Below are 41,679 nucleotides of genomic sequence, written 5' to 3' on the forward strand. Positions count from 1 at the left end.
CAACATCGTGCTGGGTTCGATCGCGGCGATCTCCCTGCTGGTGGGCGGGATCGGAATCATGAACATCATGCTCGCCTCGGTGCTTGAGCGGACGCGCGAAATCGGTATCCGGCGGGCGCTGGGGGCCAAGCGGCATGATATCCAGATCCAGTTTCTGCTCGAATCGGTGGGTCTGAGCCTGGTGGGCGGACTGATCGGGATCGCCCTGGGGATTATCCTCTCGGTGATCGTGGGCAATATCGGGGATTTCAGCTCGATTGTCTCTCCTCTCCACGTCCTGCTGGCCTTCGTGGTCTCCGGCGGCGTGGGCGTGGCCTCGGGCACCGTGCCGGCCAGGCGGGCGGCGAGTATCGACCCCATCGAGGCCTTGCGCTACGAGTAGTTCAGTCTCTCCAGACCATCAGTCGCTTAATGAGTTACCCATAATCAGCTATAGTATTGAGAGGTTAGCATGAACCTGAAAATGCGTATCGCCGGGCTGATTCTCTGCTTAACGCCAGCGACCGCTCAGTTGGCTGCCCAGCTGGAACCGGTGGACCTGACAGTTGACGATGCAATCGAGCTGGCCCTGGAGCGAGGTTACCGCGCCAGGGTGGAGCGGCTGAACCTGATCCGGGCCGAGCAGCTGGTTAAAGCGTCCAAAGGACGGTTCCGCACCCAGATCACGATGCAGCTCAACGCACCCGATTTTCAGGAGAGCGTCCAGCCGTTCCGGATCCCGAACGAGGTCCCCTATTACAACACCACCGGCAGGCTGAGATGGCAGAGCAGACTGACGATCACCCAGCCGCTGCCCACCGACGGCAGGATCAGTCTCAACTCCAATCTCTACCAAACCCGCGAATCGGTCTTCCGCGACCAGTTGAACACCACCGATAAGGACAAGCGCTTCTATACCTCGCTCCGTCTCGAACTGCGCCAGCCCCTGTTCGTACCCAACACGCTCAAACTGGGTCTCGAGCGGGCGAATCTTCAGCACGAGCTGGCCCAACGGGATTTTACCCGCACCGAGCTGGACGTTGTCTACCAGGTGACCGAATCCTTCTTCAACCTTTACCGCACCAAACGCGAACTGGAGATCGCCAGGGAGGAAGTGGAGCAGCAGCAGGAGTCATATAACCTGGCCCAGCGCAAGTTTGAAGCCGGCCTGATCCCCGAGGTCGATGCCCTGCAGATGGAGGTCGACCTGGCCCAGAGCCGCAACAATATGCTGAGCGCCGAGGGGAGTCTTTCGCAGCAGGAGGACCTGTTCAAGCTCACTGTCGGGCTGCCGCTGGAGGAGCGTGTCGACGTAACCACCGAGTTGCGGATCAGGCGGTTCGAGGTGGATCAACGCCAAGCGGTCGAGCATGGCCTGGCTTACCGCTCCGAGATCCGCGAACGGGAAATCAACCGCCGGCTGGCCGAAATCACCCTGGAGCAAACCGACGCACAATCGGCGATCAGCGGCGTAATCAGCGCCTACTACGACCTGACCGGCGTCAGCGACCCGCTGCTGGACTACGGCAGCAGCGTATCGCGTCTGTTCCGCTCCAGTATCGAGGACCTCAAGCAGCGGCCGAAAAACAGGGGGGTCACGTTCACGCTCTCCCTGCCGATCTGGGATTCCGGGGTCAACAGGGCCGAGGTGGCCGAGGCCCGCGCCACCCTGCAGGTGACTGGCTTGAGCGAAGAGGAGGAGCGACGCAGGGTAACCCGCGAGATCAGGGCGGTAATCACCCGGCTGAAAGAAACTCTCGGCCGCCTGGACGTACTCAGGCAGAGCGAGGAGGTGGCGCTGCGGGGCTACGAGATCAGCCAGGCGCGGTTCGTCAACGGAGATATCACCAGCCAGGACCTGGCGCTCAACCGCGTAAGGCTGACCAATGCCCGCCAGAACTACCTGTCGGCGTTTATCGCCTACCAGCTGGCTGTCGCCGACCTGAAACGCAACACGCTCTACGACTGGGAGAACGGCAGGAGCCTAGTCGAGGACGCGAGTTGACCGGCCGGAGCGGGAACAACGGAATGCTGATCGAATTGAATGAAATAGCCAAGATCTACCGGGTGGGCAACTACGACGTGCACGCTCTTCGCGGGGTGGACCTGCGGATAGATGAGAACGAGTACGTGGCGATCATGGGCCCCTCGGGCTCCGGCAAATCCACGCTGATGAATATCCTGGGATGCCTGGACACGCCGAGTTCGGGGACCCACTATTTCGCCGGAGAGCTGGTGAGTTCGCTCAGCGACGACGCCCTGGCCGGTATCCGTAACCGCCGGATCGGCTTCGTGTTCCAGACCTTCAACCTTCTTCCCCGCACCGACGCGCTGACCAACGTGGCGCTGCCGCTGGTATACAGCGGAGCCAGCCCCGAGCAGCGGGTCGAGGCGGCCGGACGGGCGCTGGCCCGGGTCGGGCTGGCCGACAGGATGGAGCACAGGCCCAACGAGCTTTCCGGCGGACAGCGCCAGCGGGTGGCGATCGCCCGGGCCCTGGTCAACAACCCGTCGATTATCCTCGCCGATGAGCCGACCGGCAACCTGGATTCAAAGACCGGCGAGGAGATCATGAGGATATTCAATGCGCTTCACCAGCAGGGTAACACGATTATCCTGGTGACCCACGAAGAGTATCTCGCGGCCAACGCCAGCCGGATTGTCCGCCTGATGGACGGCCATATCGAAAGCGATCGGGTTGTGTCCAGAGATTGAACGCGCTGAAATTGCGGAAACAAGTCAGGGTGCGGACTGTCGGCTATCCATCTCGAGAAAATCCAATCCTGGAGGAGGCACTATAATGTTAGCCGGCCTCACATGGCCCTGAACCACCTGACTCCCCGGCAATACCGGGCATCTGAGCCAAACTTAACCTCCAATCCCAACTTTATGACTGGTACATGAATGGGGGCAAGCTCACCCAAAAACATAATAGAGTTGATTCAGGCGTTGGCGGTTTGACTGCTCTACTATTCAATGAAATCTTTTTTCGGGAGGCAGGTCACTCTGAGGGGGAAGTATCTTTTTTCCTGCTCAGGCCCAGAAAATAATTGATACTCCTGATGAAAACGGATAATTTTTCGTAGAGATGATGGGAATCTCTCGATGCAAGCTTAAAAGGACGAAAGATTTCGCTCAAAATCAAAAAATTAAACCATCTTTGGCAGTTTTAATTTTGATATGGGGAATGTCGAATTAACTGCTTTCAGCCCTGTTCTCCCGGTGAGAACCGTTGTCCGGCCGTCCCCCAGCCGACCCGGAGCACCCCATGAGCAAGAGCAGGCCAGCAAGCCAATCAATTTATCTGCCGGACATTTTTACCATCGGATCGGTGTCGGAGCTGTCTCCCACGGAAAAGCTGTTCCGGCTGGAATTTCCCGCCGGCAAAAGTTTCATGCACAAGCCGGGCCAGTTTATCCAGCTTTCTCTGGCCGGCTACGGCGAAGCACCGATTTCTATCTCCAATTCGCCCACACGGGGCGGTTACCTTGAACTGGGTATCCGACAGGCAGGCACCCTGACCGGGGCCATGCATCGGCTGAAACCCGGCGACAATGTGGGAGTGCGCGGCCCGTTCGGCAGTTGTTTCGAAGTCGGCGGCCTGCGGAGCAACGACCTGCTGCTGATTGCCGGTGGCTGCGGGATGGCCCCCCTTCGCTCGCTGATCCAGTACTGCGAGGACCGCCGGAAGGAGTTTGGCCGGGTGACGATCCTCTACGGGGCCAAAACTCCGGCAGACCTGCTCTACAAGGACGAACTGAGCGCCTGGGAAAATTCGGACAGCCTGGATTGCCTGACCACGGTGGACAGCGACGGAGGTGATGCCAGCTACAGGGGCCACACGGGTTTTGTCCCGGCGTTGATCGAGCCGCTCGCTGTTGATCCTGACAATACCCGGGCCGTGATCGTCGGGCCGCCGCTGATGTACAGGCCGGTTATCGGGGAACTGCGAAAAAAAGGCCTGGAGGAAAGCCGGATTACGGTTTCCCTGGAGCGCCATATGAAATGCGGTATTGGTAAATGCGGCCATTGCGCGATCGAGCACCTCTACTGCTGCCTGGACGGGCCCGTATTCCCACTCCAGGATGTAAGCGAATTGTGGGGAGCGCTATGAGTAAGACCCTGACGACATGCCCCTACTGCGGGACCGGCTGCACTTTTTATCTGGTGGGCGACGGCTATGGGGAACTCATCGGGGTGGAACCCGCCACCGGCCATCCCTCGACCCGGGGCCAGCTTTGCGTCAAGGGCTGGAATGCTTTCAATTTCGTCAACCATCCCGACCGCCTGAAGACCCCCCTGATCAAAACCAATGGGAAATTCAGGGAGGCCGGCTGGGACGAGGCCCTGGGACTGGTCAGCGATAAATTACAGGAACTGGCGGCCAAATACGGCAGCGATTCGCTGATGTTCCAATCCTCGGCCAAGACGACCAATGAGGAAAATTACCTGTTGATGAAACTGGCCCGGGCTGTCTTCAAAACCAACAACATAGATCATTGCGCCCGTCTCTGCCATTCCTCAACGGTTGTGGGCCTCTCGGCGGCTTTCGGTTCCGGGGCCATGACCAATTCCATCGGCTGTTTCGAGGAGACCGAGCTGATATTCGTCACCGGCTCGAACACCACCGAGCAGCACCCGGTTATCGGCTCCAGGATCCTGCAGGCGGTCGGCAGGGGCACCAAACTGATCGTGGCCGACAGCCGGACTATCAGGCTGGCACGCTCGGCCCACCTGCACCTGAAACACAGGAACGGCACCGATGTGGCCCTGCTCAACGGGCTGATGCACGTTATCATCGCCGAGGGCCTAGAGGATAAGCAGTTCATCGACAGCCGTACGGAGAACTATGCCGAGCTGATCAAAACCCTAAAGAATTATACACCGCAGGCAGTTGCCGAAATTACCGGGCTCGAAGCTCAGCAGATAGTCGAAGCCGCGAGAATGTACGCCACCGCCGGCAAGGCCATGTTGGTCTATTCAATAGGAATCACCCAGCACACCCATGGAGTGGACAACGTAAAATCCTGTGCCAACCTGGCGATGCTTACCGGCAACCTGGGCTCACCCGGCACCGGGGTCAATCCGCTCAGGGGGCAGAACAACGTGCAGGGGGCCTGCGACATGGGCGCCCTGCCAAACGTCTATAGCGGCTACCAGAAAGTGGACGATGCGGCCATTCGCGGCCGGTTCGAGCGGGCCTGGGGCGTGCAGGGGCTGCCTTCAAGCCCCGGGCTGACCGAGACCCAGGCTATCGAAGCCGCCGCCGGGGGTACGCTCAAAGGCCTCTTCATCGTGGGAGAAAACCCGGTAATGTCCGGCCCGAACCAGGGCCACGTGAAAAAAGCTCTGGAAAAGCTGGAATTCATCGCTGTCCAGGACATATTCCCCACACCCACAACCGAATTTGCCGACGTTATCCTGCCGGCGGCCTGCTATGCAGAAAAAGACGGCACCTTCACATCCACTGAACGCAGGGTGCAGTTGGTCAACAAGGCGGCGCAACCAGTGGCCCACAGCCGGGCCGACTGGGAAATAATCTGTGAGCTGGCTCGCCGGTGCGGCTATGGGGGCATGGACTACGCCTCACCCTCGGAAGTGATGGACGAGATTTCAAGCCTGACGCCGATCTACGGCGGGATCAGTTACAAACGGATAGACCCGGTGGGCCTGCAGTGGCCCTGCCCGGATAAAGACCACCCGGGCACCGCGATCCTGCATACCGGCAAGTTCACCAGGGGGCTCGGGCGGTTCTCTCCGGTAGAATACAGGCCTCCGGCCGAAACCCCCGACCGGGATTACCCGTTTATTCTTTCGACCGGCGGCAGCTACTTCCACTGGCTCACCGGCACCATGACCCGCAGGACCCAGGTCCTGCAGCGCGAGGAACGGGACCCCTACGTCGAGATAAACCTCACCGACGCCGCACGGCTGGGAATCGGCGACCGCCAGCCGGTAGAGGTGGCCACGCGCCGCGGCAGCGTACGGGTGTTGGCCAGGGTAACCGATAAAATAATTCCCGGGGTGATATTCATGCCGATCCATTTCGAAGAGAGCCCGGCCAACGCGCTGACCAACAACGCTCTCGACCCGGAGTCGAAAATCCCCGAATACAAGGTCTGCGCGGCCCGAATCAGGGGGTCTGAATGAAGGCGGCCAGTTTGGGACAGTTGGAGGATTTTCTCGGTTCGGTGCGGCAGGAGTACGAGGTGGTTGTGCCGGTGGCTCTCAGCGACGGCACCGTTTCCATGGGCAGCCCGGATGAAGGCAAGCTCAGCCTGACCGGCAGGCGGACCGCAGCCAGGCCGGCCAGCGTCTTCTTTCCCCACTGCGACCGGGTGCTGATTATTTCCTCCAGCGATGAGATGAGCCTGCCCGCCGCACCGGCCAAGCCTTTGCTGGTCGTGGGCCTCAGGGCTCCGGACTTGGATTGCCTGGAGTTCACGGACAACTTTTTCAACTGCGGCTACAGGGATGATCTCTATTTCAGCCGGCGCCAGTCTGCGGTTGTGGTGGGGCTTTCCGGCAGGTGCACCGAAGACGGCGGGTTTTCCAGAATCTGCGGCGGGAAATGTGACCTGGAACTGGTTTGCGATGGCGAGGTGTTCTATTGCGTTGCCTACTCCGGGCGGGGCCGGAAACTGGAAGAGAAGATAGAAGGCAGCCTCCGGCAGGGCCTGCCCGTGGAATTGACCGAAGAATCAGAGTCGCTCTCGGTCGAAGGAGAGGAACTGCTCAGAAAAACCGCCGAGCTGCTGGCCGGCCGAAAGGTGCCGGACCACTACTGGGCCGAACTGGCGGAGCGCTGTATCGAGTGCACCGGCTGTAACCTTGTTTGCCCGACCTGCACGTGTTTCGAGGTCTACGACAGGGATTACAACGGGCAAACCGTGCGCAGCCGGCTCTGGGATTCCTGCCAACTGAGTGGTTATGCCCGCGAAGCCAGCGGATTCAACCCGATGGGAGCGCAGATGAGCAGGACCCGCCGACGGCTCCACCACAAGCTGGTGGACGATCCGCGAAGGTGGGGAGTGATCAGTTGTTTCCTCTGCGGAAGATGCGATGAAATCTGCCCCACGGGGATCGGCATCATGGCGGTCTCAAGAGAAATCGTCGACCGGTTCGGCTAATGCGCTCACCTGCCTGGGCGCACCCCATAACTCCTCCATACCGGATTCAATCCACCACAGATGCACTTACCGGTAGCGTTGACCATCAGGAGTACCGATGATCTATCAACCCGAAATGCTGATGATCGGCTCGGCCGGCAGAAACTCCGGCAAAACCCTGCTCGCCTGCAGGCTGATAGAAAAGTACACACCCGGCGGCAAGATAACCGGCCTCAAGGTCACCACGGTAAAACATACCGCGGAACAGTGCCCTCACGGCCAGTCCGGGTGCAGTCTGTGCGCGGAGTTCGAGGGCAATTTCAGCATAGTCGAGCAAGCAGCTGGCGCCGACACTGCCAAGGATACCGGCAGGATGCTCGCCGCGGGTGCTGACCGGGTATTCTGGCTGCGCACCCGGGTGGGATATCTGGCACAGTGCTATGAGGCGCTCAGAAAAATGATCGACCCGGAGGCGAGCATCATCTGTGAGTCCAGCAGCCTGCGGCAGGTGGTGGAGCCGGGAGTATTTTTGGCCACCATGCCAGCCGGGGAGCCGGGCAATATCAAACCTTCCCTGAAAAAAGCGCTCTGCCATGTGGACAGGTTGCTTTATCCGGGCAGCAACGGGCCTGATATCGATCTGGATGACATAACGCTGCTGGACCGGCAGTGGCATCTGCGCTTGCCGGCGGCAGGGATAATCCTGGCGGGTGGAAAAAGCCGGCGGATGGGCAAAGACAAAAGCCAGCTTCCGGTCCGGGGAAAACCGCTGATCGAACACGTTTACAATCAGCTCAAACCATTGTTCGGCCAGATATTGATAAGCTCCGGCCTGCCCGGGCAGCACTGTATTAACGGCGCCCTGACGGTGCCGGATAAATTCCCCGGGGCAGGGCCGGTGATGGGTATCATGAGTTGCCTCGAAGCCTCCGCCTGCCAGTTGAATTTCGTGGCGGCCTGCGATATTCCCGGCATCGACTATAGGTTGATCCGAATGATGTACAACCAGGCCGGGGACTACGATGCAGTTATCCCGCGATGGGGTGAGGCTGAATACGAACCATTATTCGGCTTTTACAGAAAATCGCTTTGTGGTCCATTCCGGTTGTTTATTGACTCGGGGGGAAGAAAAGTTCGCGAGGCCCTTGCTCCGCACCGGGTAAAATATATCAGGATCGAAAATGAACGCCGGCTGCGTAATCTTAACACGCCCAAAGATTATGCTGAGTTTATCAACGCGGTGCGGCTGGGCCCGGCGCACTGAATTTCAGGCAGTTTCCAATCAGGTACTTCTCCCGCTACTGCCCTGGAGTAAAGCCAACCAGCCGGCTCTCCAGAATGTTTCTGATATTTTGCGGTGTCGCACCACCGCGTGCATAGTGCATGAAATCGTAATAAATTACATCGAATCCCACGGAAGGTGTGAACTTAAGCATGGTGTCGCCTCCGTGACTAGAGCTTAAGGCATCACTATAAACATAGCGAATTATTTCTGAGAATTTAACGGATGCCAGGTAGTCATCCCTTTCGATGGATTCAGTCCAGGGCGGGACAATAAACATAAACAATTCGGCGTGTATGGAAACGCCGGGACTGACCTTCGTGGAGGCGAAAAAGGCTCTACCGCCCGGGGTATCGTACCAGAGGGTATCGCTCTCCAGGACAATCTCGTATTGGTTCGATTCAACCCGGTTCAGGCTGCTGTCGGCCCAGGTGGTATCGGTCAAAACCTGAATGGGGTCGGTGTACAGGGTGTGGAGGTATCGTCCCCGCTCTTCGGTCGTGGTGAACGTGACGGTCAGGCTCAGGCTTCCGCTGCCGGCTGCTATGCTGCTGGCGGTAACTTCGACCTCCATCCGCCCGCTGAATCTCAAAGTGCTGTCTACGGTTACCCGGGGCAAAGCGGTGGTGGAATCCACTTCGTAAATCTGGTCGTACGAAAAATCGTAATCCCATCTGGCTCCTGGCTTAAACCCGCCGCTGTCGAAAATGTCCAACCACTTGGCGACTGTCTCGAACTCGCCCTCCAATCTGCCGAAGCGGTCCTGGAGATCGACTTTGCCATCGACGAGTATCACGTCCATCGCATACTGCTGCAGCTTCTGGTAGTACAAAATCTTGTAATTCATCCCGCTCCTGAGCAGAAGTCTGTTGGCGGTCCGGTTGGTCTGGACCGAATCCAGAAGCCAGACGTCCCCGTCAATTTCCACGTTGTTCAAGGTTATCTCTAGTTCCAGGTTACCGTCGGCGACATGCCAGTTGCCGAACAGACGGGAGGAGATCGCCGAGGCCGGTATCCACGGGTTGGTCGAAGTGAGGGTACGCCAGCTCCCTGATACCGGACTGGTTTCCACGGCCTGGGCGTCAGAAGATGAACTGTCGGTATAGGCGACCTGCACCGAGGTATCCGTCAGATTATTGAAATAGGCCGCCCGGAATGCGCCGCCCAATTTATATATCAATCTAAAGAAGTTTTCGGCCCTGGCGATGGAATGGAAATCGGCCCTGATACCGTGCATTCGGACTGAATCCTCGGTTACTGAGACTTCCAAGTCGCCAGCAGTGTACCAGTCCCCAATCAGGGCAGCCGGCAGGGAAGTTTCCTCCCACTTCACGTTGCGCGGGTCGAACTTTTCATCCGATGTCGGGCCAGTGGATTCCGAAGGAAGGTCGTGGCAAGCCAGGAACATAATCGCGCTTAAGCAAATGGAACCGGATAAGCGGAGCAGACCTCGGCTTTGCATGGTGACCTCCTTAGATCGATTGTTGAAAACCTGAAGCGATTACACGAGCCGCCCGATCAGTTGCAGTTGAATTTAGCCTCGTTCTTGTAGGGATTGCGGCTTAACCAGCCGGCCCAGATTCCCACGTCGTATGCACCGTGGAAATACATGACTTTATAAAAGCCCTTGCCGATCTCGAAGAATGCATATTTTGAGACGGCAAAACCTTTCATCACGGTAATCGTTTCACCGAGACCGAGCGTATACGAATGACTGATGGCACCACTGCGCTCGAGCCCCGGGTTTTCACTCATCGTACCGGAAAACGCTATCTTGAAGGTTGCGTTGGGGCCGTTGGGGAAGCCGTCCCGGGGGAATTCGAAGGGATAGACAAAGGGCCGCAGATTGACCTCGCGGCCCTGCTGGAGCTTGTTCGAGGCGAACAGGACCTTGCCGCCTGCCGTCTGAAACCAGAGGGAATCGTTTTCGAGGGTGATTTCGTGGTCGGCCCTTGCCAACACGAAAGTGTTCGACCAGGCGGAATCAGTCACCAGTTCAGTTGTTCCCTCTTTGTGGAAATGCAGGTACTTCCCTTGTTCTTCATCGATCGAGAATGTAGATTGCACAGTCGCCTGGCCGGTATATTCTCCCCAGGCGGCGCTGAGCACCTGGATTTCAAGCCTGCCCTTGAGGCTGTTTTTTAAATAGGAGCTGTCCGGCGGGATCGAATCCCAGTTGGCCTGGATGTAAGATTCGTCCAGCTCGTATTCGTAGCTCCAGCGCATGCCCTCCTCCAGTGGCAGGCTTTCGGCGAAGTTCCACCACCTGGAGAGCTTTTTCCAGTCTCCCTGCAGCGCTTCCTCCTCCGCCAGAAAGTCTTTTTTACCAGCGGCAAGAAGAACTTCCATTGTATACCGGTCGAAATCCCGGTAGAACAAAGTCTGGTAATTCTGGCTGGAATTGAGCACCAGCCTGTCGATGATTTGATTCGTTGTTACCGAATCCACTTTCCAGACCAGGCCGTCGATTGAGACCTCTTCGGCCGATATGGCCAGTTCCAGTTCACCGTCGGCGACATGCCAGTTGCCGGCCAGTTCGCCGGGCATGATCCTGGCCGCCCAGTGGTTATAAGTGTTCAAAGTCAGCCAGAAGGAATTTACACTCAGAGCGGCTGCGCCCTGCAAGTCAGAGGCGGTACTATCGGTGTAGGCTGTCTGTATCTGGGTGCTGGTCAGGTTACGGAGGTAGAGTGCCCTGTAACTTGATTCTACATGGTAGATGATTCGGTAGATGGAGTCGGATTGCGACACCGTTGCGATCGAGAAGAGAAAAGTCCGCACCCACATCGTGTCTCCCGCAAAGGACAGTTCGGGTTTACCATCGGCATACCAGTCCCCAATCAGGGCAGCCGGCAGGGAAGTTTCCTCCCACTTCACGTTGCGCGGGTCGAACTTTTCATCCGGCGGCGAGCCAGTGGATTCCGAAGGAAGGTCGTGGCAAGCCAAAAAAATAATCGCGCTTAAGCAAATGGAAGCGGATAAGTGGAGCAGACTTCGGCTTTGCATGGCGACCTCTTTAGATCGATTGTTGAAAACCTAAAGCGATTACACGAGCCACCCAATCAGTCCGTCTCTCAGCTTGATCAACTCATTTATTTCTGCTTGCAGCCAGTCTGAAATGGCCTTATCTATCGCCAGAAGACCAGTGGTAGAGCCAACAAGGATGGTAAACCCGCAGGCTGAGGAAAAGCCGGGAAGCCGCCAGTTATAAACAGCCGGGATAACCGCCTGCCGCAATCGCTGGATAACGGCTTATATTAATCCATACTCTGAGTGTTTGAAAATGTTTCATCAATAAGCAGAACCGAATCCTCGCCTGACTGAGATTGGTTTTATCCCGGATTCCCCATCTGGAGACTGAAAGTGGTTTTCCCAAAACCGACCTAAGGTGTTAAATTACAAGGAAAACCACGTATTCAAGAGGCGCTGAATGGCTCAACGGCGAGGGTGAAGGTTTAAAAGTCGGTTTTAACACAGCAGTCTCAGGCTGGAATTTCATGATTTAAAAGTAACATTGGTGGATTGAACTCTGAGGGAGAATTGTCTCTTTTTTTCCGCTCAGACCCAGAAACTCATTGATACTTCAGGTGAGAACGATAAATTTAGCATGAAAGTCAATAAAGACACTCTTGGTTCGAGACGGAAAAAGCGAAACCTCGGCTCCAGAATCGAAAAAGCAGATTTAAATAACCACTATCAACTTTGATATGGCGAATGTCGGTTAAGAGGTTGGGTTGAAAAAATCTGCAATTGCCCTGCTGATGGTTTTTCTCATTCTGCCCGGCATCAATGGAATCTGTGCCGCGGAGCAAGGCGAGAATTCCGGCGTATTTTCCCGCGACAGCATTGTCTCGCTGATGTACCGGGCCAACGCCTACGCCATGGCTCACCCCTGGCAGCCGGACGACCACAACTGGATTCGGGCCACCTGGTACACCGGGGTGATGGCACTCCACCGTACTACCGGCGACCCGGCAATCCTGCGCCAGGCCATGGATTGGGCAGCCAAGCACGGCTGGCGCGAGGGCGATGAGTATGACGTGGCCAACCGGAAAACCTGCGGCCAAACCTATCTGGAACTCTATTTCCTGAAACGGGACCCGGAGATGATCGCCCACATCCGCGCCTTCGTGGACGGTCGCATGGCACTGAACGAGTCCCCGCGAAAACGCTGGTACTACTGCGATTGCCTGTATGTGGGACCGCCGGCTATCGCCATGCTGGGCCGGGCCACTGGTGAGCGGAAATACTACGACTATCTCCACCGGGTTTATTGGGACGTAGTGGACTACCTGTTCGATGACGAGGCAGGGCTTTTCTACCGCGACAGCAGTTTTTTCGATACCCGGACCGCGCTTGGCCACAAAGTGCTCTGGTCCAGGGGCAACGGCTGGGTGATTGCCGGTATCCCGCGGGTGCTGGAGTATCTTGAACCAGACGACCCGCAACGCAGCCGCTACGTTGTTCTTTTCCGGAGAATGGCCGCCTCGATTGCCGCGGTCCAGGGCGACGACGGACTCTGGCGGACCAACTTGGCCGACCCGGCCCAGTTCCCGGAGCCTGAATCCAGCGGAACGGCGTTTTTCTGCTATGCAATGGCCTGGGGCATCAACAACGGCATCCTGGAGCGCGAGACCTACCTGCCGGTTGTGCAAAGAGCCTGGCGGGGCCTGGCCGCCGCGGTGGATAGCCAGGGCAAACTCTGCCGGGTGCAGCCGGTGGGCGACCGGCCGGCCCGGGTGGAACGGGAAAGCACCCACGAATATGCGGTGGGTGCGTTTCTGCTGGCAGGCAGCGAGATGGTTAAGGTTTCTCAGGGCCGCTAAGCCGTGCCAGCGGCTAATATCCTGGATTAATGTTAAGCCTGCGAGAGACGTACCGGCACGCCTCAGACATCCTCGGCCAGGATCAGCCGGACCGACTGGCCGCCCCTGATAACGCACTTTTGCCGGGCTTCCTCACCGGCGGGAATGATCAGGACGTCACTTTTTTTTCTACCAATCGCAAAATTCGCGCACCGTATCGGCGAGATATTTCCCCGTGCGCCCGTAGTGACTGTGATAAAGTGATTCTATTCTGTCCCGAACAACCTCGTTAAAAGCATGGGATTCTGAACCACACATCGCATCTTCGAGAGGCACTGAATTGGACATCTCATATCCACCTTCAAACCCTGTAATCCATTAATTATCAACAATATATAATATACGGAAAAGCATACAGGGTTTGCGAGGTATACAATTCCGTTGAACTAAAATGATTTTGCAAGGGACAATTATCGCAAGTGCCCTTTAGGCAGTGAGTGTTGCAGGATTCCCGCTCTTAAAAAAATAGAAAAAAGCAATCTCTTCCGGAGAAGCGAAATCGTCTAAAACGGCTGGTATAAAAGAAATTATTGACAAAGCAGTATCAATATTTTAAAAACTAAATAAATGATACGGTACTTTTTTATTCAAGCCCAAAGGAAGAAAAACTACGGCTGAAACTTAAGAAGCCGGCTAAATTATCTCTCTCGTTTTTCCAATAGGGATTTTAAGATTACGCATAGAGCTTAGGATGGACCGGATGCGTAAGAGAATCGGTCATCTACTGGCGGCGATGATGTTTTTCTCGGTATCGTCGTACGCTGCGACCCCGGAGATAGTGATTCTGTTCGACCAGTCCGGATCAATGAGTCTCTATGATCCTAAAATGTTGTCCGGAATTTGGTTGTCCACTGCCGTTCTTACCTTCGAAGCCCCGATTAGGATATCCCTGAATGGATTCGACTATGAACTCCATCAATACTTGAGCGTTGTTATCCGTGGAGAGGCAGAGCGTTCCGCCCTGTCCGACACCCTCAACAAAATAGAAACTAACGGCCCGGCCACGGATCTCGAAGTCCCGTTCCGGTACGTTCTGGATAGGGGCGCGGATGATTCACTGAAGATGGTGCTTATCATCACCGACGGTAAACCTGAAGTCTGGGACAAGGAGCTGGGTTTCCTGAGCCTCCGCGTGCTTACTGATGATCGGTATGGAGACCTGAATGCGCAGTACCGTAACCTGAAAGCTTCGGGGCTGTCTGAACCGGAACTCTACAGTCGCTTGAGCGCCGAATACAGCGCCAGGAACCTGGCGTTGATTGAAAAGACAATTGCGCAACTGGGCGGTGAAAAAGGAAAGAAGTTGGTTATTTGGGACATTTCGGGGACATCTGAGTTCTTGAGCAGATGGGCCGGCCTTACCAATGCAGTCTACATGCCGCTTGATACGTTATCCACCTCGGAACCGCCGATAAAAGCTCTTCGGGAACTTTTAACAGCTACACAGCAAACCGCCAGCACCCTGCTCGAAAAGCCGCTGCCGGCAGACTACAGTGACCGAGCGAATGACGCGCTCGAGGATGTGGCCGAAGCTCCATCCACCGAACAGACCGCTGATCCGGGCGCCACAAGAACTCCGGCGCAGAGAGCCGAGATACAGAAGGAGAGGACACAGGCTGCTCCATTGCCTGATTCGAGCGGGAACTTTGCCATTGTGTTCATTGTGTTATTAATGTTCGCCCTGCTGGTTTTCATCCTCGGACTGATTCTTTACCGCAGACACAAGTCCCTTAGCCTGTCGAAAATTGAGCGCAACGGCTCAACCCCTGGTATGGTTTCAAGTGAATCCGAAGAAGGGTCGGTTCGCGAACCCACGCCCGATCTCCGGGAAAAAACCGGCGAAGAGTCCTGCGAAGGACCTGAACTCGACTTATCGAGTGAGCACCCGGTTACTGATATCAAGTTTGACAACGATGAGATTCTAAACTACATTGACCGGCGCATTGAATCGGCACTGGGGAACGTCGAGGAGTTTATCGGTGGAACCTTCAGAGACGTCTCCATTAACCTGGCGCCGGAAAAACGGCTGTCGTTGCGCGTGAAGACCCCTCCGGGATCGATAGTAGTCCACTGGACCGACCGGGAAGGGGTCGATAAATCTGCTAATGCCATTGATATCTCGATGCACGGTGTCCTGTTCGAAACAGACCTTTGCGAAACTAACTCGATCGACTACATTGAAGTGCCGAGAAGCGGTCTCCGCATCGATGTGGCCCTCTCGACTATAAAGCGAAGAACCGCCGGAAAATACGTTGTTCATCTGGTGGCATTCGAGCGAGAAATTGAAGACAGAAAAACGTGGGTCGAACTCCAAACGCGTATCGGAGGGGAGGATTAAATGGAGATATTGCTCGGAGTGGGCTTGATTGCGGTTCTGGTGTATATAATTCTCTATGTGATAGGAATGCTTCAAACACTCTTTAGGTCCCGAAAGATGGTCCTCGGTTACGAGCCCTCCGTTGTTCCGCGTGCTGAATCAGTGGTCTCCGCTCCGGATAGTGTCGCTTCTGAAACGGTGGAGCAAAATCTTGATTCCATTACTGAGCGCATGTTGAACCAAAAGCTAGCCGAGGTTGATGCAGATGTTGCAGCCCGTAAGGAAGAGGCTAAGGTGGAAGTCTCCGCATGGATCGAGCACGAAAAAGAACGCCTGCAAAAGCAGTTAGAGGACGAATACGGTGAAAAAACCGAACAGCTTCGGAATAAACTGACCAAGGAGGCCGAGAATATCAGGACGCGCATGGAATCTGACATATCCGGCCCGAAGGCGCGGGAAGATGAGCTCCGCGGTGTTATCGCTGATCTCGAAGAGGAAATCTTAAAACTTCGCAATACCAGGCTGGCCGAACTTGATTCCGAAACATCTGAAAAGCGCTTGGCTGCAACGGCAGAAATCGAGTCATGGTCCGCGGATGAAAAGGAGAGGCTGAGAACTCTATTCACAAAGGAGTATGAAGGCGAAGTGGCCAAACTCAGACAAGAGTTGGATGCCAGGATGAACACCGAACTAGACAAAATCAGAAAACTTTTCGCCGAAGTCTCCGCTGAAGAGAAAGAGCTGGCCAAGGAGGACATCAAACGCTTCATCACAAAAAAGCTCTCACCGAGCGACAAAGAGTAAACAGGACTTTTGCCCTTAATAAATGCCTTGAAGAGAACAAGCTGTACGTCGTCAGAACAAGTAGGACAACTTCAGCCCAATAGCTAAGAGAGAGAGTTTATCAGGATTCAAACGCTCTAAGCCGCCACCACCTGAATCCGCCTGATTAACTCCTCCGGCATCTCCCGCAGAAAAGTTTTAAACTAGTCTCGTCGATTCCGCCATTCCTTTTTTAGGTTTCCTCATTGACATAGGTTCCATTTCAGATGGCAGGTCCGTTAATCGCGGCCTGGATAATGGTGAACCAGGTGTCGCTTACACTCGGGCCGTTCCCGAGCCGAATTCAATGGTCAACTGGAAATGACGCCAGCCAGGCTGTTAGGTTGAGGACAGCTGCATCACCGATCCACGCTCAGTGAGCTGCCGGTTCCCGCAGGATTAAATTTCCGGCCGGGCTGGACTTCAGCTTGCCGCCCCGATTAGGGATCAGGCTGAAGCCCGCGGAAAGCGAGCCGCTGTTTTCGAGCCTGAAAGCCGTTTCGGGCTGCAAACCCGTTGCAACCACCAGCCCACGCTCTGGCAGGCCCGCAGGGACCCGCACCGTATCCGCCGAGGCGAACACCACACTACGCGGAGCTTTACCCTTGGGGCCGCTGCTAATCACGAAATAGGGTCCGTCCGGGACAACCAGAGTCGTGGATCCGCTACCGCGCAGGCAGGTGGTACGGTGCAGCCAGCCGATGTCCTCGTCGGCGGCGGGAACGTGCAGCATGGCCGCGATCTCGATCCGAGAGGGCATCCGGCCGATAATGGTCACCGACATAGCGCGGTTCAGAGGGGTTCCATCCGGGCGGTCCAGACTCTGGGTCTCGAAATAGTAACGGTATGAGGGAAACACCCGTCCGATCAGCCACGGGCTGCCGTCTGAGATACCGAGCGCCTTGATCGTGTCATCACGGTAGGTCCAGCGGGCGGAGTCGGGATCGGTGTGCAGCAACCACTCGTATCGCCTGAGGTAGTTGTCGCCGCCTCCGCGCAGACGGTCAACCAGTAACAGGGTGCGGGGCTTGAGATAGATAATGGTCCGGGTGAATCCGCCGAGCTTCACGTCCGGCGGGTAAGCGCCCTTTAAATCCATAGTGACCGTTGTCCAGTCACCTGCGGACTCGTAGGCTGTTACTCTTCCGGTGTATTGAGGATCGAACAACTGGCCGTGCCCGTTGACCATCACAGTGCTATGGAACCGACCGTCGCGACCTCCGAACGACGGGGGACGAAGCGGAAACCTGCCGTCAGCCCACAGATACACCGCCCCTGCATTCTGATGGGTGTGGGCCAGCCCCCCCGGTAAAGCACTCATCCCGTCTTTCCACGCCCTGGTTCCCTCACGGCCCAACAAGTGGCCGCCGCAGAAAGCCAGTACCGGACTGTCGTCGCTCCAACCGGCCCTGAGAACGGCGGTATCCCAGTTGGGGTATAGCTTGTCGCAGGGCAGGGTGTCGGGCGGCAGCGGTTTCACCGAGCTGTCAAACCACAGGAACTGCCAGGCCAGCCCATGCCGTTCCCGGTCGTAAACAGGGGCCCGTGTACCATAAGAGTAAGGGTTTTCCAGTGAATGAATCAGCGGGGCCGTGGAGTCCACGTGCGCCTCTCGAAATGCCAGCCATTGGGCGTGTTGATCGAGGTTGCGGGAGGCCAGCAGCATACTCAGGTGGGCGCTGACCGAACCCAGTACACCGTAGCGTCCCGAGGGGAAGCTGTCACCGATGTACATGTAACTGTCATCCGGCAGCCAGTGCTGGATGCGGGCAGCGGCGGTATTTTTCATCCAGGGTTCGTTGAAAAAGTCTTTCCCGCCGTTGCGTCTCAGTGCCTCGAAAAACATGAATGCCGGCGCCATCCCGTAGACCCAGTCCGCTACGCCCTCCGGCCAGTAACCTTCCTCTCCCAGTAATCCCATCGCCTGCTGGATTTCGCTTTGGGCCAACTGCAGGATATCCGCTGCGTTTTCATACTCATCCAGCAGGACGATCGCAGCCACGCCCATGAACGCCACCGGGATCCAGAAATCGTGGTGAGTGTATATTCCCGCCCACCAGGAGTCCTTCGCCCCCTGCTTCGTCTTTTCCAGCACAGAGATCAGTTTCCGCTTCAGCTGCTCCCTGAACTCTCTTTCCATCGAGTTGTAAAACAGGTCGTAACCGTGAGCCAGACCGGCGGCGAAAGTACCGTGGATAAACTCCCCTGGCCCACCGGTTTCCGTTGCAATCAGAGCAGAGAGCCAAAGCAATCCAGCATCAAGATAGCGCTTCTCACCTGTGAGATTATACAGCAAACCGAAATTTGTGATTGCCGAGAAACACGATTCGTGGTGGCGCTCCTCCAGGCCGATTTCTGCCGGCGGCTGCTCCGACAGGTGCCGGTCTGCCCAGTCCTGCAGACGTTGGAACTGGATCGCCTTGTCAGAACGTGCCTGCTGGCGAAGGTTCTCAACCTCGGAGAGAGAGAAATACAGACGGGGGTGGTCTGCGGTCCAGGCCACGTTGATCAGCGACAGTGAAAGGATAAAAACCAGTACACGGGTTTGAGCGCTGGCAATCATCATTGACCTCCTACCAGTAAGGAACCGAAACGAGACAGCCCTTCCCGACCGTCACCATGGCAGCGGAACCGTATATTCCATCCCTTCGAATTCGATCCTCAAAGCCCCGGTGTCCTGCTTGATGACTATACTCGGAACAACTGCCCGGCGGTCACGGCTGCCGGCAACATAGGCCGCAACGACGGTGTTTGATTTGATTGGTGCAGCGCTTTTCCAATAGGGGTACGCTCCATTGCCGTCGAACAGGTGGGCGTGGCTCCACCCGTCGCGTGGAGTGAGAAAATCGCTGGCCAGTATCCCTGGCGGGCCGTCCAGGATCTTGATCAACGAGTTGTAGCGCCCGGCGCTTATCGAGATAGCTTCCTTTGTGTGAGTGACCTGCGGTTGCTCTCCGTCGGGCACGCTGATTCCGTAGCCCCCCAGCCACAGAAAAAGCGGTCGGCCGCTGTTGTGCCAGAAAATGTGCAGCTCTCCGTCCTCCCCGATCAGAGTATGGGTGATCACCTGGCCGAAATCCTCAAGTTCGTTTTCCGGGGTGTCGAGGAAGAAATCGTAACGACTGACCGAGTGATGGGAGTCCACCGATACCGCCTCGGGGTTGGTGCGGAAAAACCACTGCTTGTTGTCGTGGGAAACACCGGTCCTGCCGGCGCCCAGGTCCGGCCCTCCCTCGCCCAGCGCGCACCAGCCGAGATAGCTGGAGTAGGAATGCTGGAAGTACTTGATTCCTCGCTGCCACTGGCCCCGGTGTCCCACCGGTTCACCCAGCACGTAAGCTTTCGCTTCACCGTCCACCGGACTGACTTTCAGCACCATCTCTGCGCCGGGCAATTCCAGTCTTCCCCCTGCGCCGTCGGCCGGCATCGGCTCTTCCTCTTCGGTCCAGAACGGGTGATCGGCAGGCACTGCCAGGCAGATCATTCCCTGCGCTGCCCAGTAGGGCGATCCACGGTCAATATAGCTTTCGGCCACCACGCTGTTCGGGCCATGGAATCCTGGTTCCAGCAGACCGTTTTCGCTCAGGCAGTCGTTGTCCCAGAAATATTTCAGGCAGCCTGAGGCTATCCGCCGCGCCTGGCCGGGCGGCAGTGTACTGGTGCCGTTGAGCACGGCCCAGCCCAGCGCGGAGATGCTGGCGAAGCGGTAGGAAAGCGAGCGTCCGAACGGGATCGGCCCGCCGTCACGCCCGTAGAGATACTTGAAACTCTCCAGGAACCGGGCGGTGGTGTGGGCCACCCGCTTGCCGAACCGCTCGTTCCAGTTTCCGTCGAAATAGCAGAGGGCATTGTTGTAAAGTTGGAAACCCCACAAGTTGTAGTAGTCGAATGTGAAGTTGCCCCCGTCGATAAACCACCCGTCACCGCGGTACCAGTTCAGCATCCTGTCGAATATCATGGTCAGGTATTCGCGGTTGGACGTTACGCCGTTGGCATCGAGCAACGGCACCGCGATCAGGTGGAAATACCAGTGATTGCAATCATAGGCCACGGTATGGGCCAGTACGCGAAGGAACTCCAGCAGGTTATTTTTCTGCCCGTCGGTCAGCGGGTCCCAGAAGAACTTGGGGCTAAGCAATACGGCCAGGGCGATATTGGTGCCGAAAGCGTCGTAAATTTCCCGTTCTCCCCAGTAAGCCGGGTCGTGGGGATCCGTCCCCCGGATAATTCCTGTCAGGTAGGGCTCTGTTATCGAGCCGTCATACCCGGGTACTCTGTCGTTTCCCGTGGCTGCCGAATAGCAGGCGACCAGCATCAGGCTTCGCTCGAACGTCTCTTTCTGGCCGCCGACGAAATGCCTCTCTCGCCGGAAATGGCCGGTTTCCCCCGCTGTCCCTGTCAGCGTGGGCATCCCGGTTTTTTCGTCGAAATACGGCAGTACCCCGGCTATCAGTTTCTCGCAAATTTCCAGCCAGTGCTCTCTGGTATAACCCGTATAGGGACTGAGCTCGAAATCATCTCCTGCTTGCAACTGTGCCTGCGGCCGGTTTCTGTCTCCTGCTTCCGCGCTCAGCAAGATTTGATCACAGTAGAAGCAGGATGCGATCAACAACGCCAGGCAAACCAATTTCGGTTCTTGCAGCGGACAGCGATCCAGTAGAGTCAGCATCGGGTCCCCCGGTTGTAATTCGTAACAATTTGAAGAATCACCTGCAAAAAGATATGGACTTGGAATGAGCCAGTCAAACGGCTTATTAGAACTCTCAGGGTGCTGCACTTTTAGAACGCCGTTTTATCTCCGCCTAATGCTGCACTTTTCAACCGCCGTTTACACAATATCACCATGTTGCAGGCACGGCTCACCAGGATCAAGCAGCAGATCGACTATAACGATAAAACCAAGTAGCCGGATATCTTCAGTTTGTTCTCAAGATTGGGCCGTATCCCGTTACGAGGTGCGGCCCCTTTTGTTGCAAATGCACCTATTGGAGAGAAACTCTTGCTTCGCACCGCTATTTTTATCCTGCTGACAGGTTCAGTAAACGCTCAGGAAAGGATAGCCCGTACGGACCTGGAGAAACTGAGCGCCAGGCATTTCAATGAGGCGATCGAGGCATTCGGCGCCGGTGATTACGAAAAGAGTATTCCGTTGCTGCTTTCGGGAAGCAAATCATATTCATATTAGCCTGATTATCTTGACAGCATATAATTATTGGTGCATTATGAACATATTAATATATCTGACTTCAAGCCTGTTTCAAATTTCCGGTATTTTATTTTTCCTACATGCTTTAAGCTATAATGCCCATTCGGATGGCCTGCCTTCCATGGCCAACTTTGAGTCCTGAACAGGATTCCTCTGATAATTGCTTGTTTGGGGGGAGGGAAGGAAGCTCCGGGCGGTTGCCTCTAACAACATTTTAATGTATTCACGTCCCACTCCGGAGGTCTGATCATGCGCGTTTTGGTCCTGTTCGGCCTGTTTATCCTTTGCCTGTTAACCCTTTCATCTCCGGTTTCCGGCGAATTCAAAACACCCCCCGGCAGCAGAAGAGTAGCCGCTTTTACACTTGATGGCGGCAGGGTCTTCTTTAGTTGGCGCTATAAAGAGTCCGATGGCGAGATGGCGAAATATGAGGTCAAGCGCTCGGATTACAAGACCGGACCATACACCATGGCTGGCATCTTCAGGCAGGGTGACGGCACCAATTTCATTGACAGTACCAGAATCACTGGAAAGACTTATTATTACTATGTCACGACACCCACAGGGACCAGCTGGAATATGGATATTAAAACCTCGAAAACCGGCGATACCTGCCTGGTGATTCCCATCCGGGACGGCTCCTCGTTCTCAAAGCTCGCCGTGGGGGACCTGAACGGGGACGGTCTTTTCGAGTTCATCATCTGCCGGACCGAGGGAAGCAGGGTCTCCAGCGGAAACAGCGGCGCTCCCCCGGAACGCGGAAATACTCGGGAGGCAGCCCGTCGGGAGAATTTTACGCTCGAATTGGAAGCGTACACCCTGGAGGGCGAAATGCTCTGGAGCAGCTGTCTGGACACTGGGCCCGGGGGCGGGGGACGGGATGCACTGATAGTGGTCTGGGACATTGATGGCGACGGAAGAGACGAGGTGATTGTCAAAGATGTGGAAGGCGTCGCCGGAAGCCACCGGCCCACTAATAGCCTCGAACGAATAGTTGTGCTCGACCCGGCAACCGGCAAACCGAGCTCACGCACGGCCTGGCCCGACATGCTCCCGGAGATCCTCAATAGCACTAGTGTTGACTGTCAGGCACAGGACGCTCTTTCACTATTCTGGGACGGAAGAGACCAGCGGGAGCTCGCCGCCAGTGGCAAAATAATCCGCCGAGACAGCCGCGAGGTGCTGGCAACCTACCAGGGTGAGCCGGTCGGCATCGCCGATGTGCTTGGCGACTGGCGCGAGGAGTTGATCACCATCGACGCTAACTCTATCCGGATTTACACCACCAATATCCCCACCCGCTTCCGGCGGCCGAGCCTGATGGAGGATATCCGGTACCGGCTCTGTGTTGCGCGCACAGCCATGGGATGCTGCATTGAGCACACAGAAAGCCATGACTAGTGGGGCCGTAATTGAAGCCCGCCCTTCAGCCGTTGGTATGTCTGCAACCAAACGAGTTTTAACCAGGGGAACATACGCCATGCCCACCACAAAAGTTCTTCCTTTCTTATTGGTGCTTCTGGCTGCCGGGCTATTCTGTTTACCCGCCCGCGGCGAGATTGTTTTCAGCGAGGATTTCGAGTCCGGCACGCTGGGAGACCGCTGGGAGAAGTATAAAGATGACCCTGCGCTAAGTGATTTCGAGACGCGCTCTATCAATGTAAATTCGGGAAAAAGGTCCTATCGGATCAGCGCGCCTGCCAGTACGGGAGAAGGAAGGATAATCAGGGGCATGCAATACAATGAGTCCGACAGTTGGATTCGGACCTGGTTCCTGCCCGGTTATGATGTAGTTTATATTCGATGGTATGCTAAGTTTGCCGAAGATATAAAAGAGGGAGGAATGCACTGGTGCCAGTTCTGGGGCAGCCGGCCGGATAATGCAAGATCCGTTCTGGGCGGGGCGGGCCGCAGACCCGATGGTACTGATCGATTTATCGCCAATGTAGAGCCGAGACCCGTTGACGGTGTGGATTCCCCCGGGCAGATCGTTTTTTATACTTACTGGCCTGACATGTTGCAATCCTCTGACGGCAGATACTGGGGAAACTACTTTTTCCCGGATCAACCTTTTTTCATCGAGCGGGGCCGGTGGTACTGTTTCGAGATGATGATAAAATGCAACGAGCCGGGCAAAAAGGACGGTGAGCAGGCGCTCTGGATCGATGGGAAGGAGATTTTGCGTGTGCGAGAAATGCGCTGGCGGGACATCGATGCACTCAGGTTGAATATGGTTATGTTCGGTAATTACAGGGGCAGGGCCGAACACGATCTTACCTACTGGATGGATGATCTGGTGATCAGCACGGAATACGTGGGGCCGATGGATAAATAAACCGCAGGCCGGTCTGGCCGGGTCAAGGAGAGGCTTTCATTTATTGTGAAAGGAACATTTGATGAAATCCGTGAAAATAATTCTTCAATTAACCGCTGCGGCGCTTATCACCCTGTTAATGCCCAATGCATACGGCGAGGTTGTTTTCAGCGAGGATTTTGAATCCGGCACGCTGGGAGACCGCTGGGAAAGGTATAAAGAGGACCCGGCGCGGGGCGACTTCGAGACCAGGCCGGAACACGTTCATTCTGGCCAAAAATCCTATCGCTTAACCGCTCTTGCCTTCGAGGGTGAAGAAGAGATACTCAAAGGCCACGCCTTCAAGCAGTCCGACGCCTGGCTGCGGACCTGGTTCCTGCCTGGCTATGAGACAGTCCATATCCGCTGGTATGCTAAGTTCGCCGATGATTTCGACCAGGGCAAGAACATGCACTGGTTCCAGGTCTGGGCCTGCCGGCAGGATGATCCCCGCTCCGTACTGGGGGGAGCGGGCCGGAAACCCGATGGCACGGACCGCTTTATCGCCAATGTAGAGCCTTACCGCGTGGAGGGAGTGTCTCCGCCGGGACAGATACGCTTTTATACCTACTGGCCGGACATGAAACAGTCGCCCAGCGGTTATTACTGGGGCAACCATTTTTACCCTGAAAAACCTTTCACAATCGAGCGGGACCGCTGGTACTGTTTCGAGATGATGGTGAAATGCAACGAGCCTGGGAAAAAAGACGGCGAGCAGGCGCTCTGGGTCGACGGGAAAGAGGTCATGCGCGTGGAGGGACTCCGCTGGCGGGACACCGAGAATCTCAAGCTGAACATGTTGATCGCCGGCCTTTATGTCCATTACTGCGAGCGTGACTGCACCTACTGGCTGGATGATCTGGTGATCAGCACGGAATACGTGGGACCGCTAAAAACCCAACTGCAATGACTTAAGTTAATGAGAAATAATGTATTCGCTACCAGTTCAGTTTTCATAGTTTAGTAAAGGACTAAACCATGAGGAATTTGCATATTTGCACTATTCTCGGCCTGTGTTTACTTGGCGCCGTTTCTCAGCTTCTGGCTCAGAACGATAATTTCACGGCCCTTCAATCTCATTTTGAGCGCGTGATAACCGCCCGTTTCGACACTCTTTTCAGCCGGGTGGGAAATATCGATCAATGGGAGGCGCGTAAAGTGCGGACCAGAGAGGCGCTTTACAGGATGCTATGGCACGACCGCCGCTGGCCCGACAGTCCGCCACTCGCCAGGATAACCCGGATGGTGGAGAGACCGGATTACACGCTCGAGTGCATTGTCCTGGAAACATCCCCCAACCTCTACGCTACTGCCAACCTTTACCTGCCGCGCAATGGCAGTAAGCCCTTTCCCGTCATACTCTATCAATGCGGCCACGCAAACAAAAGCCGGTACAAGCACCACGGCGCCTGGTTCGCCGCCAGGGGGATCGCTGTATTAATGATGGACAATATCGAAATGGGAGAAACCGAAATCACCCACCACGGGGTCTACTCCCACGCCTGGTTTCACTGGTACAGTCGGGGATTTTCACCATTGGCCGTTGAACTATTTAATGCACGCCGAGTGCTGGACTATTTGTGTACCAGAGAAGATCTTGACAGCAGCCGTATAGGGGCCACCGGGCGCTCCGGAGGTGGAATGACCACTTTCTACCTGTCGGCTATCGATGACAGGATCAAGGCTGCCGCGCCAGTGTCAGGAGCCGTTTCCACGGTAGGCTGGATCAGGAAGCAGCTCTCCTCGGCTCATTGCGACTGCCAGTACCAGATAAACAGTTACGGGCTGCTCTACTCCGAGATAGGGGCCTTGACCGCTCCCCGGCCTCAGCTCATTTGCAATGCCGATTCCGAACGGGGCTTTCCCACGGACGCACTATATGAGATGACCGGCAAGATGCAGGAAATCTACCGGCTGTATAACGCCGAGAACTCCTTGCGCACCGCGGTAGTTCCAGGCAGACACGCGGATACGGAAGTGATCCGGCTACCGGTTTATTCCTTCTTCCTGAAAGAGCTTCTGGGGATAGACACCTCTTTTACACATGAAGGCGCGATTGATACACTGCCATCTGATAAACTGGCCTGCTGGCGTGAAGGCTTTCCGCTCGAAGATCGGCTTTCCAGGATCGACGAGGAGCTGGTTCCGGCGTATTCATTTTCCCTTGAAGCGCCTTCCGGGCCAGCCAGGGAAAACAGGCTCAGGGAGTTGACCGAACATTTGCGCAGTGAGGTGTTCCGTTTTTTCCCGGCTGAAGAGGCTCCATTCGAACCTGACTGGGGCGAAGAGAAAATTGTTCAAGGCCGGATTGTCAGAAAAGTTAGTTTTAATTCCTTTGAGGACCTTCGTGTCCGGGGCGTTTATTCTATTCCCGAAGGTTCGAAACCGGAAACCCGGCTGCCCGCAGTACTGGTTATCGATCACCGCAGGGGGATTCCGGTTTGGGGAAATGAACAGCTTCTGGAGGGTAGCCGCTGGGGTGAGCGCGCGGTGCTGATTGTCGAAACCCTTGACCGGGGCAGCCGCGCCCTGGAAGAAAACCTGAGGAGTTTCAGGGACGATGACCCGTTGCACCACATGAAGCGCCAAGCCATGGTGGCCGGCACCACGATCGAATCCATGCAGCTCTACGAGGTCCTCCGCTCGGTGGAATTCCTGAAGAGCTTGCCGGAAGTCGACCCGGCCGGAATCACAGTTACCGGCAAGGGTGAAAGCGGAATTAACGGCCTGTACGCGGCGCTACTGGACAGAACAGTGGGAAAGGCTATTCTCTGTTCACCTCCGGCCTCACACCGTCAGGGACCCTGTTATCTGAATATACTGAGATTTACGGATATCCCCGAAGTGGTCCAGTTGATGGGCGACAGGGTTGGCATTTATGGAGAAATTCCTCTGGCTCTCCAGATATTATTGGCAAAGAACGGTCTGGAAAAGACAGTTATCGCCAAGTCACTGAAAGACTTTTTGCATTAGGGGTTTAAAAGAATGAAAGGCATCAATCGTTTTGCTGCGCGTGCTCCCAGACTAAGGATATAAGATTTAATGAATATTAATCAAGTCACTATCTTGAGGGGATCGCCAGATGGCAGAGCCGATGAATCGCCGCAATTTTATGAGCAAAGCTTTTAGAATATCTTCCGCCGCCGCCGGGTTGAGTCTGGAAGAGAAAATCCTGTTGGCCAATATGAATGAAAAGCCGTCTCCGAAAGGAGTTGGTCAGGAGCATGGAGGACTCAAAAGGGGCAAGATCGGCAAAGTGGAAATCAGCAGGCTTATTTGCGGAGGCAACCTTTTTGACGGTTTCGCGCACAGCCGCAAGCTGACATATGTATCTTCGCTGATGAAGCACTATTTCAATCCCGAAAAGATTATGGATACATTGGAAATATGTGAGAGTAACGGTGTCAACACTGCGATCATGCTCTGCTGGGACCATAGCATCGACGTGCTGAACAGGTATCGCAAGGAAAGAGGAGGGAAGATCCAGTGGATCGCCCAGAGTTTTGATCAGATTGGCCAGTTGGAATGTGTGAAAATGGCGGTGGACAATGGAGCGTCAGGCTTTTTTGTCCAGGGCGCCAACGGAGATACTTTTGTCAGGGAAGGCCGTATCGATTATATCGCTGAAATACTTTCCCTGGCAAAAGCTAACGGTTTAATCGCTGGCGTGGGGTCTCATACTCTCAACGTGCCAAAGACCCTGGAGAAGGAAGGACTGGAGTTCGATTTCTATTTCAAGACCATTAACAATGTGGATTACTGGTCGGAGTCTCCCGAAGAGGTCGCCGCTTTTATGAAAACAGCAGATAAGCCCTGGATAGCATTCAAAGTTCTGGGAGCTGGTTTAATCAAACCGAGGGAGGGTTTCGAGCTTGCTTACAGGATGGGGGCTGATTTTCTCAACGTGGGGATGTTCGACTTTCAGGTGAGCGAAGATGTTGAGGTGGCAAGCGAGATTTTAACCCGTGATCTCCAGCGGGAGCGTCCCTGGAAATCCTGACCTATGGAATGAGTGGGATGGTTTTCGTGGAAAATCAAGGTGTAAATTGAAGTTAATGCAACTGATTTCTGTATACACTTGTTACTAAATAAAATACTTCATTTATCCGTAAAGAGACCCTTGCACTGATAAACCCTGTCCAGGAGAAGAGATCGATGAAAGCCATACGCCTGGTCTGCCATTTTTCCGGTCTCATTCTGCCTCTGATATTTCTTGCCGGCTGTGGTCAGCAGCAGACCAGTGTCGATGCTGCAATATACAATTCCCTCAAAAGCTACATTGATTCGATAAAAGTTATCGACACCCACCAGCACCAAAAGCTAAGCTCGATCCTGCGTGGAGGGGAAGTCAATTTCTACACCATTTTGAGCACGACGGGCCTCGGGACGGACCTTGTCTCTGCTGGGTCACCCGGCCTGGACGCCGATATGATCGAAAGGGGAGACCTGGACAGCCTCTGGAAGACTTACGGCGTTTTTCTCGACCGCTGCCGGAACACCAGTGTTTATGGACATCTGGTGCAAAGTTTCCGAATTCTGTACGATATGGATGAACCTTATTTCACCAGGGATAATATCGAAAAACTATCAGCACAACTGGCCCATAACTACAATAATCCCGAAAGCTGGTACCGTGAAGCTTTAGAAAAAGCACCTATCGAGCTGATGCTAAACGACCAGTGGTGGGACCAGTTTAAGGTCCGCACTGATTTCGAGAGCCATGCACTGGTTATGCGAATTGACATGTACATGGTATCAATCGCCCATCGTGCCGAACTGGAGCGAGCTGACGCTGATACGATGAGTAATCCCTTCTACCAAGCCCGGCGAGAAGACTTTGAAATTCGCGACCTCGATGATTACCTGGCCTTTGCCGACCGCTGGTTTGCGAAGTTTGTGGAGCGTGGCGCTCTCTGCGCCAAGACCGCCAATGCCTACCACAGAAGCATCGACTACCGGAATGTATCAAAAGAAGAAGCCTATCGGCTGTTTGCCCGTCCTCCCGAGACTCTCACTCCCGGGCAAAGAAAACGGTTGGAAGACTATATGTTTTTCTGGTGCGTGGGCAAGTGTGCCGAATACGACCTACCGCTCCAGATACACACGGGATATCTTGCCGGCAACAGCCGCAGCCTGGAAAACGGCAGACCGATGAAGCTGCTCGATGTATTCCAGGCTTTTCCACAAGTGAAATTCAGCCTCTTTCACGGCGGCTTTCCCTGGTATCAGGAAATCGGCGCCTTAGCCAAGTCCTATCCGAACGTTTACGTGGACCTCTGCTGGTTACCTGTGATTTCGCGCGAAACAGCTGTCAGTGCCCTCCACCAATGGCTTGACTGCGTTCCGTACACCAAGTTCTTCTGGGGTGGAGACTGTTACACAGTGGAAGATGCTGTAGGTTCACTGGAATACGGGCGGGACGTGGTGGCGCAGGTACTTGCGGAAAGGGTTTCCGCCGGACGGATGAGCATGGAACTGGCCCGGGAAGTAGCCCGCGGCATATTCCGGAACAACGCGATCCGTTTCTTTAAACTGAAGGAAAAGTTCGGAAAAGATTTCAACTGATACTTGGTGGTGCTCCCAAAGGTGGTGAACGAGCGCTACGGCCTAGTAGAATTGTCTTGAAAGAACTACCATTGGGAAAACTCATCACAATGATGATTGTGAGGACCATAATGTACAGGATATTTATTTCCATCAGAACAGCCATTTATCCGCTTTTAATTACTTTGGCAATCGCACAAACAATCAATGCCGAAATTTCACCTTCAAATTTTTATGAGAGCGGGAAAAATAAATCAACACTGACAACAACTGATATCAGGGGATATCATATATTACGCGCTCACAGGGACGTAGATCCTGTTATGTCGGAGACGGGAAGCAATGCGGAAAAAATATTGGAACTCCTGAAAGAACAAAACAAACACCGCGTTACGGTGAGCATAATGAGTATTGGATTGAATCTGGCACATCAGGCGGCAATGCTTGCAGACCAGAACCAAGGGGAAGAATACAGTGAATTCGCCGTGTCTCTGGCTGATTACATCTGTAAACACTATTTCAATCCAGCCGGGACAATTATTGAGTACGACCGGAATACCTGGGTCCCACCTGACGATCTTTGGCGGACAATACCCTGGGGGGTGAATTTCCGCGGAAACGAGATGTTTGAGGTTTACAAGCTCATAAAAAACGATCTGTCCCCGGAACAACTGAAGTGGTGGCAGGAATCCCTGCAAAAGTTGGGAGGCTGGATTTATCAGAATCCCTTAGTTGGTTCTTTTGTTTTCAATTGTTCCCTGGATCTTTCAAGATTACTATGGCGCCTGGGGCAGGAATTCGGCAACAGCGCATGGATACAGTGGGCGCTATGGGCGGCGGAGGAACGAATCCGTCGCGATGTTGACGAAGAAGGTTGGATACAAGGAGAAAATGGAGGTTGCTCAGGGCATTACCAATTGTCAGGCGCATGGATTCTCGCGGAATTCGCCTTCGAATCTAAAATACCATTTCTGCAAAATACACTCAAACAGATATTTCCCTCGCTTGTGGGATTTTCCACCCCCACACTGAATTGGGCCGGAAACTTCGGCACCCGTTCAAGTGGATTGATTTCTATAATTCCCAATAGATATCCTGTTAAATTCCCCTTCTTTTCCACCATCATACTTGTTATGGGAGCACTGCAAGATCCTGTTGCCGGCTATTTTATTCAAAAATACGGCGAGCCATCCTGGGGTGATAATATCGAGCTTTGGGAAGCAGCCCTCAAAGCCTCTTCTGAAAAACCTGTTTATCCTCAAATTAAGAATTTTAAGGGGATTGAAAGCACTGTTCTGCGTGAAGGGCAGTATGTTGCCTACATGTGCAATTATTCCCGAAGCATCTGGGCCAGAGGGTTCATTAACCTTTGGCACGAGGGCCACGGCGACTGGCTCTTCTCTACCTTGAAATCACTTCCTTCAGAAATGGAAAGCACGAAAAAGAAACTCCGCCTCGGGGATACAAGCGACTGGGCGGCATTTCCGCATGTTCGTGTCCTGACAGATAATAACCGGTTCGATTCACAGCAGCAGATTATCGATCTGAAAACTCGCAGTGAAAACGGCCTGCAGATGAACTGGAAGGAGAATCTTACAGATCCTCAAGGCAATTATGGCGGTACAATGCAGTCGTTTTACAGCTTTAACGGCGATACGTTGAATATGAGCATTGAATTGAGTGACCTATCTGGCAGAAGCCAGATAGACTTTCATCTGTTCAAGCGAATCAATAGCTTTCTAGGTTTTTGGTTCAACGAGGAAGTGGAAGCAATAGAGAAAGGCGCGTTGCCACTATCAGGGGGGCAGTACGGCGGACGGTCTTTCAAATCAGATGAAATCGATCTGTTGGGCATCCAAATTGACAAGTCGATATTTGTTTTTGAATTTCTGGAACTGCCTGCCAATTCAAAAGTCACTTGTTTCTTTCCCAAAACATCTGAATTGCATACTGGCAATTTCGGCGGCACTCGAGTTCGTATTGAACCGCCACCTGAAATTAAACATTGTACTCTCAAGCTAATATTTAGAACGTTGTAATTTAATAGAACTGGCCTGATCCACTTTCACTGCCTTCCGGGCTGGAGGTTAGCATGATCTCTGGCGATAAAAAAAGTCGCTTTCGCTTGGATATTTATTCTCTTTTAACTTGCCTGCTACTTATGGGTCCGGTCGCTGCGGCGGAGGCCGGATCCAAAAAACCAGGCACAGGGGAAAATTCGTCTCCCATTTCTGAACATCTTTGCCAAATCGCTGAGATTGACCGTGGGCTTTTTTCTGTTCTGGGTGGGGAGAATCTGGCACTAGCCTTGGAACTGGCTGCCGGGGGCCGAATTTTTGTCCACCTGCTTGACCCGGAGAATTCAGTTGTCGAGCAGGCCAGGATAAAAGCCGATCAAAAAGGACTGTTCGGCCGCTCGATCAACATCGAGAAGTCGCAGCTTGATGAACTCCCTTACGCGGACAATACGATTGACCTTGTTCTCGCAGCCCATCTTTCAGAACAAGGCCTTTCCAAATTATCGCTTTCAGAAATATTGCGTGTGCTGCGTCCCCGTGGAAAGGCGCTGTTAGGAACTCTCGGGGAGCCTGGAACCCAAGGGGGCACACTGAGCGAGAATCAGATTCGGAGTTGGCTGAGTTCGTCAGGGGAAGCTGAGTGGACGACAGTGGAAGATAGGCTGGGTGTCTGGGCAGTGTTGACAAAAGCTCCCATGAAAGGGGCGGACGACTGGAGCCATTGGGAGCACGGCCCGGACAACAATCCGGTCTCCGGGGACACTGCGATTCAGGCGCCCTACATGACTCAGTTCATGAGCCTCCCCTTTTATATCGCAATGCCCGCGATCACTACTGTAGCTAAGGGCAGGATATTCACTGCCATGGGGCATATCGCTCACCACCGGCGCGAAGAACCGTGGCTCAATACGCTTGTCGCCCAGAATGGTTATAACGGCATGGAACTCTGGAGGCGGACGCTGCCTGACGGCTACCTGGTGCATCGCTCGGCTTTTGTGGCTACCGGCGACAACTTCTATATGATCAATCCCGATGGTGACGGCTGTTTGGTTCTTGACCCGGAGACCGGCAAAGAGAAGGATAGGGTTCGTATCCCGGAACTTACGGGAGAATGGAAGTGGATGGCTATCCAGAACGGAATACTCTATTCGCTTTTGGGCGAGGAACGGGACCCCTCTCAGACTACTATCGTGAGAAGCCCGGGAATAGCCTGGAGCTGGGATGATATTAGCTCAGGTTATTACGATGAGCGGATACCATGGGGCTTCGGCAATACCATCATGGCTTGGGACCTGAAAATGCGAAAGTTGCTCTGGACCCACCGTGAGGAAGCCAAGATCGATTCAAGGGCTCTTTCCATAGGAGATGACAAGATTTTTTTCTACTGTCCGGATTCCCATCTGGGCAGCCTGAATGCAATCACCGGTAAAGTAATCTGGACTAATGATAATCCTAAAACCAGGGAACTGATCGAGGAGCCGGGCAGAGGCCTGAAATCCACACCTGGATGGCGCACCAGTTGTTTTTGTCTTTATACTCCCCATGCGCTGTTCTATCAGGCTCAAACCAGATTGAACATAGTCGCCGTCTCCAACAGGGACGGCAGCCTGCTCTGGCACAGGAAAAAAATCACTAATAATTCTAACATGCTCTACACTGACGAAAAGTTGGTAGTGGGTATCGGCCCTCAGGGAAGCATCCAGGAGATTGATCCACTGACCGGGATAACCCTGGCGGATCTGGGATTCAGAAAGACTGGCTGTGCAAGGCTAACCGCCTGCCGGGATTCCTATTTCGCTCGAGGCGGGGGCGATGGAATAGTCCGCTATGACCGTCTTGCGGGGAAAGTGCTTTACAACGGCGCAGTCAGACCCGCCTGCAACGATGGAGTGATCCCGGCCAACGGCTTGCTCTACGTCGGGCCCTGGGCCTGCGACTGTAACCTTTCGCTGATCGGCAGAGTGGCAATGTGCCCCGCGGGAAACTTCGACTTCCCCCTTCGGGATGCCAAGCTTACCAGGCTTGAACTGCTAGCTGAAAATCCCTCGAAAATAACTCCGTTCGAAATAACGGAGAAAGACTGGCCGACATACAGGGCTAACAATGCCCGCACTGCCTGTTCCCGTGCAACAGTGCCTGCCGAAGTGACGCAGTCTTGGCGTTTCACTTCCAGAAAATCATTCAAGCCAACGGCTCCGACAGCTGCGGGAGGACTCGTTTTTATCGGTGGTGACGACTGCAAGGTACGCGCAATCGATGCAAAAACAGGCCGGTTGAAATGGGTGTTTCTGGCGGGCGGGCCGGTTATACAGCCGCCCACTTTGTGGCAGGGAAGAGCCTATTTCGGCTGTGGTGACGGTTATGTCCATGTGCTGGAGGCGGCTACGGGTGAGCCGCTCTGGCGCTTCAGGAGCGCACCGGTGGAGAGAAAGATTATGGTCTACGGCTCGCTCTGCTCGACCTGGCCGGTCAACAGCGGAGTGCTTGTTAATGAGGGTGTAGCCTATGCAGCGGCAGGTATCATTGACTACGACGGGACCTGCGTATATGCACTGGACGCGGTCACCGGTAAACTGAAGTGGCAGAACACAAGTTCAGGCCATCTGGATAAGGAACTCAGGAAGGGAGTTTCGGCCCAGGGTGTGCTGACTGTCTCCGGCGGCCGCTTGTGGATGCCCGGCGGCAACGTGGTTCCGCCTGCTTCATACGATGTGGCCACAGGTAAACATTATGGACAACTGGTTGCAGGCGGCAGGCCCAGATACTTTATCAACCGCGGCGAGGAGATAGGCGTGCTGAATGAGCGCTACCTGATCCAGGGCGGCAGGCTTCGATTCTCAGCCACGGAGAACGTGGTCAATCCGGGCAAATTTACGGTACTCGACCTGTCGGGAGACTGGCAGACCGGTGAAGGAATTAAGTTATGCAACGGGAAAATCCCTCCTGCCTGGGACGAAAGGCAGTTAGTAATGGCAGACGGATTATACTCCAAACCAGTCTGCTATTCGTTTGATTCCATAAAAAAGTTACTGGCTGGAGGCAATCCGGAAAACGATTGGTTATCCGGAAAAGAGGTATCAGGCTGGTCATTGGCATGGACTTTTCTACCCCGGTTTGGTGATTGGTCATCCGGCAAAGATATCTCAGTTTGGCTAAGAGATAGCGATACAGTATCCCTGGCCATGGCCAGCAATGCAGTGGCGGAAGTATATCGCACTCGTCTGGCACGCGGAGGAAACGACCGCTGGACGGTACGCGCACTGGATCGCATTTCCGGAGATGTTATTTGGGAACAGCCACTGAACTCTCCCGCCTTGCCGGGTGGTTTGCTCATCAGCAGAGAAGGCAGCGTAGTGGTCGTAATGCAGGACGGCACTGTTAACTGCTTCGCGGCTAAAGAGCGATTGTAATGATGGTCTGCTCACAGTAATCCGGGCTCGTTTCCGGGGGGCAGCCCAAGGCAGCGCCTGTCGCTGAGGGATATGATTAAACGGAAAACTCTGAGCACGAGGAAGGCTTTTAACCTTGGGAAAGGAGAAGAGAAAAATCAGTTGCAATTGCTGAGAAGTACACCTTAATTTTTTGACACCATCTGTCCAACTTGTTCTGACGACATACAACTCAGACCTCTAATCCAGCGAATTGCAAATCAGCACTTTACTTTAGTACAGGGAATTCAACCATGGGCCATTCCGAATTCACAGACCGGGTCAACCGCAGGACGTTCCTGAAATTATCAGGCGCCTCGAGTGCAGCGCTGGGCACGGCCGGACTCGGGATTGCAGGATACCAGGCCGGAAAGGATTTCGGTAGCTATACGGGTCTGGAGGTCGAAGAGGGCGCCGCCCAGAGTTTCGACCGGCGGAAATGGACTGTCGACCGGCCGACCTACGGAAAAACGGGTGCGGCATCCCGCCCGGATGCCAGAACCAACGTCATCTTCGACCGGCGCGGCCGCTTCCACCGCCAGTACAAAGAGGGAGTGAAGATCGATGACCTGGACCCACTCCTGCAGGAGTACTATTCCGAGAAACCGGGAGACTTCGAACTGGATGTGATCAACGAAAGGGACATCCTGCCGAGGTTGCGAGAAGACTCGGCCAGATACGACAAAAAATTCATCCTGGCGCGGGCCTGGTCGGGCGCCATGTCGGCGGTCGGCACCCCGCCGGTAAACGAACCTCCCAAAATATCGGACTTCCCTTTCGACCACCGCAGCGGGGAACCGGTCGAGACGCTGGAGATGAAAAGCCCCGACCGGACTTCTCGGCTGCTGAAAAAAATCGCCCACGAGCTAGGATCGACGCTGGTAGGTATCACCGAACTGAACCACGACTGGGTGTACCGCTATCCCCACCTCAACCGCGGCTTCGACCCCGATAAGCCGCTCGAGGTGCCAGCCCACTGGAAATACGCAGTAGTGGTTGGCTCGCCAATGTCCTGGGATGCGCTCTACGCAAGTCCCAACTACAGCTCCAGCGAGGATGCCTATGCGCGCTCGCGGATAATCGCCCATCGCCTGGCCGCTTTCATCAAACGCCTGGGCTACGCCGCTCGGCCCCATGTGCCGTCCAACAGCTACGACCTGATGGTGCCGCCGGTGTGTATCGATGCCGGCCTGGGCGAACAGGGCCGCCACTCGGTTCTGATCACTCCCGAACTGGGTAGCAATTTCCGGCCGTCGGTGGTCACTACCAATCTGCCGCTCGAGCCTGACATGCCGATCGATATCGGCGTCCAGGATTTCTGCCGCAACTGTAAAATCTGCGCGGAAAACTGCCCGAGCGGGGCGATCACGACCGGTGGTCCCGAGGAAGTTCGGGGTTACCGCCGCTACCAGATAAACCAGGCTAAATGCCACAATTTCTGGCATTCCAATCTGGGCAATTACGGCTGCCGGCTCTGCGTGGCCGTCTGCCCTTACACCAGGAAAGCCAACTGGTTACATCGCTCGGTGCTCAAAGTAGCGATGCACGATCCAACCGGTATTTCGCACCGGATTCTGACGGCCCTGCAGAAGCGCTTTTATCCGGGGCCCGATCCGCGGGAATACTACATACCCTCGCTGGGCGGATCAAATGCTTCGTTCCGCAAGCCGCCCTGGTGGATGCGCGCGGAAGACTTCATCAAACTCTGAGGACGGGGACCGGCCATGGAATTCTTCAATTCAGGTATATTCTGGCTGATCGAGGGTGTGCTGCTCTGCCTGGCGTTTATCGGTTTCAAGGCCTGGCTGGCCGACCGCGGCCACTCTCCCGGTCTCTGGCAGTGGGGCCTGGTCCTGGTCTGGACGGTGATGTTCGGCTTCACGGTATCCTTTGTTTTCACCAGCCTGGGCGAAAAAGAAACGGAAGCTGCCCTCAAAGGCGGCCTGCTTTTCGGCCTGATAACGGTTATCTGCGGTGCAGGTTTCTGGAGACTGCTCCACTCCTCCGGCGGGAAAGATGAGCGGCAGGAAGTTGAATAAACTGATATATCCCCTGGCCCTACTGGCCCTGATCGGCGCCCTGTTTGCCGCCGGAAACAGGCTCGGGCCAGACGTCGGTTCGCTGGTGCGCTCCCTGGTCCCCGACTCGGTCACGGTGGAAAAGTCCGGCCCCCTGTTCGACCTCTATACACACAGCGGCGGCCTCCGGCGCCCGGCCGGCTGGGCGGCAACGGCCACGGGAACCGGTTACGGCGGACCGCTGCTCGCTCTTTCGGTTTTCGACAGCGCAGGTGTACTAGCCGGCGGGCAGGTGATAAGCCATGGAGAAACTTATGTATTCTACCGGCTGGCCAAGACCGGTAACATTTTCGAGACACTGGCCGGCAGGCGCTACGATTCGCTGGCCCGGGGCGATTACCGGATCGAGGTGCTCAGCGGCGCATCTCGCACCACCAGGGCCGTGCTGGAGAGTATCGAACGGGCGGCCGCGGTAGTGGGCCGGGAAAAGTTCGGCTACAACCGGCCGGCAAGAAAGCTTCCGGCCGAGTTCGGCCCGACCGAGCTGACGGTAATAATTCTATTCATCGTGGGTGTATTGGCCGACGGGGGACGATTGCCGCGGGAAAAGCTTTTCCGCCGGGCGGCCCAGGCGGCCGGGCTGGTGGTAATCGGCTTCTGGGAAAATTCTCCAATTACGCTGGCCAAGCTTTCAGCACTGCTGCTCGGTTATTTCCCTCATCCTGCCGAAAGCCTGTTCTGGTACCTGCTGATTGGCGGTTTCGCCCTGACTATCCTGGCCACCGGCAAAAATATACACTGCCGTTACGTGTGCCCTTTCGGGGCGCTGCAGAGTTTTCTGGCCCTGACCGGCGGCGCGGGCCGGAGTCTTCCCGCTCGGGTTGAAAAGCCGGTGCTGGCCGCCAGGAATCTAATCGTTTTTCTTGCGTTGTTTTTCGCTCTTCTCCTCGGCAAGCCCGGACTGGCAAGCTATGAACCGTTCGGGATCGCCTTTTCGCTTAACGGCACCATTGCCCACTGGCTGCTGCTGGTGGTGATGGCAGTTTCGGCGCTGGTAATCCGGCGGCCCTGGTGCCGGTATTTCTGCCCCGTTCAGGTCTTTGCCGAAGCACTGAACTCGCTACGGGCGAATGTAAGGATACTATGGACGGCAACAAGGAAAACCGGGTAGGGGCCGGCAAAGCTCTGGCTATACTTTATGTATTCGCCGTGTTCGGGCTGATAGCGGCCGTACTGGCGCAGAACTGGTTCTGATGAGTGAATGTCGTCAGAACATATTGGACAGATGGTGTTAAAAATTAAGGTGTATATCTCCGCAATTGCAACTGATTTTTCTCTTCTCCTGGCCCGAGGATAAAAATCCTTTCTCGCTTACAGAGTTTCCCGTTTGATCATGGCCCTCTGAACTGCCTTCAAAAGCTGTACCACTAATAATGAGAGAACTCAAGCATCTTGAACTTGCTGCTAAAAATCGCCCCTCATTTAGAATCAGAGCAGTGCTGAGTCCTACCCAAAGATCAACCTTTAGGCATGGCGATCTAGCCAAGCCAGAGATCGCTTGGTACAGCGCGGATATGAGGTGGATAGTCGCAGGTTAAACGAAGAGGGTCAGGCTAAAGCCGCTGTGAATTCCGTCATTTACTGCGGATTCGTTTTCGGGGGCAGCCGAACGGGCTCCTGGCCCGAGAGTACATTCTCGATGTAGTCCTTCGGTACGGTCGTCCCGGGTACCGTAAACTCAAACCACTCCCGTACATCTCTTTCCAGATAACGCTGTTCCTGGTAAGCGTAAAGAGCATCCCACAGCCCCTTCCCGAAGGCCTCGTGGTCAATGCCGGCCGGGTCCTTGTGCTTGCGCCGGAAAACACCGAACACCTTTTCATCTTCCCCGTCTGGTTCCACCAGCTCGATCCCATACTCCTGGGGATTTCGACCGATCGGGCTGTGCTCGGTCGCTTCGAAGCGGTGCCAGTGGGCCGAGTGCAGGCAGCCGGCAGCAAAAAGCTGCCTGACCATTTCAAGGCTGTCAATCGTCTCCTGAACCGTCTCGCTGGGGAACCCGTACATCAGGTAGGCATGGACCAGCAGCCCATTGTCAACGAACCGCCTGGCAACCCGGGCCACCTGGGCCACCGAGACCCCCTTGTTCATCTTCCCGAGGAGCCGATCCGATGCGACCTCCAGCCCGGCGGTGACCCTAATGCACCCGGCCTCAGCCATCAGCCGCGCCAGCTCGGGTGTGAACGCCCGCTCGAAGCGGATGTTCACCCACCAGGAGATCGCGGTCCGCTTCTCAAGCAGGCGGCGGGAGAGGGAACGCAGCAAGGAAGGTGGAGCCGCTTCATCGACAAAATGAAAGCCATCGAGCCGAGTCTCGCTCGCGATATCTTCTATCTGCTCCACCAGCCTGTCGACTCGCTGCGGTTCGTAACGCTTGATGTAATCCAGGCTCGTGTCGCAGAAAGCACACTTTCCCCAGTAACAACCGTGTGCCAGAATCAGACTGTTCCAACGCCGTGACCATACTCTCCGCTCGGCCGGATTAGTCGAGAACAACAGGGCGAGGTAGCTGTCCAGAGGCAGGCCGGAGTAGACCGGAGTCGCGGATTCAGCAAAGGGAATGTCCTTCTCGTCAGGAGAGGACTGGTAGATGACTGTCTCTCCCTTACTGAGGTATGTCCTCAGCAGCCCGTCATCGCCTCTTTTCCCGGCCAGGAATTGCAGCAGGCAGGCCAGCGGGCGCGCTCCGTCATCCAGGGTGATGTAGTCCACATAGTCGAAAACGCGGTGGTCGGTAAGCTTCCTCAGGTAGGTGTTCACATAACCTCCTCCCATTACGACCTTTACCGCCGGGGCGAGGTTTCTGATTGCCCGTGCGATCAGCAGGGCGCCCGCTACACTGCCGGGGAACGGTACGCTCAGGCCGACCACATCAGGCCGGTATCGGTGGAGTCCCTCTACGGTCATCTCCCTTACCAGCTCATGGAGCAGGTTCCCCTCTTCCCCCTCCAGGACAGTCAGCAGGTCGTCGAAACGAGATGAACTCGCAGCCATCTTCGCGTAGGAGTTTATCTTGAATCCCGGGTTAACCAGGTCAACGACCTCGCTCAGATCGAGCAAATAGAGGCTGGCCATCACCCGCGCACGGTCGTGATCTTCCAGGTCGTCGAGATTCCTGGGGGCCCAGGATGCCGCTTTTGAGCCCAGGAAGAGCTGCCGGAGATACCTTCCTTCCGGCAGGAACCGACCGGAGAGGATCCGCTGCTCAAATTTCTCGTTTTTGCCCTGCAAAAACCCGACAACTTCATCAACAGTATCCCGATAGCTAGCATAATTTTTAACGAAGGGTCGCTTTCTCGCTCGATTTGCGGAGGCGCAACTTTTGACACTCGCGTGCAACCGCTCGAGTCCCTCCCTCGAAAACAGCCGGCACGCCAGCTCGAGAGACCAGTCAGCCTGGTCCACTTCGACGCCGATTGAACCGAGGTACCCCGCAAGATAGGCCGTTGCCGGGTAGGGCGAAGTCAGGTTAGTCATGGGTGGTGTGAGAAGGAGTATCCTCATAGTCCTGCTTCTGTATGGATTAAATTCCGCATTTTTGATCTATCACTTTTCTTATCATCAATCATGTGGAAATGCAAGTATTTGCCAATACAAAAGCCCCGCCAAAAAACTGGCGGGGCTTTACAATTTCAAGACCGACAGCACTCGATTTTATTCTATACACCAGTGCCTACACCACCAGGAGGCGGCGGAGGAGGTGCATCATTCGGCGGGTATAATACCAAGCTCAAATTATGTTTTTCTTTGAGACGGCAGGCCGCATAATACAATTGCCAGGCTGCTGTTTCATGCCCCTTTACATACTGAATCTCATATTGTGCGACCATCCTGAGCACTGCGTTGATCGGCCCCTGCTGGTCCTTGCCTGCAAATAGAGTAGTGCCGAACGCCATGGCGGATAAGACCATGATGGATATTGTGTCTGCGAAAAAACGCCAGGTCCTTCTCATGATTGGTTCTCCTCTAATGAAGTGTTCTCCACCCGGAACCCGGCCACAAACCTCTCAGGATAAAATTCAATATCCACCGCCCGGATCAGGGTCAGGAGGCGGATCAGGCACATAATCCGGCGTGTACAATGTCAAGTCCAAATTATGTTTTTCATTGAGACGGCAGGCCGCATAATACAATTGCCAGGCTGCTGTTTCATGCCCCTTTACATACTGAATCTCATATTGCTCGACCATCCTGAGCACTGCGTTGATCGGCCCCTGCTGGTCCTTGCCTGCATAGAGAGTACTGCCGAACGCCATGGCGGATAAGACCATGATGGATATCGTGTCTGCAACAAAACGCCAGCTCTTTCTCATGATGAGTTCTCCTCTAATGAAGTGTTCTCCACCCGGAATCCGGCCACAAACCTCCATGTCAAAATTCAATAACCACCGCCGGCGCCACCACCAGGAGGATCAGGATCAGGAGGAGGAGTCTCCTCATCCGGCGTGTACAATGTCAGTCCCAAATTATGTTTTTCATTGAGACGGCAGGCCGCGTAATACAATTGCCAGGCTGCTGTTTCATGCCCCTTTACATACTGAATCTCATATTGCTCGACCATCTTTTGAACTGCGTTGATCGGCCCCTGCTGGTCCTTGCCTGCATAGAGAGTACTGCCGAACGCCATGGCGGATAAGATCATGACGGATATTGTGTCTGTGAAAAACCGCCAGGTCCT

30 protein-coding genes (1 of these 30 only partly in view) are annotated in these 41,679 nt (G+C 54.9%); 22 read left to right on the forward strand and 8 right to left on the reverse strand.

What is annotated here, in order from left to right; translation table 11 throughout:
• The 8 genes from FVQ81_03875 to FVQ81_03910 all read left to right on the forward strand — a co-directional run.
• Window positions 1-382, forward strand: partial view of an FtsX-like permease family protein gene (locus tag FVQ81_03875; protein MBW7995710.1) — the final stretch only. It extends 857 nt beyond the left edge of the window; the window shows 382 of its 1,239 coding nt (coding positions 858-1,239); its start codon lies off the left edge, out of view; it ends in the stop codon at window positions 380-382.
• A 69-nt stretch (window positions 383-451) separates the two neighbouring features.
• Complete coding sequence (locus FVQ81_03880; protein MBW7995711.1) at window positions 452-1,984, forward strand: TolC family protein; 1,533 nt, start codon at window positions 452-454, stop codon at window positions 1,982-1,984.
• A gap of 23 nt (window positions 1,985-2,007) precedes the next feature.
• On the forward strand, window positions 2,008-2,694 hold the full coding sequence (locus tag FVQ81_03885; GenBank protein ID MBW7995712.1) for an ABC transporter ATP-binding protein: 687 nt from the start codon (window positions 2,008-2,010) through the stop codon (window positions 2,692-2,694).
• A 36-nt stretch (window positions 2,695-2,730) separates the two neighbouring features.
• Window positions 2,731-2,883 (forward strand): transposase, encoded by a 153-nt coding sequence (locus tag FVQ81_03890; protein ID MBW7995713.1) that lies wholly within the window; start codon window positions 2,731-2,733, stop codon window positions 2,881-2,883.
• 364 nt (window positions 2,884-3,247) lie between these two features.
• Entirely contained in the window at window positions 3,248-4,093 is an 846-nt protein-coding gene (locus tag FVQ81_03895) for an oxidoreductase (GenBank protein ID MBW7995714.1), read from the forward strand.
• A complete protein-coding gene (locus FVQ81_03900; protein MBW7995715.1) occupies window positions 4,090-6,129 on the forward strand; it encodes a formate dehydrogenase subunit alpha in 2,040 nt (679 codons plus the stop codon). Before FVQ81_03895 ends, FVQ81_03900 begins: the two co-directional genes overlap by 4 nt.
• Window positions 6,126-7,109 (forward strand): hypothetical protein, encoded by a 984-nt coding sequence (locus FVQ81_03905; GenBank protein ID MBW7995716.1) that lies wholly within the window; start codon window positions 6,126-6,128, stop codon window positions 7,107-7,109. Before FVQ81_03900 ends, FVQ81_03905 begins: the two co-directional genes overlap by 4 nt.
• 97 nt (window positions 7,110-7,206) lie before the next feature.
• Window positions 7,207-8,352 carry an NTP transferase domain-containing protein gene (locus FVQ81_03910; protein MBW7995717.1) on the forward strand — a complete coding sequence of 382 codons (1,146 nt, stop codon included), beginning with the start codon at window positions 7,207-7,209 and terminating at the stop codon, window positions 8,350-8,352.
• Between the two features lie 34 nt (window positions 8,353-8,386).
• Here FVQ81_03910 and FVQ81_03915 read toward each other — a convergent pair whose 3' ends face one another.
• Entirely contained in the window at window positions 8,387-9,607 is a 1,221-nt protein-coding gene (locus tag FVQ81_03915) for a hypothetical protein (protein MBW7995718.1), read from the reverse strand.
• Window positions 9,608-9,888: 281 nt separating this feature from the next.
• Entirely contained in the window at window positions 9,889-11,316 is a 1,428-nt protein-coding gene (locus tag FVQ81_03920) for a hypothetical protein (protein MBW7995719.1), read from the reverse strand.
• 788 nt (window positions 11,317-12,104) lie between these two features.
• On the opposite strand from FVQ81_03920, the gene FVQ81_03925 reads away from it, so the two are divergent.
• The 3 genes from FVQ81_03925 (at window position 12,105) to FVQ81_03935 (ending at window position 16,356) form a co-directional block, all read left to right on the forward strand.
• On the forward strand, window positions 12,105-13,196 hold the full coding sequence (locus FVQ81_03925; protein MBW7995720.1) for a glycoside hydrolase family 105 protein: 1,092 nt from the start codon (window positions 12,105-12,107) through the stop codon (window positions 13,194-13,196).
• A gap of 739 nt (window positions 13,197-13,935) precedes the next feature.
• Window positions 13,936-15,573 (forward strand): hypothetical protein, encoded by a 1,638-nt coding sequence (locus FVQ81_03930; protein MBW7995721.1) that lies wholly within the window; start codon window positions 13,936-13,938, stop codon window positions 15,571-15,573.
• Window positions 15,574-16,356 carry a hypothetical protein gene (locus FVQ81_03935; GenBank protein MBW7995722.1) on the forward strand — a complete coding sequence of 261 codons (783 nt, stop codon included), beginning with the start codon at window positions 15,574-15,576 and terminating at the stop codon, window positions 16,354-16,356.
• Window positions 16,357-16,747: 391 nt separating this feature from the next.
• Here the strand turns inward: FVQ81_03935 and FVQ81_03940 are convergent, their stop codons facing one another.
• Together FVQ81_03940 and FVQ81_03945 are read right to left on the reverse strand one after the other, a co-directional pair.
• On the reverse strand, window positions 16,748-18,940 hold the full coding sequence (locus FVQ81_03940; GenBank protein MBW7995723.1) for a DUF4962 domain-containing protein: 2,193 nt from the start codon (window positions 18,938-18,940) through the stop codon (window positions 16,748-16,750).
• Window positions 18,941-18,988: 48 nt separating this feature from the next.
• Complete coding sequence (locus tag FVQ81_03945) at window positions 18,989-21,043, reverse strand: DUF2264 domain-containing protein (GenBank protein MBW7995724.1); 2,055 nt, start codon at window positions 21,041-21,043, stop codon at window positions 18,989-18,991.
• A gap of 786 nt (window positions 21,044-21,829) precedes the next feature.
• Here FVQ81_03945 and FVQ81_03950 point away from each other — a divergent pair.
• From FVQ81_03950 to FVQ81_04000, 11 genes are all read left to right on the forward strand, one after another.
• Window positions 21,830-22,981, forward strand: a complete 1,152-nt coding sequence (locus FVQ81_03950; GenBank protein ID MBW7995725.1) for a hypothetical protein — start codon at window positions 21,830-21,832, stop codon at window positions 22,979-22,981.
• On the forward strand, window positions 22,956-23,915 hold the full coding sequence (locus FVQ81_03955; protein MBW7995726.1) for a hypothetical protein: 960 nt from the start codon (window positions 22,956-22,958) through the stop codon (window positions 23,913-23,915). Before FVQ81_03950 ends, FVQ81_03955 begins: the two co-directional genes overlap by 26 nt.
• A gap of 61 nt (window positions 23,916-23,976) precedes the next feature.
• Window positions 23,977-24,843 carry a hypothetical protein gene (locus tag FVQ81_03960; protein ID MBW7995727.1) on the forward strand — a complete coding sequence of 289 codons (867 nt, stop codon included), beginning with the start codon at window positions 23,977-23,979 and terminating at the stop codon, window positions 24,841-24,843.
• 68 nt (window positions 24,844-24,911) lie between these two features.
• On the forward strand, window positions 24,912-26,906 hold the full coding sequence (locus FVQ81_03965; protein ID MBW7995728.1) for a hypothetical protein: 1,995 nt from the start codon (window positions 24,912-24,914) through the stop codon (window positions 26,904-26,906).
• 109 nt (window positions 26,907-27,015) lie between these two features.
• A complete protein-coding gene (locus FVQ81_03970; protein MBW7995729.1) occupies window positions 27,016-27,933 on the forward strand; it encodes a hypothetical protein in 918 nt (305 codons plus the stop codon).
• A 155-nt stretch (window positions 27,934-28,088) separates the two neighbouring features.
• The gene (locus FVQ81_03975; GenBank protein MBW7995730.1) at window positions 28,089-29,498 is read left to right on the forward strand and encodes an amidohydrolase family protein; all 1,410 of its coding nucleotides are present in this window, start codon (window positions 28,089-28,091) and stop codon (window positions 29,496-29,498) included.
• A 110-nt stretch (window positions 29,499-29,608) separates the two neighbouring features.
• Window positions 29,609-31,516: a hypothetical protein gene (locus FVQ81_03980; GenBank protein ID MBW7995731.1), complete on the forward strand. Its 1,908-nt coding sequence runs from the start codon at window positions 29,609-29,611 to the stop codon at window positions 31,514-31,516.
• A 53-nt stretch (window positions 31,517-31,569) separates the two neighbouring features.
• Entirely contained in the window at window positions 31,570-34,905 is a 3,336-nt protein-coding gene (locus FVQ81_03985) for a PQQ-binding-like beta-propeller repeat protein (GenBank protein ID MBW7995732.1), read from the forward strand.
• A 272-nt stretch (window positions 34,906-35,177) separates the two neighbouring features.
• A complete protein-coding gene (locus tag FVQ81_03990) occupies window positions 35,178-36,632 on the forward strand; it encodes a reductive dehalogenase (protein ID MBW7995733.1) in 1,455 nt (484 codons plus the stop codon).
• 15 nt (window positions 36,633-36,647) lie between these two features.
• Window positions 36,648-36,962, forward strand: coding sequence for a dehalogenase (locus FVQ81_03995; protein MBW7995734.1), 315 nt, complete (start codon window positions 36,648-36,650; stop codon window positions 36,960-36,962).
• Complete coding sequence (locus FVQ81_04000) at window positions 36,940-38,112, forward strand: 4Fe-4S binding protein (protein MBW7995735.1); 1,173 nt, start codon at window positions 36,940-36,942, stop codon at window positions 38,110-38,112. The genes FVQ81_03995 and FVQ81_04000 overlap by 23 nt, the downstream gene beginning before the upstream one ends.
• 467 nt (window positions 38,113-38,579) lie before the next feature.
• Here the strand turns inward: FVQ81_04000 and FVQ81_04005 are convergent, their stop codons facing one another.
• The 4 genes from FVQ81_04005 to FVQ81_04020 all read right to left on the reverse strand — a co-directional run bounded on the left by FVQ81_04005 (window position 38,580) and on the right by FVQ81_04020 (window position 41,628).
• Window positions 38,580-40,505 (reverse strand): radical SAM protein, encoded by a 1,926-nt coding sequence (locus FVQ81_04005; protein MBW7995736.1) that lies wholly within the window; start codon window positions 40,503-40,505, stop codon window positions 38,580-38,582.
• A gap of 155 nt (window positions 40,506-40,660) precedes the next feature.
• Entirely contained in the window at window positions 40,661-40,954 is a 294-nt protein-coding gene (locus FVQ81_04010) for a hypothetical protein (GenBank protein ID MBW7995737.1), read from the reverse strand.
• A 66-nt stretch (window positions 40,955-41,020) separates the two neighbouring features.
• Window positions 41,021-41,314: a hypothetical protein gene (locus FVQ81_04015; protein MBW7995738.1), complete on the reverse strand. Its 294-nt coding sequence runs from the start codon at window positions 41,312-41,314 to the stop codon at window positions 41,021-41,023.
• A 65-nt stretch (window positions 41,315-41,379) separates the two neighbouring features.
• Complete coding sequence (locus tag FVQ81_04020; protein MBW7995739.1) at window positions 41,380-41,628, reverse strand: hypothetical protein; 249 nt, start codon at window positions 41,626-41,628, stop codon at window positions 41,380-41,382.
• Between the last annotated feature and the right edge of the window lie 51 nt (window positions 41,629-41,679).

The sequence above is a fragment of the Candidatus Glassbacteria bacterium genome (assembly GCA_019456185.1).
Lineage (GTDB): Bacteria > Gemmatimonadota > Glassbacteria > GWA2-58-10 > GWA2-58-10 > JAJRTS01.

Bases quoted from the DNA above. Each gene is read 5' to 3' on its own strand.
- FVQ81_03880 (MBW7995711.1), top strand. From the start codon at position 452: ATGAACCTGAAAATGCGTATCGCCGGGCTGATTCTCTGCTTAACGCCA.
- FVQ81_03885 (MBW7995712.1), top strand. From the start codon at position 2,008: ATGCTGATCGAATTGAATGAAATAGCCAAGATCTACCGGGTGGGCAAC.
- FVQ81_03895 (MBW7995714.1), top strand. From the start codon at position 3,248: ATGAGCAAGAGCAGGCCAGCAAGCCAATCAATTTATCTGCCGGACATT.
- FVQ81_03900 (MBW7995715.1), top strand. From the start codon at position 4,090: ATGAGTAAGACCCTGACGACATGCCCCTACTGCGGGACCGGCTGCACT.
- FVQ81_03905 (MBW7995716.1), top strand. From the start codon at position 6,126: ATGAAGGCGGCCAGTTTGGGACAGTTGGAGGATTTTCTCGGTTCGGTG.
- FVQ81_03910 (MBW7995717.1), top strand. From the start codon at position 7,207: ATGATCTATCAACCCGAAATGCTGATGATCGGCTCGGCCGGCAGAAAC.
- FVQ81_03915 (MBW7995718.1), bottom strand. From the start codon at position 9,607: ATGCACGGTATCAGGGCCGATTTCCATTCCATCGCCAGGGCCGAAAAC.
- FVQ81_03930 (MBW7995721.1), top strand. From the start codon at position 13,936: ATGCGTAAGAGAATCGGTCATCTACTGGCGGCGATGATGTTTTTCTCG.
- FVQ81_03935 (MBW7995722.1), top strand. From the start codon at position 15,574: ATGGAGATATTGCTCGGAGTGGGCTTGATTGCGGTTCTGGTGTATATA.
- FVQ81_03940 (MBW7995723.1), bottom strand. From the start codon at position 18,940: ATGATGATTGCCAGCGCTCAAACCCGTGTACTGGTTTTTATCCTTTCA.
- FVQ81_03945 (MBW7995724.1), bottom strand. From the start codon at position 21,043: ATGCTGACTCTACTGGATCGCTGTCCGCTGCAAGAACCGAAATTGGTT.
- FVQ81_03950 (MBW7995725.1), top strand. From the start codon at position 21,830: ATGCGCGTTTTGGTCCTGTTCGGCCTGTTTATCCTTTGCCTGTTAACC.
- FVQ81_03960 (MBW7995727.1), top strand. From the start codon at position 23,977: ATGAAATCCGTGAAAATAATTCTTCAATTAACCGCTGCGGCGCTTATC.
- FVQ81_03965 (MBW7995728.1), top strand. From the start codon at position 24,912: ATGAGGAATTTGCATATTTGCACTATTCTCGGCCTGTGTTTACTTGGC.
- FVQ81_03970 (MBW7995729.1), top strand. From the start codon at position 27,016: ATGGCAGAGCCGATGAATCGCCGCAATTTTATGAGCAAAGCTTTTAGA.
- FVQ81_03975 (MBW7995730.1), top strand. From the start codon at position 28,089: ATGAAAGCCATACGCCTGGTCTGCCATTTTTCCGGTCTCATTCTGCCT.
- FVQ81_03980 (MBW7995731.1), top strand. From the start codon at position 29,609: ATGTACAGGATATTTATTTCCATCAGAACAGCCATTTATCCGCTTTTA.
- FVQ81_03985 (MBW7995732.1), top strand. From the start codon at position 31,570: ATGATCTCTGGCGATAAAAAAAGTCGCTTTCGCTTGGATATTTATTCT.
- FVQ81_03990 (MBW7995733.1), top strand. From the start codon at position 35,178: ATGGGCCATTCCGAATTCACAGACCGGGTCAACCGCAGGACGTTCCTG.
- FVQ81_03995 (MBW7995734.1), top strand. From the start codon at position 36,648: ATGGAATTCTTCAATTCAGGTATATTCTGGCTGATCGAGGGTGTGCTG.
- FVQ81_04000 (MBW7995735.1), top strand. From the start codon at position 36,940: ATGAGCGGCAGGAAGTTGAATAAACTGATATATCCCCTGGCCCTACTG.
- FVQ81_04005 (MBW7995736.1), bottom strand. From the start codon at position 40,505: ATGAGGATACTCCTTCTCACACCACCCATGACTAACCTGACTTCGCCC.
- FVQ81_04010 (MBW7995737.1), bottom strand. From the start codon at position 40,954: ATGAGAAGGACCTGGCGTTTTTTCGCAGACACAATATCCATCATGGTC.
- FVQ81_04015 (MBW7995738.1), bottom strand. From the start codon at position 41,314: ATGAGAAAGAGCTGGCGTTTTGTTGCAGACACGATATCCATCATGGTC.
- FVQ81_04020 (MBW7995739.1), bottom strand. From the start codon at position 41,628: ATGGCGTTCGGCAGTACTCTCTATGCAGGCAAGGACCAGCAGGGGCCG.